Annotated in this window: 59 protein-coding genes and 1 pseudogene (1 of these 60 only partly in view); 22 read left to right on the top strand and 38 right to left on the bottom strand. The window is 61.8% G+C overall.

What is annotated here, in order from left to right:
* A protein-coding gene (locus AC1D1Z_RS00855; RefSeq protein WP_131605437.1) for a LysR family transcriptional regulator crosses the window boundary here: on the top strand, positions 1–61 show its final stretch. 857 nt of this gene lie to the left of the window's left edge; 61 of the gene's 918 nt are visible here — the last part of the coding sequence; the start codon falls outside the window, past its left edge; the stop codon is at positions 59–61.
* Between the two features lie 45 nt (positions 62–106).
* Here AC1D1Z_RS00855 and AC1D1Z_RS00850 read toward each other — a convergent pair whose 3' ends face one another.
* Positions 107–604: a YciE/YciF ferroxidase family protein gene (locus tag AC1D1Z_RS00850; RefSeq protein ID WP_028731767.1), complete on the bottom strand. Its 498-nt coding sequence runs from the start codon at positions 602–604 to the stop codon at positions 107–109.
* 113 nt (positions 605–717) lie between these two features.
* On the opposite strand from AC1D1Z_RS00850, the gene AC1D1Z_RS00845 reads away from it, so the two are divergent.
* Complete coding sequence (locus AC1D1Z_RS00845; RefSeq protein WP_131605439.1) at positions 718–1,407, top strand: hypothetical protein; 690 nt, start codon at positions 718–720, stop codon at positions 1,405–1,407.
* A 44-nt stretch (positions 1,408–1,451) separates the two neighbouring features.
* Here the strand turns inward: AC1D1Z_RS00845 and AC1D1Z_RS00840 are convergent, their stop codons facing one another.
* Both AC1D1Z_RS00840 and AC1D1Z_RS00835 read right to left on the bottom strand, forming a co-directional pair.
* Complete coding sequence (locus AC1D1Z_RS00840; protein ID WP_477849181.1) at positions 1,452–1,901, bottom strand: N-acetyltransferase family protein; 450 nt, start codon at positions 1,899–1,901, stop codon at positions 1,452–1,454.
* A 14-nt stretch (positions 1,902–1,915) separates the two neighbouring features.
* Complete coding sequence (locus AC1D1Z_RS00835) at positions 1,916–2,863, bottom strand: aldo/keto reductase (RefSeq protein WP_128408677.1); 948 nt, start codon at positions 2,861–2,863, stop codon at positions 1,916–1,918.
* A 179-nt stretch (positions 2,864–3,042) separates the two neighbouring features.
* Here AC1D1Z_RS00835 and AC1D1Z_RS00830 point away from each other — a divergent pair, with 179 nt between their 5' ends.
* Positions 3,043–4,029: a Gfo/Idh/MocA family protein gene (locus AC1D1Z_RS00830; RefSeq protein ID WP_130653440.1), complete on the top strand. Its 987-nt coding sequence runs from the start codon at positions 3,043–3,045 to the stop codon at positions 4,027–4,029.
* Positions 4,030–4,132: 103 nt separating this feature from the next.
* On the opposite strand, the gene AC1D1Z_RS00825 is transcribed toward AC1D1Z_RS00830, so the two are convergent.
* Together AC1D1Z_RS00825 and AC1D1Z_RS00820 are read right to left on the bottom strand one after the other, a co-directional pair.
* A complete protein-coding gene (locus AC1D1Z_RS00825) occupies positions 4,133–4,510 on the bottom strand; it encodes a GtrA family protein (RefSeq protein ID WP_131605440.1) in 378 nt (125 codons plus the stop codon).
* The gene (locus AC1D1Z_RS00820) at positions 4,507–5,514 is read right to left on the bottom strand and encodes a glycosyltransferase (RefSeq protein ID WP_130653442.1); all 1,008 of its coding nucleotides are present in this window, start codon (positions 5,512–5,514) and stop codon (positions 4,507–4,509) included. The genes AC1D1Z_RS00825 and AC1D1Z_RS00820 overlap by 4 nt, the downstream gene beginning before the upstream one ends.
* 160 nt (positions 5,515–5,674) lie before the next feature.
* Between AC1D1Z_RS00820 and AC1D1Z_RS00815 the strand changes: the two genes are divergently transcribed.
* Positions 5,675–7,522, top strand: a complete 1,848-nt coding sequence (locus AC1D1Z_RS00815) for a hypothetical protein (protein ID WP_131647416.1) — start codon at positions 5,675–5,677, stop codon at positions 7,520–7,522.
* Positions 7,523–7,650: 128 nt separating this feature from the next.
* Here AC1D1Z_RS00815 and AC1D1Z_RS00810 read toward each other — a convergent pair whose 3' ends face one another.
* Positions 7,651–7,896 (bottom strand): hypothetical protein, encoded by a 246-nt coding sequence (locus AC1D1Z_RS00810; RefSeq protein WP_018447920.1) that lies wholly within the window; start codon positions 7,894–7,896, stop codon positions 7,651–7,653.
* A 342-nt stretch (positions 7,897–8,238) separates the two neighbouring features.
* On the opposite strand from AC1D1Z_RS00810, the gene xseA reads away from it, so the two are divergent.
* Positions 8,239–9,819: an exodeoxyribonuclease VII large subunit gene (xseA, locus tag AC1D1Z_RS00805; RefSeq protein WP_131605442.1), complete on the top strand. Its 1,581-nt coding sequence runs from the start codon at positions 8,239–8,241 to the stop codon at positions 9,817–9,819.
* Positions 9,820–9,821: 2 nt separating this feature from the next.
* Positions 9,822–10,415, top strand: coding sequence for an NAD(P)H-dependent oxidoreductase (locus tag AC1D1Z_RS00800; RefSeq protein WP_477849176.1), 594 nt, complete (start codon positions 9,822–9,824; stop codon positions 10,413–10,415).
* Between the two features lie 207 nt (positions 10,416–10,622).
* Here the strand turns inward: AC1D1Z_RS00800 and AC1D1Z_RS00795 are convergent, their stop codons facing one another.
* Together AC1D1Z_RS00795 and AC1D1Z_RS00790 are read right to left on the bottom strand one after the other, a co-directional pair.
* Positions 10,623–11,876 (bottom strand): aminopeptidase, encoded by a 1,254-nt coding sequence (locus AC1D1Z_RS00795; protein WP_477849174.1) that lies wholly within the window; start codon positions 11,874–11,876, stop codon positions 10,623–10,625.
* Between the two features lie 126 nt (positions 11,877–12,002).
* Complete coding sequence (locus AC1D1Z_RS00790) at positions 12,003–12,686, bottom strand: glutathione S-transferase family protein (protein WP_131605444.1); 684 nt, start codon at positions 12,684–12,686, stop codon at positions 12,003–12,005.
* A gap of 82 nt (positions 12,687–12,768) precedes the next feature.
* On the opposite strand from AC1D1Z_RS00790, the gene AC1D1Z_RS00785 reads away from it, so the two are divergent.
* Positions 12,769–13,212 (top strand): MarR family winged helix-turn-helix transcriptional regulator, encoded by a 444-nt coding sequence (locus tag AC1D1Z_RS00785; protein ID WP_131605445.1) that lies wholly within the window; start codon positions 12,769–12,771, stop codon positions 13,210–13,212.
* A gap of 55 nt (positions 13,213–13,267) precedes the next feature.
* On the opposite strand, the gene ybaK is transcribed toward AC1D1Z_RS00785, so the two are convergent.
* The 3 genes from ybaK to AC1D1Z_RS00770 form a co-directional block, all read right to left on the bottom strand.
* Positions 13,268–13,741 carry a Cys-tRNA(Pro) deacylase gene (ybaK, locus tag AC1D1Z_RS00780; protein ID WP_018447914.1) on the bottom strand — a complete coding sequence of 158 codons (474 nt, stop codon included), beginning with the start codon at positions 13,739–13,741 and terminating at the stop codon, positions 13,268–13,270.
* Between the two features lie 32 nt (positions 13,742–13,773).
* Entirely contained in the window at positions 13,774–14,124 is a 351-nt protein-coding gene (locus tag AC1D1Z_RS00775) for an ArsC family reductase (RefSeq protein ID WP_026230908.1), read from the bottom strand.
* 119 nt (positions 14,125–14,243) lie between these two features.
* Positions 14,244–15,305, bottom strand: coding sequence for a succinylglutamate desuccinylase/aspartoacylase family protein (locus AC1D1Z_RS00770; RefSeq protein WP_131605446.1), 1,062 nt, complete (start codon positions 15,303–15,305; stop codon positions 14,244–14,246).
* A gap of 244 nt (positions 15,306–15,549) precedes the next feature.
* Here AC1D1Z_RS00770 and AC1D1Z_RS00765 point away from each other — a divergent pair, with 244 nt between their 5' ends.
* Positions 15,550–16,113 carry a methylated-DNA--[protein]-cysteine S-methyltransferase gene (locus AC1D1Z_RS00765; protein ID WP_477849170.1) on the top strand — a complete coding sequence of 188 codons (564 nt, stop codon included), beginning with the start codon at positions 15,550–15,552 and terminating at the stop codon, positions 16,111–16,113.
* A 61-nt stretch (positions 16,114–16,174) separates the two neighbouring features.
* On the opposite strand, the gene AC1D1Z_RS00760 is transcribed toward AC1D1Z_RS00765, so the two are convergent.
* The 3 genes from AC1D1Z_RS00760 to AC1D1Z_RS00750 are packed head-to-tail and all read right to left on the bottom strand — an operon-like array spanning position 16,175 to position 18,246.
* Positions 16,175–16,909 carry an SDR family oxidoreductase gene (locus tag AC1D1Z_RS00760; RefSeq protein WP_026230906.1) on the bottom strand — a complete coding sequence of 245 codons (735 nt, stop codon included), beginning with the start codon at positions 16,907–16,909 and terminating at the stop codon, positions 16,175–16,177.
* Positions 16,910–16,967: 58 nt separating this feature from the next.
* Positions 16,968–17,819 (bottom strand): oxidoreductase, encoded by an 852-nt coding sequence (locus AC1D1Z_RS00755; RefSeq protein WP_018447909.1) that lies wholly within the window; start codon positions 17,817–17,819, stop codon positions 16,968–16,970.
* A 58-nt stretch (positions 17,820–17,877) separates the two neighbouring features.
* Positions 17,878–18,246: an Atu4866 domain-containing protein gene (locus AC1D1Z_RS00750; RefSeq protein WP_131605448.1), complete on the bottom strand. Its 369-nt coding sequence runs from the start codon at positions 18,244–18,246 to the stop codon at positions 17,878–17,880.
* Between the two features lie 128 nt (positions 18,247–18,374).
* Here AC1D1Z_RS00750 and AC1D1Z_RS00745 point away from each other — a divergent pair, with 128 nt between their 5' ends.
* A complete protein-coding gene (locus AC1D1Z_RS00745) occupies positions 18,375–19,271 on the top strand; it encodes a LysR family transcriptional regulator (protein WP_131605449.1) in 897 nt (298 codons plus the stop codon).
* 46 nt (positions 19,272–19,317) lie between these two features.
* On the opposite strand, the gene AC1D1Z_RS00740 is transcribed toward AC1D1Z_RS00745, so the two are convergent.
* Positions 19,318–19,842, bottom strand: coding sequence for a hypothetical protein (locus tag AC1D1Z_RS00740; protein WP_131605450.1), 525 nt, complete (start codon positions 19,840–19,842; stop codon positions 19,318–19,320).
* A 78-nt stretch (positions 19,843–19,920) separates the two neighbouring features.
* Here AC1D1Z_RS00740 and AC1D1Z_RS00735 point away from each other — a divergent pair.
* From AC1D1Z_RS00735 to AC1D1Z_RS00725, 3 genes and pseudogenes are all read left to right on the top strand, one after another.
* Positions 19,921–20,891 (top strand): annotated as a pseudogene (locus tag AC1D1Z_RS00735) (LysR family transcriptional regulator).
* Between the two features lie 185 nt (positions 20,892–21,076).
* The gene (locus AC1D1Z_RS00730) at positions 21,077–21,931 is read left to right on the top strand and encodes a helix-turn-helix domain-containing protein (protein WP_131605452.1); all 855 of its coding nucleotides are present in this window, start codon (positions 21,077–21,079) and stop codon (positions 21,929–21,931) included.
* Between the two features lie 38 nt (positions 21,932–21,969).
* Positions 21,970–22,515 carry a YbhB/YbcL family Raf kinase inhibitor-like protein gene (locus tag AC1D1Z_RS00725; RefSeq protein ID WP_112905752.1) on the top strand — a complete coding sequence of 182 codons (546 nt, stop codon included), beginning with the start codon at positions 21,970–21,972 and terminating at the stop codon, positions 22,513–22,515.
* Between the two features lie 104 nt (positions 22,516–22,619).
* Here the strand turns inward: AC1D1Z_RS00725 and AC1D1Z_RS00720 are convergent, their stop codons facing one another.
* Complete coding sequence (locus AC1D1Z_RS00720) at positions 22,620–23,111, bottom strand: GNAT family N-acetyltransferase (RefSeq protein WP_128408414.1); 492 nt, start codon at positions 23,109–23,111, stop codon at positions 22,620–22,622.
* 285 nt (positions 23,112–23,396) lie between these two features.
* On the opposite strand from AC1D1Z_RS00720, the gene AC1D1Z_RS00715 reads away from it, so the two are divergent.
* Positions 23,397–24,278, top strand: coding sequence for an AraC family transcriptional regulator (locus AC1D1Z_RS00715; RefSeq protein ID WP_131605453.1), 882 nt, complete (start codon positions 23,397–23,399; stop codon positions 24,276–24,278).
* 188 nt (positions 24,279–24,466) lie between these two features.
* Positions 24,467–24,997, top strand: coding sequence for a dihydrofolate reductase family protein (locus AC1D1Z_RS00710; RefSeq protein ID WP_131605454.1), 531 nt, complete (start codon positions 24,467–24,469; stop codon positions 24,995–24,997).
* A gap of 79 nt (positions 24,998–25,076) precedes the next feature.
* On the opposite strand, the gene AC1D1Z_RS00705 is transcribed toward AC1D1Z_RS00710, so the two are convergent.
* On the bottom strand, positions 25,077–25,973 hold the full coding sequence (locus tag AC1D1Z_RS00705; protein WP_131605455.1) for a LysR family transcriptional regulator: 897 nt from the start codon (positions 25,971–25,973) through the stop codon (positions 25,077–25,079).
* A 274-nt stretch (positions 25,974–26,247) separates the two neighbouring features.
* Here AC1D1Z_RS00705 and AC1D1Z_RS00700 point away from each other — a divergent pair, with 274 nt between their 5' ends.
* Together AC1D1Z_RS00700 and AC1D1Z_RS00695 are read left to right on the top strand one after the other, a co-directional pair.
* Positions 26,248–26,982 carry an SDR family NAD(P)-dependent oxidoreductase gene (locus AC1D1Z_RS00700; RefSeq protein ID WP_131605456.1) on the top strand — a complete coding sequence of 245 codons (735 nt, stop codon included), beginning with the start codon at positions 26,248–26,250 and terminating at the stop codon, positions 26,980–26,982.
* A 155-nt stretch (positions 26,983–27,137) separates the two neighbouring features.
* Positions 27,138–27,737 (top strand): NADPH-dependent F420 reductase, encoded by a 600-nt coding sequence (locus tag AC1D1Z_RS00695; protein ID WP_477849164.1) that lies wholly within the window; start codon positions 27,138–27,140, stop codon positions 27,735–27,737.
* 97 nt (positions 27,738–27,834) lie between these two features.
* Here the strand turns inward: AC1D1Z_RS00695 and guaA are convergent, their stop codons facing one another.
* The 3 genes from guaA to AC1D1Z_RS00680 form a co-directional block, all read right to left on the bottom strand.
* Positions 27,835–29,397, bottom strand: a complete 1,563-nt coding sequence (gene guaA, locus AC1D1Z_RS00690) for a glutamine-hydrolyzing GMP synthase (protein ID WP_047617382.1) — start codon at positions 29,395–29,397, stop codon at positions 27,835–27,837.
* A gap of 92 nt (positions 29,398–29,489) precedes the next feature.
* Positions 29,490–30,128, bottom strand: coding sequence for a 5'-methylthioadenosine/S-adenosylhomocysteine nucleosidase (locus AC1D1Z_RS00685; protein WP_018244421.1), 639 nt, complete (start codon positions 30,126–30,128; stop codon positions 29,490–29,492).
* Entirely contained in the window at positions 30,125–30,574 is a 450-nt protein-coding gene (locus AC1D1Z_RS00680) for a PaaI family thioesterase (RefSeq protein ID WP_003544704.1), read from the bottom strand. Before AC1D1Z_RS00680 ends, AC1D1Z_RS00685 begins: the two co-directional genes overlap by 4 nt.
* A 251-nt stretch (positions 30,575–30,825) precedes the next feature.
* Between AC1D1Z_RS00680 and AC1D1Z_RS00675 the strand changes: the two genes are divergently transcribed.
* Positions 30,826–31,902 (top strand): DUF2252 family protein, encoded by a 1,077-nt coding sequence (locus AC1D1Z_RS00675; RefSeq protein WP_131605458.1) that lies wholly within the window; start codon positions 30,826–30,828, stop codon positions 31,900–31,902.
* Positions 31,903–31,958: 56 nt separating this feature from the next.
* Here the strand turns inward: AC1D1Z_RS00675 and AC1D1Z_RS00670 are convergent, their stop codons facing one another.
* The 9 genes from AC1D1Z_RS00670 to AC1D1Z_RS00630 form a co-directional block, all read right to left on the bottom strand.
* Positions 31,959–33,038: a DUF1513 domain-containing protein gene (locus tag AC1D1Z_RS00670; RefSeq protein ID WP_131605459.1), complete on the bottom strand. Its 1,080-nt coding sequence runs from the start codon at positions 33,036–33,038 to the stop codon at positions 31,959–31,961.
* A gap of 4 nt (positions 33,039–33,042) precedes the next feature.
* Positions 33,043–34,143, bottom strand: a complete 1,101-nt coding sequence (locus AC1D1Z_RS00665; RefSeq protein WP_131605460.1) for an imelysin family protein — start codon at positions 34,141–34,143, stop codon at positions 33,043–33,045.
* The gene (locus tag AC1D1Z_RS00660) at positions 34,143–35,681 is read right to left on the bottom strand and encodes a di-heme oxidoreductase family protein (protein WP_131605461.1); all 1,539 of its coding nucleotides are present in this window, start codon (positions 35,679–35,681) and stop codon (positions 34,143–34,145) included. The genes AC1D1Z_RS00665 and AC1D1Z_RS00660 overlap by 1 nt, the downstream gene beginning before the upstream one ends.
* A 47-nt stretch (positions 35,682–35,728) precedes the next feature.
* Positions 35,729–37,006: an imelysin family protein gene (locus AC1D1Z_RS00655; RefSeq protein WP_128408405.1), complete on the bottom strand. Its 1,278-nt coding sequence runs from the start codon at positions 37,004–37,006 to the stop codon at positions 35,729–35,731.
* A gap of 214 nt (positions 37,007–37,220) precedes the next feature.
* Positions 37,221–38,510, bottom strand: a complete 1,290-nt coding sequence (locus tag AC1D1Z_RS00650; RefSeq protein WP_131605462.1) for an RsmB/NOP family class I SAM-dependent RNA methyltransferase — start codon at positions 38,508–38,510, stop codon at positions 37,221–37,223.
* 131 nt (positions 38,511–38,641) lie between these two features.
* Entirely contained in the window at positions 38,642–39,004 is a 363-nt protein-coding gene (locus tag AC1D1Z_RS00645; RefSeq protein WP_018244428.1) for a septal ring lytic transglycosylase RlpA family protein, read from the bottom strand.
* Between the two features lie 406 nt (positions 39,005–39,410).
* Complete coding sequence (locus AC1D1Z_RS00640) at positions 39,411–40,280, bottom strand: SDR family oxidoreductase (protein WP_131605463.1); 870 nt, start codon at positions 40,278–40,280, stop codon at positions 39,411–39,413.
* On the bottom strand, positions 40,280–41,437 hold the full coding sequence (queG, locus tag AC1D1Z_RS00635) for a tRNA epoxyqueuosine(34) reductase QueG (RefSeq protein WP_477849163.1): 1,158 nt from the start codon (positions 41,435–41,437) through the stop codon (positions 40,280–40,282). The genes AC1D1Z_RS00640 and queG overlap by 1 nt, the downstream gene beginning before the upstream one ends.
* Positions 41,438–41,449: 12 nt before the next feature.
* On the bottom strand, positions 41,450–42,142 hold the full coding sequence (locus AC1D1Z_RS00630) for a glutathione S-transferase family protein (RefSeq protein WP_003544722.1): 693 nt from the start codon (positions 42,140–42,142) through the stop codon (positions 41,450–41,452).
* A gap of 232 nt (positions 42,143–42,374) precedes the next feature.
* Between AC1D1Z_RS00630 and AC1D1Z_RS00625 the strand changes: the two genes are divergently transcribed.
* Positions 42,375–43,172: an undecaprenyl-diphosphate phosphatase gene (locus tag AC1D1Z_RS00625; protein WP_131605465.1), complete on the top strand. Its 798-nt coding sequence runs from the start codon at positions 42,375–42,377 to the stop codon at positions 43,170–43,172.
* A gap of 243 nt (positions 43,173–43,415) precedes the next feature.
* Here AC1D1Z_RS00625 and AC1D1Z_RS00620 read toward each other — a convergent pair whose 3' ends face one another.
* The 8 genes from AC1D1Z_RS00620 to dnaN form a co-directional block, all read right to left on the bottom strand.
* Positions 43,416–43,568 carry a hypothetical protein gene (locus AC1D1Z_RS00620; protein WP_003544729.1) on the bottom strand — a complete coding sequence of 51 codons (153 nt, stop codon included), beginning with the start codon at positions 43,566–43,568 and terminating at the stop codon, positions 43,416–43,418.
* A 283-nt stretch (positions 43,569–43,851) separates the two neighbouring features.
* A complete protein-coding gene (locus AC1D1Z_RS00615; protein WP_018447885.1) occupies positions 43,852–44,832 on the bottom strand; it encodes a complex I NDUFA9 subunit family protein in 981 nt (326 codons plus the stop codon).
* Positions 44,833–44,944: 112 nt separating this feature from the next.
* Entirely contained in the window at positions 44,945–45,232 is a 288-nt protein-coding gene (locus tag AC1D1Z_RS00610) for a DUF1330 domain-containing protein (protein WP_018447884.1), read from the bottom strand.
* Positions 45,233–45,260: 28 nt separating this feature from the next.
* Positions 45,261–45,968: an orotidine-5'-phosphate decarboxylase gene (gene pyrF, locus AC1D1Z_RS00605; RefSeq protein WP_018447883.1), complete on the bottom strand. Its 708-nt coding sequence runs from the start codon at positions 45,966–45,968 to the stop codon at positions 45,261–45,263.
* Positions 45,969–45,974: 6 nt separating this feature from the next.
* Positions 45,975–46,556: a histidine phosphatase family protein gene (locus AC1D1Z_RS00600; protein ID WP_131605466.1), complete on the bottom strand. Its 582-nt coding sequence runs from the start codon at positions 46,554–46,556 to the stop codon at positions 45,975–45,977.
* 1 nt (position 46,557) lies between these two features.
* Positions 46,558–47,157, bottom strand: a complete 600-nt coding sequence (pmtA, locus tag AC1D1Z_RS00595; protein ID WP_018244435.1) for a phospholipid N-methyltransferase PmtA — start codon at positions 47,155–47,157, stop codon at positions 46,558–46,560.
* Between the two features lie 95 nt (positions 47,158–47,252).
* The gene (locus AC1D1Z_RS00590) at positions 47,253–48,164 is read right to left on the bottom strand and encodes a DUF72 domain-containing protein (RefSeq protein WP_047617356.1); all 912 of its coding nucleotides are present in this window, start codon (positions 48,162–48,164) and stop codon (positions 47,253–47,255) included.
* Between the two features lie 54 nt (positions 48,165–48,218).
* The gene (dnaN, locus tag AC1D1Z_RS00585) at positions 48,219–49,337 is read right to left on the bottom strand and encodes a DNA polymerase III subunit beta (RefSeq protein ID WP_018244437.1); all 1,119 of its coding nucleotides are present in this window, start codon (positions 49,335–49,337) and stop codon (positions 48,219–48,221) included.
* A gap of 260 nt (positions 49,338–49,597) precedes the next feature.
* Between dnaN and rsmI the strand changes: the two genes are divergently transcribed.
* The 3 genes from rsmI (at position 49,598) to AC1D1Z_RS00570 (ending at position 51,495) form a co-directional block, all read left to right on the top strand.
* On the top strand, positions 49,598–50,515 hold the full coding sequence (rsmI, locus tag AC1D1Z_RS00580; protein ID WP_131605468.1) for a 16S rRNA (cytidine(1402)-2'-O)-methyltransferase: 918 nt from the start codon (positions 49,598–49,600) through the stop codon (positions 50,513–50,515).
* The gene (locus AC1D1Z_RS00575) at positions 50,505–50,873 is read left to right on the top strand and encodes a YraN family protein (protein ID WP_018447878.1); all 369 of its coding nucleotides are present in this window, start codon (positions 50,505–50,507) and stop codon (positions 50,871–50,873) included. The genes rsmI and AC1D1Z_RS00575 overlap by 11 nt, the downstream gene beginning before the upstream one ends.
* A 118-nt stretch (positions 50,874–50,991) precedes the next feature.
* Complete coding sequence (locus AC1D1Z_RS00570; RefSeq protein WP_131605469.1) at positions 50,992–51,495, top strand: cupin domain-containing protein; 504 nt, start codon at positions 50,992–50,994, stop codon at positions 51,493–51,495.
* Between the two features lie 29 nt (positions 51,496–51,524).
* Here AC1D1Z_RS00570 and AC1D1Z_RS00565 read toward each other — a convergent pair whose 3' ends face one another.
* On the bottom strand, positions 51,525–52,544 hold the full coding sequence (locus tag AC1D1Z_RS00565) for a LacI family DNA-binding transcriptional regulator (protein WP_131605470.1): 1,020 nt from the start codon (positions 52,542–52,544) through the stop codon (positions 51,525–51,527).
* Positions 52,545–52,878: 334 nt separating this feature from the next.
* Here AC1D1Z_RS00565 and AC1D1Z_RS00560 point away from each other — a divergent pair, with 334 nt between their 5' ends.
* Entirely contained in the window at positions 52,879–53,865 is a 987-nt protein-coding gene (locus tag AC1D1Z_RS00560; protein ID WP_131605471.1) for a sugar ABC transporter substrate-binding protein, read from the top strand.
* The last annotated feature ends 126 nt before the right edge of the window (positions 53,866–53,991 follow it).

Here is a 53,991-nt window from a genome sequence, read left to right as displayed (position 1 = left end):
CGCCTTCATCGATTTCTTCAGATACAGCGCGCACAGCGCGCAGGATACGGGCGGCCGGTAAGGAATGGGGACCGGGCCGCCCGTTTTTATTAGGGCGCCGTGTGCATCAGGCAGCCTTTGCCTTCTGGTTTGCCGCCGTGGTGGCGAGCTGGGAGAGGGTCTTGTCGGTGGCCGTTTCCTGCTGCAGCGTCTGGTCGAGCAGGCCGACGACCTCCTTCAGACCGAGCGTCGCGGCCCAGGTCTTCAGCGTGCCGTAGCGGGCGATTTCATAATGCTCGACGGCTTGAGCCGCAGAAATCAGGCCGGCATCGAGAGCTGACGTGCCCTTGAATTCCTCCATGATTTCCTCGCCCTCGGCGATGATGCCCTGGATTGCCTCGCAGGTCTTGCCCTGCGCGCGTTTGCCGATCAGCTCGAAAACCTGCTGCAGGCGTTCGACCTGCCCTTCGGTTTCCTCACGGTGTTTTTCGAAACCCTTCTTCAGTTCCGGGGATTGGGCGGCGCGTGCCATCTTCGGCAGGGCGCGCAATATCTGCCGTTCGGCAAAGTAGATGTCCTTGAGGGTGTCGTAGAAGAGATCTTCCAACGTCTTTTCCTTGGCCATTTTCTCGATCCTTGTTCTGGGGAAAACCGCGAATGCGGCGACACATTAAGAAGAGAAGACCGCGCTAATTGTTCCCGATCGATTTCGGGTGGACTGGAAATCGGTGCCGGGCGATGATTCCTGCCGTCGATGTGGGAGGTAAAGTCATGCGAAAGCCGAATTCGATGAAGGGTCTGGAGGACCTTGGCCGCGTGCGGCTGTCGCAAAACTTCTTCCTCCGCGATTTCCTGCATTCCGAAATCGCCGATTTTTACCGCATCCCCAATATCCCCGAGGATCCCGATCTGGCGATCGAGGCGGGCAAGAGGCTCTGCGAGGAGTTGCTGGAGCCGCTAGAGGCAACGTTCGGGCGCCTGCATATCCGCTCCGGCTATCGTTCGCCCGCGGTCAACAGGTTCGGCAATGAGAACAAGCTGAACTGCTCGACCAATGCCGCCACATCAGCGCATCACATCTGGGATATGAGGGACTTCGACGGCTGCATGGGCGCAGCCGTCTGCATTGCCGTGCCATGGATGATCGACCATTACCACGATGAAAGCGACTGGCAGCGGCTCGCCTGGTGGATTCACGACCACCTGCCTTATGCCTCGCTCTGTTTCTTCCCGAAGCTATGGGCATTCAATATCCAGTGGCACGAACGGCCGAAACGGGTGATCCAGAGTTATATCAGTCCGCGCGGCATCCTCACCAAACCAGGCATGGCCAATTGGGAAGGCAATCATTCAAAATGGTATGCGGGTTTTCCATCGCTTGCAGCGCCGCGCGTCTTTTCGAGAGCAAAGGACGCTGTAACACTTTGAATTGCTGGATAATTTTATCCCTAAATCGGTTCCGATTTAAGGAATTATGCAGTGAAGCTGATGCGATATCGGATGTGACCGTCGCTTTCGACATAGCTGTCGTAAAGCGCCCGCGCCGTCTTGTTCTGCTCGCTCGTATGCCAGTAGAGCCGTGACCAGCCCTTGGCTTTGCAGGTCGAAACGAGATCGTCCATCAGCGCCCGGCCGAGGCCTTTGCCGCGCACCTCGGCATCGACGAACAGGTCTTCGAGATAGCAGTCCCTGCCGCGGATCCACGTGCCCTCATGCGTGAGATAGAGCGCAAAGCCCATCATCCTGCCGTCGACCTCGGCGACACGCATCGCGATTGCCGACGCCGGATCAAAGACCCGACGCCATGTCTGATCGGTGATATCGGCATCGACCGCGACTTCGTAAAAGGCAAGGTAGGCCGCCCAAAGTTCGCGCCAGCGGGCTTCGTCCTCGGGGCGGGCCTCGCGTATCTTCACGGTCATGGCGTCTCTTTCTTTCAGGCGCCGGCTTGGTCGAGCAGCGCCATCGCGTCATCGGAAAGCGCAAGTGTCGCCGATTTCGCCAGGCTTTCAAGCTGCGAAAGGCTGGTCGCGCTGGCGATCGGCGCCGTCACGCCCTTCTTGCGCAGTAGCCAGGCGAGCGAAATTTCCGCGGGCTTGGCGCCGGTTTCGGCAGAAATCTTGTCGAGCGCGGCCAGGATGCGCAGGCCTTTGTCATCGAAATATTTCGAAACCCGGCCCTCGCGCGCGCGGCCTTCCGTATCGGCCTTGCTGTGGTATTTGCCGGTGAGGAAGCCGGCGGCGAGGCTGAAATAGGTGATGACCCCGATGTCTTCCTTGACGCAGAGATCGGCAAGCGGCCCCTCGAAGCTGGCGCGCTCATAGAGATTATATTCCGGCTGCAGCACATCGTAACGCGGCAGGCCGGCCTTCTCGGCAGCGTCAAACGAGGCCTGAAGCAGTTTCGCATCATAGTTCGAGCAGCCGATGGCGCGGATCTTGCCCTGCTGCTTCAGCTTGGCAAAGGCGCCGAGCGTTTCCTCGTGCGGCGTATCGGCATCTGGCCAGTGCGAGAGATAGAGGTCGATATAGTCGGTCTGCAGCCGGCGCAGCGAATCCTCGACCGCCTTGAGGATATAGGTCTCCTTCAGCGTCTTTCCCTGTCCCATGTCGGAACCGACCTTGGTGACGATGACAGCCTTGTCGCGGGAAACCTTGGCTTGGCTTAGCCAGCGCCCGATGATCTCCTCGGAATCGCCACCCTTGTTGCCCGGAACCCAGGCGGAATAGACATCGGCCGTATCGATCGTGTTCAGGCCCGCATCGAAGAAGGCGTCGAGAATGGCGAAGGATGTTTTCTCGTCGGCCGTCCAGCCGAAGACATTGCCGCCGATGACGATCGGCGCGACCGAAAGACCTGTTTTTCCAAGCCGGCGCATTTCCATAACGCTCTCCAGAAGTGTGAAGGAATTGAAATCGCGAATACGGCAGAACGCCGCCCTGACAGAACCTAGCGCATTCCGGGCATCCGGGAAGGCAAACTTCCGTGATTTCAGGTCGCGCCATTGCGCCGCAGCCAAGGCCTGAATATGGTTCGCGGAAATCAGTTTGGGAGGCTTGGATCATGCTGCGCTTCGGTATCATTTCAACGGCGAAGATAGGCCGCGACAATGTCGTTCCGGCGATCCAGGATGCGGAAAATTGCGTCGTCACGGCGATTGCCAGCCGTGATCTGACGCGCGCAAGGGAGATGGCCGATCGCTTCTCCGTGCCGCATGCCTTCGGCTCCTACGAGGAGATGCTGGCCTCCGACGTCATCGACGCCGTCTACATCCCGCTGCCGACCTCGCAGCATATCGAATGGTCGATCAAATCAGCCGATGCCGGCAAGCACGTGCTTTGCGAAAAGCCGCTGGCGCTGAAATCAGGCGATATCGACGACGTGATCGCCGCTCGCGACCGCAACCGGGTGGTGGTCACCGAAGCCTATATGATCAACTATTCGCCGGTCTGGCAGAAGGTGCGCTCGTTGATCGATGAGGGCGCGATCGGGTCGCTCCGGCATGTGCAGGGCGCCTTCACCTATTTCAACCGCGACCCCGCCAATATGCGCAACGTTCCCGAGCTCGGCGGTGGCGGCCTTCCCGATATCGGCGTCTATCCCGTCATGAGCACGCGCTTTTCCACTGGCAAGGAGCCGCTCTGGATCCAGGCGATCACCGAGCGCGATGCGGATTTCGGCACGGATATCTATTCGAGCGTCAAGGCCGATTTCGGCGATTTCGAGCTGAGCTTCTATATCTCGACGCAGATGGCCAACCGTCAGGTCATGGTCTTTCACGGCACCGAAGGTTACATCGAGGTCAAGTCGCCGTTCAACGCCAATCGCTGGGGCCTGGAAGAGATCGAGCTTGCCGACCGCAGCCACAGGGAATCGCGCATCTTCCGCTTCCAGGACAGCCGCCAGTACAAGCGGCAGGTCGAGGCCTTCGCCCGGGCGGTGACGAACGGCAAGGAAGAGATCGTCACGCTCGAAAATTCGAAGCTGAACCAGAAGGTGATCGACGCGATCTATCGCGCCAGCGAGAAGGACGGCTGGGAGGCAGTCTAGCGCATAACCCCGAAAATCGGGATCGATTTTCGGAAAGGATTATGGGCCAATTTAAAGTGTTAGAGCGTCCTTTGCGCGTCCTTTTGGACGCGCGGCGCTCTAATCACTCGGCGCGGAAGACGAAGCGCGAATAGCCGAAAAAGCTGAAGACCATCGAGGCGAGGTTGGCGACCACCATGGCCGCAAGCGGCTGAAGTGCCGGCAGCGACAGCAGAAGCGCGCAATAGAGTCCGTAATTGACCAGCGCTGCCGTCACCCCGACCGAGCCGTAGCGGAAACCTTCGGCGGCAAGCGAACGGCCGGTGCGATCGAAGGTGAAGCGCCGGTTGAAAGCCCAGGTCGCCGCCATGGCGAAGGCGATCGCGGCGAGCCGCGCCAGAAACGGCCCGAGCGGCGTCAGATGGAGCAGCGCCGACAGGATGCCGGCATCGACGAGGAAGCCGATGCCGCCGGCAATAGTGAAGCGGATGAGCTTTTTCATGCCGCGTCCGCCTTGCCGGGACGGGCGCGCGATACCGGCCCTGCGTCGCTGAGCGGCGCCTTCAGCGCGCTCAGCCTCTCCAGGCCCATATAATGGATACGAAGCTGTTCGGCGCGGGCACGCGCAACGGAATCCAGGATGACGCCGGCGGTAAACAGCATGAAGGATATCATCATCAGCGCCGTCGACAGCACCCAGGTCGGCATGCGGCTGACGAGACCCGTCTCGAAATATTCCGCCAGCACCGGCGCCATGAAGCCGAGGCTCGCCAGCATGAAGGTGGCGCTGATTGCGCTGAAAAAGGCGAAGGGCCGGGTTTCCTTCATCAGCATCGCGAACATCCAGAGGATCTTGCCGCCGTCGCGGAATGTCGAAAGCTTGGAATGCGAGCCTTCCGGCCGGCGACCGTAGTCGAGCTCCAGCTCGCTGACCGGCAGCTTCAGCCGGGAGGCATGCACGGACATCTCGGTTTCGATCTCGAAGCCGCCTGATACAGCCGGGAAACTCTTGACGAAGCGGCGCGAAAACGCGCGGTAGCCGGAGAAGATATCGGTGAAGTCAGGGCCGAAGATCATCCGGTAGAGCAGGTTGAAAAGCCGGTTTCCAATCGCATGACCCTGACGGCCGGCATCGTCATGCACGCCGCGGCGAGTGCCGACCACCATGTCGGCGCGCTCCGTCAGCAGCGTGCGCACCAGCTCTTCGGCATCCTCCGGGGCATAGGTGCCGTCACCGTCGGCGATGATGTAGATGTCGGCGTCGATATCGGCGAACATGCGGCGCACGACATGGCCCTTGCCCTGGCGCCGCTCGCGCACGACATGCGCGCCGGCAAGCATTGCCTGCAGAGCGGTGCCGTCGGTGGAATTGTTGTCGTAGACATGGATCGCAGCATCGGGCAGCGTCGCCCGGAAGCCCTGGACGACAGGGCCGATCGTCGCCGCTTCATTATAGCAGGGAAGCAGGACGGCAATATTCAGATTGTCGGTACGCGATCGGGCCATGACTCTACTCGTTACACTTAAAGCCGCGCCCAGCCTAAATCACGCGCCGTTAATAAGACCCTATGACGCAGGCAAAATCGGCAGCTGCCACAAACGGCTTTACACTTTCTTGATCGGCGGCGGCTAAGCTTCGCTATCTGGAAACGAACCGCTAACCACAATGAACGCTGTGCAGTCGATCGCCCATGCATCCTCCGTGACCGGCGCCCCCAGGGGCGGGGTACGCGGCCTGCTGACGCGTCTCTGGCCAACCGTCATCGCCTATAGCGTCATCCTTGCCGCCGCCATCCTCATCACCAAGCTTTCCGGTGCCACCGATTACGTCGGCCCCGACAATGACGACGGAATGCGTCTCGTCGAAGTTCGAGATTTTCTGGCCGGGCAGGCCTGGTTCGATCTAATGCAATACCGTCTCGGCCTCGACGGCGGCACGCTGATGCACTGGTCGCGGCTGATCGACCTGCCGATCGCCTCGCTGATCTGGTTCTTCGGCCTGTTTGTACCCCATGAGACGGCCGAGGCGCTGGCGCTCGGCGTCTGGCCGGTATCGCTCATCCTGCCCGCCATGCTCGCCATGGCGGTTGCCGGTCGGCGCATCGGCGGCGTTGCCGCCATGCACATCAGTCTCGGCTTGACCGGTCTTGCGATCTACACCGGAAACCGTTTCGCGCCGGGCGCCATCGATCATCACAATGCGCAGCTGGCTTTGGTCGCGACGATGATCGCGATGCTGCTGGATCCCGAGCGTCGCGCCTGGAGTTATGCGGTCGCCGGCATCGCTGCAGCGGTTGCCATCGCCATCGGCGCCGAGACGACACCTTTCGTCGCCGCGGTCTGCCTGACCATTGCCCTGCTCTGGGCATGGGAGGGCGAAGATTTCGCTGCCGCCGCGAGGGCCTTCGGGCTGGCGCTGGCGATTGCGATCAGCATCCTCTTCTTCGCAACAGTGCCGCCCCGGCTTTATTCGATGGTCACGTGCGACAATCTCTCGCTCGGCTATTACAGCCTGGCGGCGATCGGCGGCGGGTTGCTGTTGTTTTCGGCGGTCTTTGCCAGCCACCTGCGCCGGCCCCTGCGCTTTGCCGCGCTCGCCGTCGTTGGCGCCGGTGTTTTCGGTTCGGCGATCGTGATCGCACCGCAATGCCTGAGCGATCCGCTGGCCAGTCTCGATCCGATGCTGGTCGAGCTCTGGCTGAGGAATGTATCGGAAGCGCAGTCGTTTTTCGTTCTCGGGCGCACCGATCCCTTCTCGATCGGTGGTTTCTATGCGGCCGGCCTGTTCGGTATCGCCGTCTGCATCTTCCGCGTCGCTCAACGTGACCGCGTGCAGATCCACCTGATCCTGCTCTTCCTGCTGATGACGAGCTGGGCAATCGCACTGGTCCAGGTGCGCGGTTCCACGTTCTCGAACCTGATCTCGATCCTGCCGCTTGCCTTGCTGATCATCGATATCAAGCGCATCTCCAACGGGGACAGCGAGAATGTCGCCGCCGCCTTCATCTATATCGTGACAGTGCTCGCCAGTGCTCCGGCCGCCTGGGCTGTCGGAGGCGGGTTTATCTCGCTGCAGATGGAGAATGCTGCCCAGAAGAAGGCCGCGAAGCCGGCAAAGGAGATTTCCTGCACATCGCAAGCGGCGCTGGCGCCGCTCGCCGGGCTACCGGCCGGACTGATCTCCGCGCCGTCGGAAATGGGCGTGCCGATCCTCCGCTTCACCAAGAACCGGGTTCTCTCCGCGCCCTATCATCGCAATCAGGGCGGCATGCTGACGGAACTGCATATCGGCATGGCGGAGCCTCAGGAGGCGGAAGCCTTCCTCAAGGGGACTGGCGTGACGGCGCTTGCCTTCTGCCCCGGCGACCTGCAGACGCGCGAGATCGCCAAGCTGAAGCCGGATGGGCTCTATGCGCAGCTCGGCAAGGGGAATATCCCGCCCTATCTGGAACCGCTTCCGAAGGCGGCCGACATGGGCGTGCAATTCTTTCGCTATCGGCCGGCGATGAATTGACGCCGGCAAGTTTCAAGGATGGAATAAAGCATGTCGCGCAAAACTGTGCGGCGGTTTTGCGATAACGACATGCGTTTGAGATAAGGGCCTAAAGCGCGAGGAGCGATCTGAAAGATCGCGACGCGCTTTCAGTGTGAGACACGCGTGGCGCGACGGAGGCGCTGTTTGGCAAAGAGCCCGAGCACGAAGAGCATGAGGCCGCCATTATAGCCGAGCACGGCATAGACGAATGCCAGAATGGACACTGGGCCGGGCGAGGTTATCGCCGCCAGCGCGAATGTCATTCCGATCAACGCGGCGACCAACGCGATCACGCCAGCCGAGCGCATTTGCCCGGCGCTGATGCCCAATGCTGCTGCTGTGAGAATAATCATTTCAGCACCTTCCCAGAGATAACGAGGGGAAGCATAGGAAGCGCCAACTAACAAAGATTTACCGGCAGGCTTTGCCGAAAAGCCTTTGTATTGCGGTGGTTAGCAATCCCTTTCATGTGAAACGCATTGTCTAACTATACGTTCCGCAACAAAACAGATTTACTCGATTTTGTTGTTTGTCCACCTGGCTGCAACGAGTGCATGTGCAGGATGCGTTGAGACGAGCGCGCTCGACGCAACGGCGACGAACCCTCCCGCCAACGATTTCAACGGCCGGGAAAACCAAGCCCCGCCCCCAATGCCGACCTTCCCGTTTACCGCTGATGGACATAGAAAGGAGGGATGAGCAACGTCTTCGACAGCGATTCGCCGACCAACCTTGCCGAATATTCGGTTTCGGAGCTTTCCGGCTCGATCAAGCGCACCGTCGAAACCGCCTTTGACCAGGTTCGCGTGCGCGGCGAGATCTCCGGCTATCGTGGGCCGCACTCCTCGGGCCATGCCTATTTCGCGCTGAAGGACGACCGCGCCCGCATCGACGCCGTCATCTGGAAGGGCACCTTCTCGCGGCTGAAGTTCCGCCCGGAAGAAGGCATGGAAGTCATCGCCACCGGCAAGGTCACCACCTTTCCGGGCTCCTCGAAATATCAGATCGTCATCGAGACGCTGGAACCGGCCGGCGCCGGCGCGCTGATGGCGCTGATCGAGGAGCGCAAACGCAAGCTTGGTGCCGAGGGCCTGTTCGATGCCGCCCGCAAGAAGCGGCTGCCCTTCATGCCCAGCGTAATCGGCGTCGTTACCTCGCCGACCGGCGCCGTGATCCGCGATATCCTTCACCGCATCTCCGATCGTTTTCCCGTGCACGTCCTTGTCTGGCCGGTGAAGGTTCAGGGCGAGGGATCCGGCGAAGAGGTGGCGAACGCCATCCGCGGCTTCAACGCGCTGGAGCCGGCCGGCGCCATTCCGCGCCCGGATGTGCTGATCGTCGCGCGCGGTGGCGGCAGTCTGGAAGATCTCTGGAGCTTCAACGACGAAATCGTTGTGCGCGCGGCGGCCGAAAGCGAAATACCGCTGATCTCGGCCGTCGGCCATGAGACCGACTGGACGCTGATCGACTATGCCGCCGATGTCCGTGCTCCGACGCCGACAGGGGCTGCCGAAATGGCGGTGCCCGTCAAGGCCGAGCTCGAGGCGCAGGCCGCCGCTCTTGCCGCCCGCCTGCAGGGCTGCATGAACCGCCAGATGGACCAGCGCCGCCAGTCGGTGCGCGCCCTGATGCGGGCATTGCCGTCGCTCGATCAGCTTCTCGCCTTGCCGCGCCGGCGTTTCGACGAGGCGGCGACCGGCCTCGGCCGCGGGCTGGAGCTCAACACCATCAACAAGCGCCGCGGCTTCGAGCGCGTCGGCTCGCATCTGCGCCCCGATCTGCTGTCCGGTCGCATCGCCGAGCGCCGCCAGACGCTGAACGAGCGCATGGCCCGGGCCGAGCGCATGGTCGAGCGGCTGATCGACCGCTTGAAATCACGCGTTGACCGCGCCGAAGCAATCCTCGCCTCGCTGCCTGCCCGGCTGAAGACCCAGACCGACCGCGGCCGCGAACGCCTTGGCAATCTTTCGCGCCATGCCGATACGGCGATCCGCCACCAGCTGACTCGTGCGCGCGCCGAGCTTTCTTCGCAGGACCGCGTGCTGCAGTCGCTCTCCTATAAGAACGTGCTGAAGCGCGGTTACGCCGTCATTCGCGATGAGGACAACAGGCCGGTCTCGCAGGCTGCGCAACTCTCCGCCGGCATGGGCATCGCCATCGAATTCGCCGACGGTCGTGTCGGCGCCATGACCACGGAAGGCGGCGCACCGCCGGCCGGTGCCAAGAAGCGCAGCGTAAGACCCGCAGAGCCACCGAAGCAGGGAAGCCTGTTCTGACAATGCGGATCCTGCTGGTGCTTGCCCATCCGCTGGAGGACAGTTTCGCCGCTGCCGTGGCAAGGACCGCACGCGAAGCGCTGGAAGCGGCAGGCCACGTGGTCGACCTGCTTGATCTCTACCGCGAAGATTTCGATCCGCGCCTTTCGAAGGCCGAGCGCAGCGGCTATTTCGACGTGCCGTATGACACCTCAGCCGTTGCCGATACCGTTGCCCGCCTGAAGGCTGCCGACGGCCTGATCTTTGTCTTTCCGCAATGGTGGTTCAATTTCCCCGCCATCCTCAAGGGTTTCTTCGACCGTGTTTTCGCCCCCGGTGTTGCCTTCAGCCATGACGCCGCCGGCGGCCGTATCGTGCCGCAGCTGACCAATATCCGGCTGCTCTATGCGCTGACGACGACAGGCTCGCCCTGGTGGCTGGTGCGTCTCTATATGGGCGATCCGGTGCGCCGGCTCTTGAAGCGCGGCATCGCCGCCTTCTGCTCGAAGCGGCTGAATTTCGAGATGCTCAGCCTGCACGACATGGACCGCRCCACCGATGCAAAGCGGACGATGCATCTCGATCGCGTGCGCAAGCTGCTATCGGCGATCCGCTAAAGCAATTCCAGCAAAAGTGTGCAGCGGGTTTGCGTTCTAGCGCATGCTGCTGGGGCTGCGCGGTCTCGTCCTGAAGCATGATCCACGTCGCTTCGAAGGATCACCTGAGGCACGCGCTCGCGCCAGCCTCATCCTCAGGTGCCCCGGAGGGGCCTCGAAGGACGGGACTGGCCGCGCCAGCATTCTGTCAGCCCACGATGATGCCGCTCAGGCCCATTCGCCCTGCCGCATCACCGGAACCCGCGAGCCATCAGGCTTGAGGCCGTCGATATCAACCTTATCGGAGCCGATCATCCAGTCGATATGGATCAGGCTGGAATTACCGCCCTGCGCCTTGATCTGCTCCTGGCTCAGTGTCGCGCCATCGAGGAAGCATTTGGAATAGCACTGGCCGAGCGCGATGTGGCACGAGGCGTTTTCGTCGAACAGCGTGTTGTAGAACAGGATGCCGCTGGCCGAGATCGGCGAGGAATGCGGCACGAGCGCCACTTCGCCGAGCCGGCGTGCGCCCTCGTCGGTATCGAGCACCTTTTTCAAGACCTCTTCACCACGCGAGGCCCTGGCTTCGACGATGCGCCCGCCCTCGAAACGCACCTGGATATTGTCGATCAGCGTGCCCTGGTGGGAAAGCGGCTTGGTGCTCGACACATGGCCTTCGACGCGCAGCGCATGCGGCGTGGTGAAGACTTCCTCGGTCGGGATATTCGGATTGCAGGTAATACCGTTCTTGGCGGTGGACGCGCCGCCATGCCATTCATGCCCGTCGGCAAGGCCGACCGTCAGGTCGGTGCCCGGTCCCTTGAAATGCAGCGAGGCGAAACGCTCGCCGTTCAGCCGGGCGGAGCGCTTGGCGAGATTGGCATTGTGTTCGGTCCAGGCGGCGACGGGATCGCTGACATCGACGCGCGAGGCGGCAAAGATCGCCTTGGCGAGCTTGGCGATCGCAATCGGTTCCGGATCGTCGGGGAAGACCACCTTGGCCCAGGACGGGTTGGGATAGGAGACGATGTTCCAGTTGATGTCGAAATTGGAGATTTTTTCCAGCGCCGGCTTATAGGCGGTGGAGTTGGCGCGATTGGCGCGGCCGACCTTGCCGGCATCCTGCTCGGATAGCAGCATCGGATTGTCGCCGGCGACCGCGAGGCGGGCCGCCCCGTTGGCATAGGCCTTGGCCATGCCCTCGTAGAGCCAGCCGGAGGCGCGGTCGAAGCTCTCGTCGCTGCCATATTGATAGCGCGCCAGTGTCGTCTCCTCGTCGGAGTAGAAGGCGGAGACCAGCCCGGCGCCGGCCTGATAGGCGTGCTTGGTGATCAGGCGAACCAGCGGCAGCGCCACGACAGGCGCGGTGATCACCAGATCCTGACCTTTCTGCAGTTGCAGCCCGACCTTGATGGCGACTTCCGCAAGCTTTTCCAGCTTGACGGGATCAACGGTGTTCTGGCTCTGGGGCATGAAAGTCATGGTTCAACCTGCCTTCTGTCATCGACGGTGGGAGGCTGGAAGACTTAGACCCGTTTGCGGCGAAAATGAAGCGTATTGCCGCCGAATTGCAAGCGGCCGGATATATGTCCGGCCGCCGGACGCGCTTCAGGCGGCGGCAGCTTGCCGGAGCAGGATCGAGTTATGCTTTTCGAGGAATTCCATCAGCCGCTGCGGGTAGTCCGCGCCGACGGCGGCCCTGACGCTCGCCCGCTCGGAGAGCGCCTTGCGCCAGCGCGCCACCCGCTCGAGCCCTTTGAAAATGCCGCTGTCGCCGAGCGTGTCGAAGAGATCGAAATACCGAAAGACCGGCGCGAAGACGGCGTCGACGAGGCTGAAGTCGTTGCCGGCGAAATAAGGCCGATCGGTCAGCACACCCTCGAGCGTCGCGAATTTGGCGATGAGCGCCTTGCGCTTGGCCTCCAGCGGGTCCGCATCCTGTGCCGTCTCATAACCCCAGAGATCGGAAAGTACGGACGAGCCGAATTCCATCCAGCCGCGATGGCGGGCACGCGTCAGCGCGTCTTTGGGATGCAGCGCGACGCCCGGCTGCGTTTCCTCCAGATATTCGCAGATGACGCTGCTTTCGAACAGCACCGCCTCGCTGCCATCCTCTTCCTCGATCCGCAGCAGCGGCACCTTGCCGAGCGGCGAGATCTGCAGGAACCAGTCCGGCTTGTTGGCAAGATCGATGTTGATGCGCTCGAAGGGCGCGCCCTTTTCGAGAAGCGCGATCGCGGCGCGCTGTACATAGGGGCAGAGATGATGGCTGACGAGGGTAAGTTTGCTCATGACGGTCTCCATGCGGCGATGATAGATGTAATTGCATCTAGTATCGCTTGCGGCGGAATTCAAGATAGATGTAATTGCATTTATGTCCGAAAAAACGTCGAATCCGAGCGAAGCGGTCACCTCTGCCTGGACGAGCATCATGCGCGCCCGCGAACGGGTGCTCGCTGCCATCGAAGCCGATCTGAAAGCGGCCGGCATGCCGCCGCTTGCCTGGTATGACGTGCTTTGGGAATTGACGCGCGCGGAAGATGGCAAGCTGCGCCCCTACGAGATCGAAGAGCGGACATTGCTGGCGCAGTATAATCTTTCGCGGCTGATCGATCGGTTGGAAAAAGAGGGGCTGGTCCGGCGCGAGGCCTTCGCTGAGGATGGGCGCGGCCGTTGGGTGGTGATGTCAGATGCCGGCCGAAAACTTCGCGAGCGCATGTGGACCGTCTATGCCAGATCGATCGAGACCCATGTCGGCTGCAAGCTTGCCGACAACGAGGCGAAGACGATCGTCGGCCTGCTCGACCGCTTCCTCTAGATTCAATAGCAAGAGCATGATGCAACCGCTTACACTTTTCGGCATCATGCTCCGATCAGGCAATCAGCGGCGCGGCGACCGCTTTCAGCACCTTCAACGCAGCCTTCGGATCGAGCCGCACCTGCAGCCCGCGCTGCCCACCATTGATATAGACCAGCGGTTCGGCAAGGGCGGCCTCCTCGATCGCCGTCGGTACGGTCTTCTTCTGGCCGAACGGGCTGATGCCGCCGACATGATAGCCCGTCAGCCGCTCGGCATCGGCAGGCTTCATCATGTTGGCCGATTTGCCGTGAAAGGCGCTGGCAAGCTTCTTCATGCTGACCTCGCGGTCCGACGGCACGACGACGCAGACCGGTTTGCCGTCCACTTCCGCCATCAGCGTCTTCAGCACCCGATGCGGCGCCTCGCCGAGCGCTTCGGCCGCCTGCAGCCCGACACGCTCAGCATTGGGGTCGTAGTCATAGGCATGAATGGTGAAGGCGACGCCCGCCTGCGAAAGAAGCTGTGTCGCGCGCGTGGTCTTGGACATCTCTTTCCCTCGTGAGCTCAGCAGGCCGCCTGTCAGCCTCCGAGCATACCGGCGTAAATCTCCGGCTTGAAGCCGATCAGCAGCTTGCCCTTCGCCTCCAGCACCGGCCGCTTGATCATCGACGGCTGGTCGAGCATCAGCTGGATTGCTTTCTCCCGGGTGAGGTTCTCGCGGTCGGCATCGGGCAGTTTGCGGAAGGTGGTGCCGGCGCGGTTGAGCACGGTGTCGAGGCCGGCTTCGTCGATCCAGGCTTCGAGATGGGCGCGGTCGATACCCAGCGCCTTGTAATCGTGAAAATCATAGGCGACGCTGTGTTCTTCCAGCCAGCTGCGGGCCTTCTTCATCGTGTCGCAATTCTTGATGCCATAGATGGTGACGGCCATGCCCGATCGATCTCCCTGTGATGCCAGCGAGATAACATGCACGAAGGCCGGCGCAAACGCCGTGCGACGTTTTATCCCCGAACGCGTCGACAATCGCAGCAGGACAAAACCGGTCTCGTTCAATTCTCCAGCGTACCGGCCTTGCGGGAGGCCTTGCTGGGTTCGTCGCAGGCGATCTTCATCAGGTCGCCGCGCCGCCGCGCCAGCCGGTCGGAGGTTCGGGTCAGGATCAGCCCGTCTTGCGGCGCGGTGAGCTCGATGCTGCCGCCCGGCTGTCCCGGCCGGGTGACGATCGTCACTAGGCGGTCGCCTTCCGCAATCTTCTCGCCGATATCGCGATGGAAAAGCACGGCGCCGCCTTCCGGAGTGCGAATAATCTCGACATTATCGAGCGGCACGGCCGGACCGGAAAATGGCGTTGCCGCTGGCTTCCCGTCACTGACGATCCCCCGTGTCGCGAGGAAGTGCCAGAGCCCGTCGGCATCCTTTTTCGCCAGCACCGGATCGACATCGCGCTTGCCGCGCAGCTCGACAGTGACGGAGAGTTTGCCGGGCAGCCGGGATTGGCGCTCGCCGGGAACTTCATATTTCCATGCAAAGCCGACGGCCTCCTCGAAGGCCGAGCTTTCGCCGTCCGAAAGCAACACGGCCTCCATGTCGAGTGAAGCGGCGAGATCGGCCGCCTCCGGCCAGAAGGCCCCGTCGATATAGGCATATTGCAGGGATTCGTCGTCGCAATGCAGGTCGAGCACGAGATCGGCCCCGAGCGCCATGTGCAGCAGCTGCCGCTTCAACCTGTCGGTAGCCGGGTAATCATCGAGGTCTTCGATCAGCGCCGCGCGATCCGCAACGGAGATCAATGGGAAATCCCGGTTGAAATTGGTGCGCGAGCCCAAGTCGAAACGGCCCTGCAAATCGCCGAAATGCGATTGCGCCGCACCGATCGGATTGGCCTGCGGCACGATGGTGATATCGCCGGCGATCTCGCCCTTGCTTTCCGCCTGCCGCAGCCTCTCGCAGAGGAAATGCAAGAGCACTGTTCCCGGCAGCTCGCCGGCATGCAGGGCCGCCTGGATATAGGTCTTCGGCGCCTTCGGATCTCCGCCCGTAAAGCGCAGCACCGGCAACCGCCACTCCGTTCCCGGCGTATCTCCAGGGATGATGATCTCCGAAACGTCCATGCTGATTTCGCTCCCCGTGCAACACCTGAACGAGCTTTATGCGCAGAAGCTAGGCAAGCGCAAGCCGTGGCCAAGCGCATCAGCGGCACGGCCTTGCGGTCGGAGAGAAGCGGCTGAAGTGGACGTTCGACCGACATTCCAGCATCGCGATCTTTCCGGGAAGCCCGGCGCGCGCAAGAAACGGGTTGAAACAGCGGCCGTCTCATACGATTTTGTGGGTCATCGCAAACGCGGAGCCTTTGTCATGGCTGAGACAATGCAMCACTATCTCATCTTCGAAACCGCGGGCGGTTTCTGCGGCATCGCCTGGAGCGATGCCGGCATCACCCGTTTCCAGCTGCCGACCAAATCAGCGGAAGCGACCGAACGGCTGCTGTTGCGCCGCCTGCCGGATGCCGAATCCGGCGCACCGACGCCTGCTGTGCTCGAGACGGTCGCTGCGGTGAAGCGCTACTTCCAGGGCGAGGAGACGGATTTTTCCGGCGTCGAACTCGATCTTGCCGGCCAGGATGCCTTCTTCCGGGATATTTATGCGGCGGCACGGCGTGTCGGCTGGGGCCGCACGACCACTTACGGCGCGCTGGCGAAGGAGCTCGGCGTCGGGCCGGAAGCCGCCCGCGACGTCGGTCAGGCGATGGCGAAGAACCCGGTCGCTTTGATCATCCCCTGCCACCGGGTGCTGGCCGCCGGCGGCAAGATCGGCGGCTTCTCCGCTCCCGGCGGTTCGTCCTCGAAAGCCCGCATGCTGGAACTCGAAGGCGTCAACCTTGCGCCGCCGCCGCCTGCCCAGCAGTCGCTGGGTTTCTAGAGCAGTTCAGCAAAACCGCTCTAGACTTTTGCTGGAATTGCTTTGGCAAAATCTCGGCGGATCAATGCGGGCTGGCTGTCGGCCGGATGATGATCTCGCTGACATCGACATCATCAGGCTGGCTGACGGCGTAGAGGATCGAATTGGCGATGGCCTCGGGGCTGATCGTGATCGCCCTGAACGCCTTCATGGCATCCCGCGCCGTCGGATCGGTGATCGTCTCGGCCAGTTCCGATGTCGTCGTGCCGGGGGAGATGACGGTCACCCGGATGCGATCGGTTTCCTGCCGCAGCCCGTCCGAGATCGCCCGCACTGCGAATTTCGTCGCGCAATAGACCGCGGCGGTCGGAGAGACGCTGTGGCCGCCGATCGAAGACAGGTTGATGATCTGCCCCGATCCCTGCGCCTTCATGATCGGAAGGGCCGCCGCGATGCCGTAGAGAACGCCTTTGATATTGACGTCGACCATCCGGTCCCACTCGTCGACCTTGAGGGCGTCTAGCGGCGAGAGCGGCATGACCCCGGCATTGTTGACGATAACGTCCAGCCGGCCGAATTCGGACTTGGCAAAGCCTGCGAAGGCTTCCACATCCGCCCGGTCGGTGACGTCAAGCTTTTGCAGGCGCACCGACCCACCCTTTGCCGCGATGTCGGCGGCGAGTTCCTCCAGGCGCTCGGTGCGGCGCGCGCCAATCAGGACATGGGCGCCTGCGGCAGCCAGCACCTTTGCCGCAGCCTCTCCGATACCGCTGCTGGCTCCGGTGATGGCAATGACTTTTCCTTTGATATCAGACATTTCAAGCTCCATTTGCACGCCGCTCGCCTGGCGATACGGCTGAGGGTTTTCTTGGGGTTTAGCTTGGGAAATCGGCGCTGAGCGTCGTCTCCGCCCAGGCTTCGAAATTTGCGCTCAGCGCATCGAGCCGTTCGCGGGCGATCTTCAGGGCAGGTGCACCGAGCAGTAGGCGCAGCGGCGGCTCGTCCGCCTCGAACGCTGATATGATTGCTGTCGCGGCTCGCACCGGATCGCCCGGCTGGTTGCCGGAGACCGAGCGGGTGACCTGGCGCCGCTTGCCGGATGTCTCGGCATAGTCGTCGATGATCGTACTGGATTCGACCATCGACCGGCCGGCCCAATCCGTGCGGAAGGCGCCCGGTTCGAGGATCGTCACATCGATGCCAAGCGATTTGACCTCATGCGAAAGGGATTCCGACAAGCCTTCGACCGCGAATTTGGTGGCGTGGTAGTAGCCGGTTGCAGCAAAAGCGACGAGCCCGCCGAGCGAAGAGACGTTGAAGATATGTCCTTGCCGGCGTGAGCGCATGCCCGGCAGAACTTGCTTGGTGACAGCGATCAAACCGAACACATTGGTTTCGAACTGAGCGCGTATCTCGGCATCGTCGCCCTCTTCGATCGCCGAGAGGTAGCCGTAGCCGGCATTGTTGACGAGGACGTCGATCACGCCGAAATGCGTTTCCGCGTCATGAACCGCGCCGGCGATGGAGTTGCTGTCCGTCACATCGAGTGCAAGGGCAAGCGCGCGGTCACCGTGCTCTGCCGTGAGATCTGCCAGGGTCTCGGGTCTGCGCGCCGTCATGGCGGCGCGCCAGCCACGGGCGAGGACCGCTTCGGCGAGTGCCCGGCCGAGGCCGGACGATGCGCCGGTGATGAACCAGATGGGTGTTGGGGAAGACATGATCGTCATCCTTTCCGGCCGGCAAACCCGGCCTTATCCTTGGTGATGTTGCCTTTCAGGCGGCACGTCACTTGCGGCGAAGCACCATGCCGCCATGATGGAGGGTATTGCCGTCGACGAAATCGCCGTCGGCCGTAAAGCCCGTGTCATCCCAGTATTCGATGTGCCTTCCGATGACTTCGTAGCGGCCGCGATAGGCGCTTTCCCGGTTTCCGCGGGCTTCGTCGTAACGGCCATTCGGCAAAAGTTCGTGGCGGACGCGGCCATCATCCGTAACCCACATGCCGACATAGGGGTGTTGCTGCATTCTGTTCTCGCTTGTTTGTTGCTGCTGATCTCGGTCGTTCACGGCATGGGTGGCGGACGAACTGGTCGCCGTGCCAGCCAGGGTGACCGCCGTGAAAAACTGCAGAACCGGGCTGAAAATCCTTCGCATTGCCTTGCCTTTCGAAGAAGATCTGCCGATGCGTGGGTCTTGGCGCTGATCTCGACTTGAAAGATAGCGTGCCCATCCGCGGCGATTAAGTTGCCAATCGAGGATGCCTTGGTTAGAAATACTAACCAATGGTCGATGATCTCGAAGGCATTTCAGTTTTTCTTGCGGTGGCCGAGGCGCGGAACTTCCGCCTTGCTGGCGAGCGGCTTGGCGTCACCCGCTCCGCCGTCAGCCAGGCCCTGCAGCGCCTGGAGGATCGGGTTGGCGTAGCCCTGGTCCAGCGCACGACGCGCAGCGTCAGCCTGACCGAAGCCGGCGAAGTGTTCTTCGACGCGGTTCGTCCATCGGTCCGGCAGGTCAAGGATGCAATGCAGACGGTGCGAGAAATGCAGGCGCGCCCGAGCGGCCTGCTGCGGATCACCGTTTCCTCGATCGCCGAGAACTTCCTGTCCGGCACGTTACTGGCCGGTTTCATGGAAGCTTGCCCCGACATCAAACTCGATATCACCATCACCGATGACGAATTCGATATCGTCGAGGCCGGTTTCGACGCCGGTGTCCGGCTGGGCGAAGTGATCGAGCAGGACATGATCGCGATTTCAGTCTCCGAAGAGCAGCGACAATGCGCGGTCGCATCCCGCAGCTATCTTGAGCGCCGCGGCCATCCCCGCCATCCCCGCGACCTGCAGGATCATGCCTGCATCGGATGGCGGCCACGCCCGGATACGGCGCCTTATCGCTGGGAGTTCACCGAGAACAATCGCGACTTCGACGTCTCCGTCGATCCCGTCGTCACGACCAACGACATGGGAATGATGATCCGCATGGCCTGCGCGGGAGCAGGCATCACCTTCGGCATGGCGGAAACCTTCCAATCCTATATCGAACGCGGGGAGCTCGTGCCGCTGCTGGAGGATTTCTGCCCGCCATTCCCGGGCTTCTATCTCTACTACCCCAGGCGCCAGAGACAGCCGCTGAAGCTGCGCGCATTGGTCGATTATGTCCGCAGATTTGACGGGCACTAGAGTTGCGATCTTCGATCGCAAGGTGCAACGCCTGAGATGGCGGAGGTTAAGATACTGCCGCCTCGCCGGCGAGCGCCTGGGTTGCCTTAGACTGAGGACGCAGAAGCAAATAGAATGCGAAGACGTGGGTGATCATCAGCAAGGGCACGTAAATGATCGGGATCGCGTATGCGGCGCCCAATTCCTCCGCCCGCGCCGGCAGGCCGGCCTGGATCGCGTGATAGTAGTCGAGCACGAGGTCGCCCATTCCCACGAGATTGAAGGCGACGACGAACAGCCAGAAGACCGGACGCATGCGGATCGTGACGAGCGCCAACATGGCGAGCAGCCCGGCCGCGAGGTCGCCATAGGCAGCGAAGGTGGCGAAGCTGGCGGGCAGGTTGGGACCGACGACGCCGGGCAGAATGAAGATGAGCCCGAAGAAGCGGAAGCTGTGCAGAGTGGCGATGGCGCGGTGCGCCTTCACCCTGTCCATCGATTTGAGCCAGGGCAGAATATACGCGCCGAAGCAAAGCAGCCACGCGACATAGCCGAGCACGAGATGGGTTTGAAAGATGGAATCCGTCGACATCGGGGCACTCCTGATTTGTGGGGTCCAGATGTACGGCCGCTTCCCGCGATCGACTATTGGCGATAATATCGATGCGGTATGAAGCAGAACTTCACAGTCAGGCAAGGCGCGCTCGACGGCGTTGAGGCGTTTCTGAGCGTTGCCCATCACCGTAGTTTTCGCAGAGCAGCCGCGGAACTCGGGGTGACCCCCTCGGCAGTCAGCCAGGCCGTACGCGCTCTTGAGGAGCGTGTCGGCGCAGTACTCTTCATCCGCACGACGCGCAGTGTCGGTCTGACTGAAGCCGGCGAGCGGTTCCTCGCGCGCGCAAAGCCCGCTTTCGAGGAACTGGTCGCCGCAAGCGCGGTTGCGCGTGAGCTCGGCCAGAGACCGGCTGGACTGTTGCGGCTCACCGTGCCGCCGTCAGTGGTGCTGATCTGTTGGAGCCACTGATTGCATCCTTCTGCCAGGCCTTTCCCGAGATCGAGGTGGAGGTCGCCGCGAATGAGGAACTGGTCGATATCGCGGCCGAAGGATTTGACGCCGGTATCCGGCTCGGCCAGTTCATCGCAGTCGACATGGTCGCGGTCCGGCTGACGCCGTCTTTCCCGCTGGTGGTCGTCGGCAGCCCCGAATATCTGCACCGGAGAGGGCGGCCCGAGCGTATCGACGAGCTGCGTCAACATGCCTGCATCCGCATGCGCCGCTCGAACGGCTCAATCGCGCCGTGGTCGTTTGTCAGCAGCAAAAAGCCGATCGAGGCTGTTGTCTCCGGGCCGCTGATCGCCCACGACTTTCCCACCATGCTGGGAGCCGCCGTCGAAGATATGGGGCTTGCGCAAGTGCCGGAGCCAATCGCCGCCGGACCAGTGAGGGCGGGAAAACTCGTCCGCGTCCTGGAGGCGTTCGCACCGATGGCGCCGGGTGTGTTCCTCTACTATCCCAGCCGTCATCAGGTGATGCCAAAGCTGCGGGCCTTCATCGATCACGTGAAAAGCCGGGCCGACGCTGCCGACAAAACCCGAATTCACATCGATGACAAGCAAACACCAGCCACGAAAATGCGCTGAGGTGGGACGCGCGGAATTCCATTGAGTTCGAACACCTGAATGACGCTCAAGATTGCCCATCACACGCGGTTTTGCTATTCCCGATCCTCAAGGGATCGGTGGTGGCAAGTCTACCGATCATGGCTCCAGTCTCACGGCCTGGTAGCCCGAGCCCCACGATCATCCATCCTGTTGTCGGAGAACATATGCTCGACGAGGTCTTTCCCATTCCGACCAGGGCCTTGATCCGCCAGGGCGGGCGGGCCTGTTTTTTTCGTCTCGTCAATACGCGCCCCCTGTTGATACAGGTGCAATCGGGAACGAAGATCGTCATGGCAGATGACAAGGCTTTGCGCCTCGAGGCGGGCGCCTACGGCTTGCTGCCCGACTATCGACCGTTGACGATGGAGAATATTCCCAAGGCGCCGCAGAACTATCAGACCCTGGCGCTTCCTGTTCCGCGACAGCTCTTCGAGGAAGCCTATACCAGGATGGGGTCGATTGCCGTTCCATCGAGGCCTGTCCCGGCAGGCACTTCGCAGCTGCCAGAGGAAGCAGCGGCATTGTTTGACTATTGCTGTCAGCCCGGCAATCTGACGAGGCTTCCCGGCGCCATTGCCAAGGCTCGTTTGATGGAGCTGATCACCTGGTTTGCGCTCTGCGGAGCGGTGTTAGGCCAATGCCAAAGCCCTCGGCTCGAGGACCGGCTGCGGCAGATGATCGAAAGTGATACGGCCTTTGATTGGACGCTGGGGCAAGCGGCGCGCGCGTTCAACATGAGCGAAGCGACGCTGAGGCGTAAGCTGGCCGCCGAGAATACCGGCTTCAGTGAGATCTTGAGCGATACAAGGATGAATCGCGCCTTGGGTCTCATTCAAACCACAACCCTGCCGATGGCGCAGGTCGCGCTTGAGGTCGGTTACGATTCCCCGTCGCAATTCGCGGCGCGGTTCAAAGAGCGGTTTGGCGTCAATCCACGCCATGTGCGGGGCGGCTCTGAGCGTTTTGAGCGGATCGGGGCAGAAGTTGAGCATAGCGGGGCAGATGCACTTGCTCGGTGACGATAGTTTTCCTGCATTATCAACCGCAGGAAAACAGAATGCGTTTTATCACAGCAGTACTTCTCGCCACATCCGTCTTTGGCGCGACGGCCGCACAGGCCGAAATGAAGCTCACCTCGAAGGATTTGACCGCCGGCAAGGCCATGGCCGATGCACAGGTCTTCAACAGCTTCGGCTGCGCCGGCAAGAACATCTCGCCGGAACTGACCTGGTCGGGTGCTCCCGAGGCGACCAAGAGCTTCGCCATCATGGCTTACGATCCGGATGCTCCGACCGGCTCGGGCTGGTGGCATTGGTCGGTGTTCAACATTCCCGCAAATGCCTCGGAGATCGCCACCGGCGCCAGCGGTGACAAAAAGCTTCCCGCAGGCACTGTCGAAGGTCACACCGATTTTGGTACATCCGGCTATGGCGGCGCATGCCCGCCGGCCGGCGATGCGCCGCACCATTACCAGTTCACCGTCTATGCGCTTTCGGTCGACAAGCTTCCGCTTCCTGATACTGCGCCGGGCGCCATGGTTGGCTTCTATGTCAGGGCAAATACGCTCGACAAGGCCTCCGTCGAGGTCACCTACGGCCGCTGAAGCAGGCCGTGATCGAAGTCGTCATCTGTCCATGACAAAAGTCCGGCCGAGGTAATAGAACCTCGGCCGGCCGTCTCCCGTGCGGGCTTATTCGGTCCGCAACCTTAGACCGTCATTGCTTCCCAGCAAATCAATGGACCGTCTTCGGCATCGATACGCTCGCCGGCGCGAATGAATCCATTGCGTTCAAGGACACGCTGTGACGCAATGTTCGCAACCCCGGTCTCTGCGGAGATCAGAGCCACGCGAGGGTCGCTCCGCCCCCACTCCAGCAACTGGCCTATGGCCCGCGCGGTGCATCCACGGCCCTGGCGCGAAGGCGCAATCCCATAGCCGATATGGATGTTTCCATCTTGTGGAACTCGAACGATGGAGCAGAGGCCGACGATCTCGCCATCCTCCACGATCATCCAGGCCGACGGCGAGAATTCAGCGCCTATGTCAGTCGCGAGGCGGTTCAACATCTCCAGTACTTCAGGAGGCGCAATGGTGCTGTCTTGGACAAGGCGCAGATGACGTGGCGCGATGCCCTTCAGCAGCGCTTCAAAATCATGAGACGTTAGTTCGATAATCATAGTCTTCTCGACACTAGACATGCGCCAGCATTGGGCGCGCTAAGGCCGAGCGATAGAATGGAGGATTAGCTCTCGGTCACGATGCCGAGCGCCATCATCCTTACCGCCGCAGCCGGTGAGTTCTGGATCGTTACGACGGCAAACAAAGGCATTCTCCTCTAAGATGGAAAAGCGAAAACAGTGCCGGGCGAGGATCGCAAGACGCTCCGATCGGGCGGCACCGGCTGATCCATGCCAAACCGCAAGATCGGTCGGGCGCTGGTTGCCGGAGGAATCTAGTTTGAGCTGCCACGGAGACCAAGGCGAATGACCGCAGCGCTTCGGAATTATCATGAGCGGATGCAGCGAGTGCTGGATTATGTCGACCGGCACCTCGATGACGATCTCGATCTTGACCTTCTGAGCGGTGTCGCGGCTTTCTCGAAGTTTCATTTCCACCGGCAGTTTACGGCGACCTTCGGATTATCAGTGCATCGCTATATCAGGCTTGCCCGCATGAAGCGCGCTTCATACCGGCTGGCTTACAGGGACGAAGAACGCGTCACTGACATAGCGATGGATGCCGGTTACGACGCACCGGATGCCTTCGCCCGCGCCTTTCGGCAACGGTTCGGGCAGTCGCCTTCGTCGTTCCGGAAGTCTCCTGACTGGGAGCCGTGGCTTGCCGCCTTCGGGCCTCTCGACAACGCAAGGAGCAAGCTCATGCAGAAGACTTTTACCACTGACGACGTGAACATTCGCAATGTGCCCACCACGCCGGTGGCGATTATGGAACACCGGGGCGACCCGGCGATGCTCGGCGCCACCATCCAGCGGTTCATCGCCTGGCGCAAGGCCGCTGGCTTGCATCCCAAGACAAGTCCGACCTTCAATGTCTGGCGTTCCGAGCGGCGTCCTCAGTCGCCTGCCGATTATAGCGTGGACCTTTGTGTCGGGACCGATCAACCGATTGAGGCGAACGGCAAAGAGATCAAAGCCGGCGAGATCCCTGGCGGACGCTGCGCGGTGCTGCGTGTCGTCGGCAACACCGACAATCTGGAGCCCGCCGCGCTCTACCTTTATCGCGACTGGCTTCCGGCCAGCGGCGAGGAAGCACGCGATTTCCCGATCTATTGCCAGCGGCTGAGCTTCTTCCCCGAGGTGCCGGAGCATGAGGCGGTGGCGGAACTGTTCCTGCCGCTGAAATAGCGCCCTCTGGCGGCGGCCTGTCCATTCTGATCGCCGGAAGCGGACAGGCTGTTGTCCACCACATCAGGTTGCGGATTTATGCGCACTTCAAAAACCAATTGCGATATAAAACCAGTTGAGCTAACTTACAACCGATTGCATAATGCAATCAGACATGCGGATATGCTGTTTAAGGAAAGGAAGTGAGTATGGCTAAGCTTGTGTTCGGAATGAACCAGTCCCTGGACGGCTACGTCGATCATATGGCGTTTGGGCCAAGCCCCACACTCTTCCGCCACTTCATCGAGGAGGCTCAGCGGCAGGCGGGCAGTGTGTATGGTCGCCGGATGTATGAGGTCATGCGTTATTGGGACGACGAACATCCTGAATGGGACGCAGAGCGACAGGCCTTCGCGGCAGCGTGGCGGAACCAGCCGAAATGGGTCGTCTCGCGCTCGTTGACGTCGGTCGGTCCCAACGCCAGGCTTGTTGGGGAAGATCTTGAGGCCGCGATCCGCAAGCTGAAGGCGGAACGCGACGGGGAGATCGAAGTTGCCGGCCCCAATTTGGCGCAAAGCCTCACCGAACTTGGCCTGATCGACGAGTATCGAATCTACCTGCACCCCGTCGTGCTCGGTCACGGCAAGCCATATTTCGCCGGACCCCGGCCGCCGCTCCGCCTGATGGCTCATGACCGGATTGGCGAGGATGTGATCAGGTTGACCTACGTTCCGGCCTGATCGGGCGACTCGCCAGATGAAAATCGCAGCTTGGCTTCCGACCGGATTACGGCAGGCGTCGCCGGCGACCTGCCGGGCGTCAGTCGGGCGATATGGACAGCCCCGCGAGAAGCGGAGCATACGCGGCGAGCCTGCGGGATACGAACTCCGTGAAGAGCCGGACGCGCTTCGTCTTGCGTGTCTCCCCCTGCGTCAGAAGCCAGAGCGTTCCATGCATGTGCAGGTCGGTGCCCGGCACCCTCACCAATAGGGGGTCGGCATCTCCGACGAAGCACGGCAGTGTCGTCATCCCGAGCCCTTGCCGTACTGCGACGATCTGCGCCTCGCCGTCCGTGGTCCTGAACGGAACCCCTGTGGTGCGAACATCACCCTCGCGGACCCAATCCGGAATTCCATGAATGCTTATGACGATCCACCGGATGGGATCCAACGCGCCCGCACGCCATGCGGCCAGTCGATCGCGAGACATGTAGACGCCGCTGAAGAGCTCCGGTCCCTTCAGGCCGTGAAGATTGAGCGGCAGGGTTTTGCGGTCGTAAACGACGCGGATCGCCACGTCGGCCTCTCGGTTGGTCAGATTTGCCAGCTCGCCGGACGAGATGATTTCCATCTCGATATCGGGATGCAGAAGCGCGAAATCGGCGAGATCCGGCATGAGCAGATGTGTCGCAAGGGTTGGAGCCAACGTCACCCGCAGAAGCCCGCGCACGCTCTGGTCGCGACCGAAGACGCGCGTCTCCAGCTGGTGCGACGACGCTTCCATCTGGTTCGCGAGCTCGAGGACCTCCTCGCCCGCAGCCGTCAGGCGGTAGCCCGAAGGCAGCTTTTCGAACATCTGCGCCCCGAGGCGTTCCTCGAGCTGAGCGATGCGTCGCAGCACGGTCGAATGATACATCCCGAGGCCCTCGGCGGCAGCCCGCACTGAGCCTCCGCGCGCCACGGCAAGAAAGTAGCGAATGTCATCCCAGTCGATCATGGTGCAATCCAGCACCGCGCGGTGCGCCTTCCAAAGCCCGTATCCAACGCGTCGTACAGCAGTACGGGCTGTCATCATAGCTTATGTCGACGAGCGCGGCTCAATTCCGAACGACAGACACCGATCGTCGCGGCTGGCGCCAGACGTCCAGGCGGATCGATTTTGCACCACCGATGTGCGCGCTTCCGCACTCAACGCCTGACTCCGGCGGACCTATTTGAGGGTCTCGGGGGCGTCCCCGAACGATCAAAGGCGGAGCCTGGAAGGAGAAGTCATGGGAAAGCTTGAGGGTAAGGTTGCAGTCATCACGGGTGGATCGAGCGGCATGGCGCTGGCGAGCGCCAAGCGGTTCGTTGAAGAAGGCGCCTATGTTTTCATCACGGGCCGGAGGCAGGAGGCGCTCGACGAGGCCGTCAAGTTGATTGGCCGGAACGTGACCGGCGTGCGCGGCGACGCGGCCAATCTCAACGACCTCGACCGTCTGTTCGACACGGTCAAGCGGGAAAAGGGCAGCATCGACGTCCTGTACGCGAGCGCCGGCATGGGCGAAGCCGTCCCACTGGGCGAGATTACCGAGCAGCATTTCGATGCGGCCTTCAACCTGAATACGCGCGGCACGCTGTTTACGGTTCAGAAGGCGCTGCCGCTGTTCAACGATGGCGGATCGATCTTCATGACCGGGTCAGTTGCTTCGGTGAAAGGTTTTCCTGGCTACGGCGTGTATTCGGCGAGCAAGGCGGCGTTGCGCTCATTCGCACGCACTTGGCTCAACGAACTCAAGGGCAGGAATATCCGGGTGAACGTGCTGAGCCCGGGGCCGATCGCCACACCGATGCAGGACCAAGTTCTCACCGAGGATGCGAAGCGGATGTTCGAATCTCTGATCCCGCGGGGAAAGATGGGTCGTCCTGAGGAAATCGCGGCGGTCGCGCTGTTTCTTGCTTCAGACGATTCGAGCTTCGTGAATGGGGTGGAGCTGTCTGTCGACGGCGGCTTCTCGGCCATCTGAATTCGCGCCGGATCGCCGGAACTGGCTGACCCGTCCGGCCGTGCGGAATTCGTTCACGGCAGGACGTCTCCGCGAAGGTCGCCACACAGTGGAACGGATAACCCAGCGCCGTTGACGGCCGGGGAATTAATAGCAACACGGATTGGAGAAGCATTATGAGCTATGCGATTGTAGGGTTCGGTAAGATAGGCCAGGCCCTCGCCCACGCCTTCGCCCGTAAGAACATCAAGGTGGCCGTCGCGAGCCGCCGGCCGCCCGAGGCGTTGGCGYCGCAGGCTCGGGCGATTGGCCCCACGGTCGTCGCCAAGTCGCTGCGGGATGCGCTCGAGGCCGACACAATCATCTTGGCGGTCCCGTTTGAGGAGCATCGCGAGGTTGCGAAGGCTCTGCCGAGCTGGAAAGGCAAGACGGTCATCGACGCGATGAACGCGTTGGTTCCCCTTGAGGAGCTGGACGGTCTCCCGTCCTCCGCCTTCGCAGCGAAGTCGTTCACCGGCGCCAAGTTCGTGAAAGGGTTCAATCACCTGATTGCCGCCACCCTGGCTGCCGACCCGGTCGTCGAGGGCGGCCACCGGGTCGTCTTTCTGTCGAGCGACGACGAGGACGCGATCGCTCCCGTGGCGGATTTGGCCAAACAGCTCGGGTTCGCACCCGTCAAGCTGGGAAAGCTCAACGAGGGTGGCGCGCTGGTGCACGCACGCGGCCGCACTTGGGGCCAGCTCATCTTCCAGGATTTGTTCAAGAAGGAGCAGTAATCGATCTAAGGCCGTGTGATTTGGCCCGAGAAGTACGATGGCCTAGGATTCGCTCGAGTGTCCTCTGCCATCCGATACTACCCCACGGTACTCCGCGTCACTCCCACTCGATTGTGCCCGGCGGCTTCGACGTAACATCGTAGACCACGCGGTTGATGCCGCGCACCTCGTTGATGATGCGGGTCGCGGCGCGGCCGAGGAACTCCATGTCGTAGTGGTAGAAGTCCGCCGTCATGCCGTCGACGGAGGTGACAGCGCGCAGCGCGCAGACGAATTCATAGGTGCGCCCGTCGCCCATGACGCCGACCGTCTGGACTGGCAGCAGCACGGCAAAAGCCTGCCAGATAGCGTCGTAGAGGCCGGCCTTGCGGATTTCGTCGAGATAGATCGCATCGGCCTCGCGCAGGATCTCCAGCTTTTCGCGGGTGATGCCGCCGGGGCAGCGGATGGCCAGGCCGGGGCCGGGGAAGGGGTGGCGGCCGATGAAGCTGTCGGGCAGGCCAAGCTCGCGGCCGAGCGCGCGCACCTCGTCCTTGAAGAGCTCGCGCAGCGGCTCGACGAGCTGCATCTTCATGCGCTCCGGCAGGCCGCCGACATTGTGGTGCGATTTGATCGTCACCGACGGGCCGCCGGTGAAGGAAACGCTTTCGATGACGTCGGGATAGAGCGTACCTTGGCCGAGGAAATCGGCGCCGCCGAGCTTCTTGGCCTCTTCCTCGAAGGTCTCGATGAACAGCCGGCCGATGATCTTGCGCTTGGTTTCCGGGTCGCTGACGCCTTCGAGTTCGCCGATGAAGCGGTCGGAAGCATCGACGTGCAGCAGATGCAGATTGTAGTGCTCGCGGAACATGGCGACGACGCCCGCCGCCTCGTCCTTGCGCATCAGCCCGTGGTCGACGAGGATGCAGGTCAGCTGGTCGCCGACGGCCTCGTGGATCAAGAGCGCTGCGACGGAACTGTCGACGCCGCCTGAAAGCGCGCAGATGACGCGCTTGTCGCCCACCTGCGCGCGGATCTGCTCGACCGCCTTCTGGCGATAGGCCGACATCGACCAGTCACCCTTGATGCCGGCAATGTTGTGAATGAAGTTGCCGATCAGCTTGGCGCCATCCGGCGTATGCACGACTTCCGGGTGGAACTGCACGCCGTAATATTTGCGCTTCTCGTCGGCAATGAAGGCGTAGGGCGCGTTGGAGGAGGTGGCGACCACCTCGAAACCATCCGGCAGCGCGGTGACGCGGTCGCCATGGCTCATCCAGACCTGATGGCGCGAGCCGGAGGACCACAGGCCCTCGAACAGCTGGCAGTCCCTGTCGACCTCGAGGAAGGCGCGGCCGAATTCGCGGTGATGGCCGCTCTCGACCTTGCCGCCGAGCTGCATGCACATCGTCTGCTGGCCGTAGCAGATGCCGAAGACTGGCAGGCCGCTGTCGAAGATGATCTGAGGCGCTCGCGGCGATCCCTCGTCCACCGTGGAAGCCGGGCTGCCGGACAGGATCACGGCCTTCGGCTGCAGGCGGTTGAAGCCCTCTTCGGCCGATTGGAAGGGAACGATCTCGCAATAGACGCCAGCCTCGCGCACGCGACGTGCGATGAGCTGGGTCACCTGGCTGCCGAAATCGACGATGAGAACGGAGTCGGGATGTGCTGTCTGGGTCATGGCGAGGCTTTAATGAAAAGCGCTTCGCCTGGCAATGCGGGAAATCGGCGGTATCGGGTTTTTATTGTTCCAATTGTCCCGCATTCAAGGGCTCAGAACCAGAATACCCCGTCCTCCAGTGCGGTGAACAGGCTGTCGACGCCGTAAGAGAGCTTGCGGTCGACGATGTGCAGATATTCGGTCCAGCCCGAAATATGCTGCAGCTCGACGGCGCCGTCGGAAATGCCGCGAAGGCCGATCAGCGGCAGCTTGTAGCCCTGGCAGGCGCGCAGCACCGCATAGGTCTCCATGTCGACCATGTCGGCGTCGATGCCGGTATAGGCGGCGCCCGAAATGATGTTGCCGCCGGTGGAAAGACTTGCTTCGGCAATGCCGGGAATGCGCAGCGGCAGTTCGAGCGTTGCGGGCAGGTCGAGAAAGGGTGTCTTGCCCTTTTCGAAGCCGAGCGGCGAGGCGTCCATGTCGCGGTAGGAAACCGAGGTCACCTGATAGACTTCGGTCTGCTCCAGTTTCGCGGAGCCGGCCGAACCGAGGGACACGACGAGATCGGGCAGTTCGTCGACTGCATCCAGCCGCGCCAATGTCTTGCTCAGCGCGATGGCTGCCTCGACCGGGCCGACCCCGGTCATCAAAGGTTCGATGCGCGAACGCAGGAAGGGACCGTATTCGGCCTCCGCCGCCATGACGAAAAGGATGGATTTCCCCGCGACCGATTTCAGTTCGAACTTCATCCCGTAATGCCCTCTCTACCGCGGATCACCATCATCGTTCCGGTCATGGAGGCGATGAGTTTGGCCGGCCCGTCGCTGATCGCGTAGCCTCGTCCGTCGGCGACGATGATGGTGGAGCCGGGTTTGGTGATTTCCCCGCGAAACAGGAAACGATCGCCACGCCCCGGCGACATGAGATTGACCTTGAACTCGATCGTCAGGATCGAGGCTTCCGGGTCAATGACGCTGTAGGCGGCAAAGCCGCAGGCCGAATCGAGCGCTGCGGAAATGATGCCCGCATGCAGGATGCCGTGCTGCTGTGTCAGCTTGACGTCGAAGGGAAGCTCGATCTCGACGACGCCGTGCTCGACGCGCGTCAGCTCCGCGCCGATCGTTTCCATCGCCGCCTGGCGCGCAAAATTGCGGCGGATTCGCGCGCGGAAATCGCCCCTGTCAGTCTCGCTCATGTCTGCCCCTCTTGCAGCCGCGAAAGTGGCATGGCGCGCCGCATTCGACAAGCTGGACATTGCTGAAATCGGTCCGGGCGGCGATGGAAACCCGGGACCGTGTCGCCGGGGCAACCTTTCACCTTTGCGCCGCCGCGCAAGCCGGTAGCTGGCCAGTACCGTTGGATTGTGGCGATCCGATGCGAAGACGATTGCAGCTTCGCGCGGTGCGCGTATTCTCCGCACCGGGTCGCGAATGATGGAGCGCCGGCATGACGACGATATCGCAATCGGTCCGGAATTTCGAGACCTGGCTGGCCGGCGAACTCGGCGACGATCTCGTCAAGGACGATCTCCGGGAGAAGCACGAGAAGATGCGAAGCGACGATTTCGTCTTCCTGCGCGCCACCTATTGGCGCTGGTGCGAGATCATCCTCGATATCTGCCCGGAACTTACAGGCGCGCCTGAGGTGCTGGCGATCGGCGATACGCATCTGGAGAATTTCGGCACCTGGCGCGACATCGAGGGCCGGCTCGTCTGGGGCGTCAATGATTTCGACGACGCGGCGGTGATGCCCTATGCGCTGGATCTCGTTCGCCTTGCGGCAAGCGCCATCCTGGCGCGCGGCGACGACGGTCCCTCGGTTCGCATGATCGGCGAATTGATCTTGAGCGGCTATCGCAGGGGCCTTGAAAATCCGTTGCCCGTCATCCTCGAGCGCGACCACAAATGGCTGCGCAAGGCGCTGATGCTGCCGAATTCCGAACGCCGGGAATTCTGGGAGAAATACGAACTGTTGCTTCCCGGCAGCAAGCCGCCGCCATCAGCCTATATCAAGGCGCTCGCCGCCGCGCTGCCGTCCGGGGCAGGGCCCTTCGTGCCGAAGCCGCGCAGCGGCGGCACCGGCAGCCTTGGCCGGCCGCGTTTCGTCGCCTATGCCGAATGGCAGGGTGGGCCGGTGCTGCGCGAGGCGAAGGCGCTGCTGCCGTCCGTCTGGTCGCTTCGCCACAGGCCGCAGGACGTGGCGATCCATGCGGACGAGATCGCCAATGGACGGGCGCGCTCAGCCGATCCTCACTACCGGGTCTCCGGTCGTATCCTCGTGCGCCGGCTCTCGCCGAACAGCTGCAAGATTGAAATCGACCGGCATCCCGAGATCTTGCTTTCGCCGACGATGCTGGAACTGATGGGCTTCGAGATCGCCAATTGCCATTCCGACGATGCGGCGGCGGTTGCAGCGATCCTGAAGGACTTGGCGGTGCGGGGAAACGAATGGCTGCACGAGGCGGCAAGGGCCGCGGCATCGAGCGTCAGCGCCGAGCAGAAAGCCTATTCCCGCGCCGGCTAAAGCAATTCCAGCAAAAGTGTGCAGCGGTTTTGCGTCCGGAATTGCGCCTCTCTGATTTAGATCCGCACGATGTGCTGATCCCAGGCGACGTCGCTGCGGGTCGACAGGAAATCGCCATCATAGGAGGAAACGGCAAAGCCGCCTCTTGCCGGCGCGATGCCCGCCGCATCGGGAACGACGGTCTCGGCCAGCACCTTGCCCGACTTTGCGTCAAGGGTCACCGAGGCGCCGCCCTTCGGTGAGGTGATGCCGACAAGACCTTCGCTGCGATTGACGGCGATCGCCCCGACGTAATTGGCAAGCCTGCGCGTCGTCTCCTCCGGCAGGTCGATGAAGGAGAGATCTTCACCCTTGGCGAAATGGCCGACGAGCGGCGGCAAATCCTTGCGGTGGCCTTCATACTGGCAGGCGAACCAGATGCGGCCCTCGCCGTCGAGATCGACGTGGCGGGTGGAGAGTTCTGCCCATTCCGCCGGCAGCACATGTTTTTCGACCAGCGCCCCGGTTGTCGCATCGATCAGCGCCAGCGATGGCTGCATCTCGCCGAGATTGAGCTTGGTGCGGCCGAAATCCGGATGCGTCTCGATGCCGCCATTGGCGACGATGAGAAGGCGTCCGTCCTCGGAAACGGTTATGTCGTGCGGACCGATGCCGTAGGTCTCGAATTCGCCGATGCGGGCGAAGCGGTCGGTGGCGTCGTAGAGGCCGATCATGCCGCGATTACCGTCGAAGTCGTTCTCGCTGGCGTAGAGCAAACGACCATCGGGAGAGAAGGCGCCGTGGCCGTAAAAATGCCGGTCCTCCCTGGAGTTGATGACAACAGGCTCGCTTTTGTTCCAGGGATCGAAGATCATCGCATAGGTGCCGGGCCGGCGCGCGAAGGCGACAGTCTTGCCGGTGCTGGCGCTGAAGGCCATGCCGTGAGCGCGGGCGGGAAGCGCCACATGATCGACGATCTCGCCACGCTCGGTCACGGTCGCAATGGCAAAGGAGCCGTCGGCTGCACGAATGCCCGATGCATAGACCGCATCGGCCCGCTCCAGCGCCATCAGCGACCTCGGCGCCAAGGCCGCAAGGAAGCCAAGGCCGGCCGCCTTGACGAAGTTGCGTCGGTCGATCGCGGCACTTGGCATCATCGTCTCAGTCTCCGTCCGAAAAGGAAAAGCCGGCTGAAAGGCCGATGGCCGCGCCATATTCGTCGCTGATCCGGGTGATCAGGTCGCGGCTATCGGCAAGCAGCGTATCGAGCTTGGCCTTCTCCGCATCGCTTGTGGCGACATCGATGTCGGGATTGAGCTTCGGCACACTGTCGAGCAGCGATTTGAAGTCCTCGTCGATCGAGGCGGCAATCGGCTGCTTGTCCGGCGGCAGCAGCTCGGCCATGCCGGCCTTCTGCCAGAGCGTGCGAAGGCCCTCCAGATTGGCGGCCATCGATTTCCAGGTATTTTTGGAGCGCCAGTAGATCGCCATGCGCGGCCGTGGCGCGGTGTCCTTGCCCTTGTAGAACTGTTCCAGCCGCTGGTCGCGGACATTCTCAGCACCATGGACGAGAATGCCGAGCAGCGCCGTCACCGCTTCCTTGTTGTCCATGAAATCGTTGCTCTGCGGGCCTGGATGTTTCCAGCTCGCCTGCACGCCATCGGGCTTTTCCCAGGCGGCGACGACTTCGCCGGCCTCACGCTGGATATTGCCGGCGACCGCCTGGCCGTAAAGGCAGCGGAAACTGCCTTTCTGCCCGACGAGATCGTCGGAGCCATTGCCGTAAAGCACGTATTCCAGCGCCGTCAGGCCTTGCAACGCAACACTCTTGCCGGCGATCGCATCAACGGTCGCATCCTTCGGATCGGCCTTGGCGATCAGCGCCTGCACCTGCTTGAGGCCGACGCCCTTGCGGTCGGGATAAAACAGGATGTGCTCGAAGAGATTGTCTTGGATAACAGGTCCGGTCTGGACGATCTCGATGATCGACCAATAGCGGATCGTATCGTCGAAGGTGGACTTTGCTTTGTCGAGCGTCTGCTGCGTGCCGTCGGCGCAAAGATCCTTCATCGCCGTCGTCAGCCGGGCGGCCGATTGCTGCATGTTGCGATAGCCGGGACGGATCACGTCGTCGACGGCGCGCTGCATGACGGCGGGAACGGCATCCTCGTTCAGCCCTGCCGGGGGAGTGGCCGTCTGGGCGGTCGCTGATGTCGCGAGGCCGAGCAGAGTAAGGCAGAGCAGGGGGTGCCAAAGGCGCATCAAAGTGACTCCAGGAATGTAATCAGGGCCGCCCTGTCGTCGGTCGACAGGGAGGAGAAAGCGTTGCGGGCCTTTTCAGCTTCGCCGCCATGCCAGAGAATCGCCTCGGTGAGGCTCCGCGCACGGCCGTCATGCAGGAAAAAGCTGTGTCCGCTGACAGTCCGGGTCAGTCCTATACCCCATAGCGGCGGCGTGCGCCATTCACGTCCGCTTGCAAGGCCAACCTGTTGCCCGTCGGCAAGACCGTCGCCCATATCGTGCAGGAGAAAGTCGGAATAGGGCCAGATCAGCTGGAAGGATTGTGCCTTGTCCGGCGTATCCCGGCGGGTGACGAATTTCGGCACATGGCAGGAAATACAGCCCGTTTCGTAGAAGATCCGCTTGCCCCTCAGCGTCTCGGGGAAGCTTGCCTTGCGGCGCGAGGGAACCGCGAGATTTTCGGAATAGAAGGTCACGAGGTCGAGAATGGGACCCGGCGCTTCTTGCGCGCCCAGCCGTTTCTGCACCCCTGTCGGCATATCAAGGCATTTTTCTTCCGCCCTGGTGCAGTCGCCCTGCGCCTTCGGCTGATCGGGCGTCGAGATGCCGATATCATTGGCGAAGGCATCCGCACTCTGGTCGCGCACCGTAGCGTTCTGTGCCTTCCAGCCAAATCGTCCGAGCGCGATCTTGCCGCTGCGATGGTCGCGCACGATCGCCGCCTTCCCCGAAATGCCGTCGCCATCGGTATCGTCCGGATCGGCATGGGCGAGGATATCGGCTTCGGGAATGGCCTCGATCAGTCCGAGGCCGATCATCGCCGAGGCGACACGCGGCGAAATCGTCGTCGCGGGATCGAGCGGTCCATAAGCGGGATTGACAACCGCATAGCTCGGCCGGCGCAGCGACACGATCTCGCCGTCGCCGAGCGTCACCCTCTCTTCCTGGTAGCTGATCGCCATCTTTCCTTCGGCAGCAAGGCCGGGAACGGCGAGGTCCTGCAGCTGATGGCCGTAGGCCGGATCGGGAAAATTGACGACATCAGCCTGCACGATCGCCTTTTCTTCCTCCGGCGTCCCGGCCGCGCGGGAAAGCCGCAGCAACATCGAGGTGGCGCTCGGGCCTCCCTCCGGCGGTTTGCCGCGGCCGTCATTGACATGGCAGCTCATGCAGGAGCGGGCGTTGAAGAGCGGCCCGAGACCATCGGAGGCCTGCGTCGAGGAGGGAGCGGAAACCCAGAGCTTGCGGAAGAGCGCGTTGCCGAGCTTGAAATTCTGCTCTTCGTCGAAGGGGATGTTGGCCGAAATATGCGAGAAGCTGTCCTCGGTGACGGGGTCGATCGAGGTCGTCGCCCCTGCCTGCATCGCTTCGTATTGTTCTGCCTTGGAAAAATCCGCCGTTGGCCGGGTGACCTCGGCGACACGTTTCAGATCGGCCGCGGAAAGGTCGCTGCGTTTCGTCGGCAGATCGAAACCGGCGGCGATGCTGACGGAAAAACCGGCAAGCGTGGCGCAGAGCACTGCGCTGGCGATCAATCGGCGGGCCGGGGCATGCGACATTTCAGGGTCCGGGCCGCCTCGGCTTTCGAAGCGGCCCGCCTTTTTGCTTATTTGAAGACGGCGTTAGGATTATCCAAGCTGTCGGAACCTTCAAGCTGAACCGTGCCGAGATCGAGTGCGGCAATAACGCGCTGCACCGATTTCGTCTGGTCGATCAGCCCGTCGATGGCGGCCTGGACGACGGCATTGCCTTCCTTGTTGCCCTCGGCGATCATCTGGTCGTACTTCTCGACCGTCTCGCCGCGCTTAGCCATGGCGTTCATGGCATCGAGCGTCTTGTTGAGCTTGCCTTCCACTTCGGCATCGAGCGCCTTGTCCTTGGCGGCCACCAGATCGTGCAGCGACGGGCCGCTGAGCTTGGTGCCGTCGACGCGGGTATAGTTGCCGGTATAGGCGGCGGCGATGCCGATCGCGTCGTTGAGATGCGAGTTGTAGGTATTGTCCGAGAAGCAATCATGCTCTTCCTCGGGATCGTGCAGCAGCAGGCCGAGCTTCATGCGCTCGCCGGCAAGCTCGCCGTAGGAAAGCGAACCCATGCCCGTCAGGATCGCGACGAGACCGGCCTTCGGATCGGCTTCGACGTTCTTCGTCGCAGCACCGTCCGGCGTCCAGTTGTCGGTCATTTCCTGCAGGTCGGAAACGAGCAGGGTGGAGGCGGATTTCAGATATTCGGCGCGACGGTCGCAATTGCCGTGCGTGCAATTCTTGAGATCGTAATCCGTTGCCGGACGGTCGCCGGCGCCAGGCCCGGTGCCGTTCAGATCCTGACCCCAGAGCAGGAATTCGATGGCATGATAGCCGGTCGCGACATTGGCTTCGATGCCGCCGGCCTCGGCCAGCGTGCCGGAGAGGAATTCCGGCGTCAGCTTGGAGGCGTCGACATCCTTGCCGTCGATCTTGATCGTCTTGTTGGCGATGACATTTGCCACATAGAGAGAGTTTTCGTCGCTCTCGGTGCCGTAAGAGGCATCGACATAGTCGATCAGGCCTTCATCGAGAGGCCATGCGTTGACCTTACCTTCCCAGTCGTCAACCATCGGATTGCCGAAGCGATAGACTTCCGTCTGCTGGTAGGGAACACGTGCCTTGATCCAGGCGTCCCTGGCGGCCTTGAGCGTCGCGTCGGTCGGCGCCTTCAGGAAGGCGTCGATGGCGGCGTCGAGCGCCTTGGCTGTCGTCAGCGAGTCTTCGTATTTCGCATGCGCCACATCGGCATAGTGTTTCACTACGGCGGCAGCATCGGTCTCGGCATGCGCGGGAAGGGCGAGCAGGGCGGCGGGGGCGATCGCCAGCACGGCTGCGCGGAATTTGCGGTTGAGCTTCATGATCCTCTCCTGTGACGGGATTTTCCGTCTAATCGGGCTCCGTCTCTTCGCCCAAAAGCAAACTGGTGTCAAACACTCTAGTTTGGAATGATTTTAAGAATGGACAGGCGCGGCCAACCGGTCATTTTTGAACGGCATCTGCTTGAAAAATCGGCAGCAACCGTGCCATTTCGCCGCGGCATCGCCATCCGTTGCAGGCCTCCGCTAAGCCGCGTCAGCCCTTCCGCTGCATACGGCAAAAGAAGAAGCCGTCCGTGTCGGTGGAGGCGGGCGTCAGCGTCACCGTCAGGCCGTCGGAAGAATGCGGACGCGGGGCGTCCTTTCCAAAGAGCTGGTCCCAGGCAGGCAGGGCGCTGACGATCTGAAAATCAGGATTGGCGGCCGTGAAGCGGCGCGCCTGTTCCTCGTTCTCCTGGGGCAGGACCGAGCAGGTGACGTAGATCAGTTCGCCGCCTGATTTGACGAAGCTGCTCGCCTGCGCCAGCGCGTCCTGCTGCTGGGCCGTGCGTTCGTCGAGGTTCTTGGCCGTCAGCCGCCACTTCGTATCGGGGCGGCGGCGCCACGTGCCGGTGCCGGTGCAGGGCGCGTCGACCAGCACCTTGTCGCAGCGTTCGGCAAGGGCGGAGAGCGCCCTGGCGTCGTCATGCACCTGGACATTGCGCGTGCCTGCCCGCTTCAGCCGCTCGATGATCGGCGCCAGCCGTTTGCGGTCGGCGTCATAGGCGTGAACCTGTCCCTTGTTCTGCATGGCGGCCGCCATGGCGAGCGTCTTGCCGCCCCCGCCGGCGCAATAGTCGAGAACCTGTTCGCCATCATGGGCGAGCACCAGGTCGGCGACGATCTGCGATCCCTCGTCCTGAACTTCGAACCAGCCCTTTTGGAACGAAAGCTCGGCTGTCACGTTGGGAAGACGCGAGGCGCCTTCGCCGGCGGCAATCCGGATGCCGTGGCGGGCGATCTTCGCTGCATGCGCGTTGGCTCTTTCGAGCGCCTTGACGACCTTGTCGCGGGAGGCCTTGAGCAGGTTGGCGCGCAGATCGAGCGTCGGGCGGGCGGCGAGTGCCTGTGCCTCGGCGAGCCAGCTGGCACCGAAGGCCTGTTCGAAGGAGGGTTGGACCCATTCGGGAATATCGCCGCGGATATGCGGCGGCGCATCGTCGAGGGAGCGGCTTTGAAAGGCCGAGGCGGCGTCGGCTGAAAGCGGCGTCGGCGCAAACTTGTCATCCGCCAGCTCAGTGGCAAGACTGTCCGGGGTGAAACCCCATTGGCGGAACATGACGGCATGGGCAATTGCCGCGGCACTATCGTCATCCATCAGCCAGGCATGGGAAAGCCGCATGCGCAGTGCGTCATAGACGATGTTGCCGATCGCAGCACGATCGCCGGAACCGGCGAAGCGGTGCGCGAGGCCCCAGTCCTTCAGCGCGTCGGCGACGGGCCGCTTGCGGGCATCGATGTCCGCGAGCACTGAAATCGCCCCTTCGAGGCGGCCGCCCAGACGCATTCACATGTCTCCTGTTGCCGTGGCGTGTGAACGACCAGCGCAAACGCGATAGTCACGCAGTGGATTGTTCACAAGTCTCAACCGGGTGGTAACCGCGATTGACGGCAAGAGCAAGCGCCGCTTCCGGCGCCTCAGCTGATGACCTGGTAGCAAACCTTCGCGGTGCCGGAGCTCACCATGCCGATATTCTGCGCGGCGGCGCGGGACAGGTCGATCACACGACCACGGATGAACGGACCACGATCGTTGATACGAACGACGACAGTGCGGCCATTATTGCGGTTGGTGACCTTCACCTTGGTGCCGAAAGCAAGCGAACGATGTGCGGCAGTCAAGATGGCAGGGTTCATACGTTCCCCGGAAGCAGTTTTGGAGCGAAGTGCGTACCATGAAGCACCGCCACAGCCATTTGCAGCAAAACCTTCCGCCGGAAGCATGGAAGAACAGGCGGCAATAGTTGCGGCGACGATAATAGAACGACGTATTTTCTTCAAAACAGAGTATCCCTCAACTATTGAACTCACGCCCTTGCAGGCGGCGGGGCTTAAATCTGCGAAAAAGTGGCGAAAAAGTGCCGGATGTGTTCACGGAATATTACAATCTGTAACATTCGTGAGTGCGGTGATGGAATCTCAGGAATCCATGCCGCCCTCAAATGTGGAAAAAACCTAATAAAATCAGCTAAAATCCGAACGAATTTTCCGAAGGGATAGTTAACGGCCTGGCGTTCACGAAAATCGCGAAAATATTTTTCCGATTTCGCCATATTTGTTGCCACATTTGGGCAAATTTAAAGGCCGTTAACCATAAGATGCGGCGAAAATTGTCCAGCCAAAGCGGCAAAGTAGGAATTTCCTACTCATTTTGGATGAGTGCATTCGTCGCAAACGGGACTGCGTTCTAACCGCGCCAGCGTCCGTCCTGCCACAATTGCGCAAGCGACATCGGATAGTTCGGGAAGGAGAATTCGAAGCCGGTGGCCTTGAGTTTCGCGTTCGAGATGCGTTTGTTCTCGCCGTAGAAGGAGCGTGCCATCGGCGTCAGTTCGGCGGTCTCGAACGCCTGCTCGGGCGGCGGTTCGACGCCCATCAGGCGGGCTGCCTCGACGATCACGTCCTGCGGTGGGCCGGGCCGGTCGTCGGTAACATTATAGATGCCGCCGAGACCGCGCTCCGACAGGAAGTGGGTCGCGGCACCGATATCTTCGACGCGAATGCGGTTGAACACCTGGTCCTTCTTGATCAGCCGTCGCGCCGTGCCCTTTTCCAGATTGCAGAAGGCATTGCGGCCCGGCCCATAGATCCCGGAAAGACGAAGCACTGCCGCCGGCACGCCGCGCTCCCGGCCCATCGCCAGCCAGCCCTCTTCTGCCTCGAGCCGCTCCTTCGACCGCCCGGAAATGGGCAGGCACGGCGTTTCCTCACTCACCCAGGCTCCCTTGTGATCGCCATAGACGCCGACGGTGGAGAGATAACCGATCCATTCGAGCTTCGGCAGCAGACTTGCGCCGTCCTTGTCAAGCAACCGCAGCAGCGGGTCGGCCTTTCCAGGGGCGATCGACTGCACGAGATGCGTTACACCAGTCAACGCCCGGCGCAGCTCCTTTTCCATGCTCTCGCCGTCGAAAAGGAATGCTTCGATGCCATTCTGGCGGAGCACGTCCATCTTGTCTGGCGAACGCGTGGTGCCGGAAACACGCACGCCGTTGCCGGCAAAGGCCTTGGCGATCGCTGTGCCGGAATAACCGCAGCCAAAGATCATCACATGCATCAGCCCACTCCCGCCAATCGCCATTCGTTCAGGACGTCGTCATCTTTCTCATCCGCCCTTTGTGCGGCAAAGACCGAGAATTCGCCAGCCTCCATCAGCCGTGAAAGCGCCCAGACCGCCATGCCACGCACTACGGGCGAGGGATCGTCCGAAAGCTCGCAACATGGCCCGATGAGCACCTTGTCGCCGGAATTGCCGGCGGCGATCAGGACGTTGCGGACGAAGCGGTCGCGGCCGATCCGCTTCACCGGCGAGCCGCTGAAAAAGGTACGGAAGGCGGCATCGTCAAGCGTCAGCAGAAAGGCGATCGACGGCTCCTTCAGATCTTCCCGCGCCTGCAGCTTCATCTCGGAGGCGGAGCTTGCGAACTTGTTCCAGGGACAGGCGGCAAGGCAGTCGTCGCAGCCATAGATTCGATTGCCGATCAGCACTCGCAAATCGGCGTCGATCGGTCCCTTGTGCTCAATGGTGAGGTAGGAGATGCAGCGCCGCGCGTCGATCTGGTAAGGCGCCGGAAAGGCAGCCGTCGGACAGATGTCGAGACAGGCGCGGCAGGAGCCGCAATGATCGCTCTCCGGCGCGTCGATGGCAAGATCGGCGGTGGTGAACATCGTGCCGAGAAACAGCCAGGAACCGTGCGTGCGGCTGACGAGATTGGTATGTTTGCCCTGCCAGCCGAGCCCCGCCGCCGCCGCTAAGGGCTTTTCCATGACAGGCGCCGTATCGACGAAGACCTTCACGTCGGCGCCGGCCCGTGCCGCAAAGCGCGTGGCGATTTCCTTCAGCCGGCCCTTGATGACGTCGTGGTAATCGCGGTTGCGGGCGTAAACGGAAATTGCCGCTTTATCAGGCTTGTCGAGGATACCGCGGGGATCTTCCTCCGGTGCGTAATTCAAGCCGAAGACGACGACGGAGCGCACGTCGCTCCAGAGTGTGCGCGGATCGCCGCGCCGGTCGCGAGTCTCCGCCATCCAGTCCATCGTCCCGTGGCGCCCGRCATCGATGAACTGGCCGAGACGCTCCTTGGCTTGCGGGATCGCGTCCGGGCGCGTGATGCGGCAGAGATCGAAGCCCTTGGCAGCAGATTCCGCCCGAACGAACTCGGTCAAATTGTCGCGGCGGCGGCGCCCTTTGTCGTCATTGTCAGGTTCGGGCATGAAGAGCCCTCGTCAGAAATCCAGATCGGCATAGTGTGAAACCGGTGTCAGTCCGCGCACGCGCTCGGTCAGCATCGGCCGGAAGGAGGGACGTGACTTCAGCCGCTGGTACCAGTCCTTGACGACGGGCGAATCCGCCCACTCGATCTCGCCGAGATAATCGAGGATGGAGATCGAGGCCGCGGCGGCCAGGTCGGCATAACTCATCCGCTCGCCCGCCAGCCACTGACGCGAACCGGCGAGCCAGGTGAGATAGCGCATATGCTGGCGGATATTCGCGCGCGCCGTGCGTAAAACCTTGGAATCTGGCGCTCCACCGCCCTGATCCGCTGTCATCTGCAACTTGTAGACACGCTCGCGGGCGAGCGGCTTGGTCACGTCGTTTTCCATTTTCTGCATGAACCATTCGGTCAGCCGGCGGATTTCCGCCCGCTGGAAAGGATCTTCGGCGAGCAGCCGCCGGTCGCGCTTCAAGACGCCATGCGTCTCGTCTAGATACTCGGAAATGACGCTCGCGCCGCAGAGCGCGCGCATGCTGTCGTCGACATAGACCGGCAGCGTGCCGGCCGGATTGAGCGCCAGGAAATCCCGGCGCTTCTCCCATGTCTGCTCTTCGATCAGATCCGCCTGATAACCGTATTCCGCCAGGATCAGCCGGACGAAGCGAGATGCGGATGACATGGGATGATGATAAAGCGTGGGCATCGATACTCGGGCGTTGTGATTGCTGTTACAGGACTGTGTGGCAGCTCAATTATAGCGCCCTAGTCATGACTCATTGGTTGAAGCTATAGGAGCTTGGCCCCGCCAATACAAGCGAATCGGATTTTTCAGGCCACCTGATAGTGGCGAAACACGGTCTAACGAACGAATGGAAGCGGCAGCCTGATCGGCCCAAGCGCTCAGGCCCGACCGAACTTTAAACCGGAGACAATGTATGGATTATATAAATGCTGCAATTCTCGGCGTCATAGAGGGGATCACCGAGTTCCTGCCGATCTCGAGCACCGGCCATCTGATCATTGCGGAGCAATGGCTCGGACATCGGTCGGATATGTTCAACATCGTTATTCAGGCGGGCGCCATCCTCGCCGTCACCATCATTTACTGGCGTCGGCTGCTGGATCTGGTGCTTGGCTGGCGTGATCCTGCCAACCGCGATTATGCCGCCAAGCTGATCGTCGCCTTTCTCATCACCGCCGTTCTTGGTCTGGTCGTCAAGAAGCTCGGCTTTGAACTGCCGGAGACCGCGACGCCGATTGCCTGGGCGCTCATCATCGGCGGTATCTGGATGATCTTTGCCGAATGGGCCGCCGCCCGCAGGCCGCCTCATAAAGAGATCACCTGGCTTGTCGCCATCCTGGTCGGCATCGCCCAGATCGTTGCCGGCGTCTTCCCGGGAACCTCGCGCTCCGGCGCCACGATCTTCGTCGCCATGCTGGCAGGCACGGGCAATCGCGCCGCTGCGACCGAATTCGCCTTTCTCGTCGGCATCCCCACAATGTATGCCGCAAGCGGCTATGAATTGCTGAAGACGTTCAGGGATGGTGGAGCGGCAGGCGAAGACTGGACGGCGCTCGGCGTCGCCTTCGTCGTCTCTACGGTCGTCGCCTTCATCGCCGTCAAATGGCTGCTTGCCTATATCAGAAGCAACCGGTTTACCCTGTTTGCCATCTACCGCATCATTCTCGGTGTCTTGCTGCTCGGCATGGCCGCGACCGGCTTGATTGCCTGAGACATCCGTCCCGCATTGCATTCGCGCAACTCCCGGCGCGAATGCAATGCCCGCCGGACTTCTCGAATAGACACTCGATTACCGGCAGGGCGCCGATTTTCAGATAGGCGATGTTGAGGGGATACGCTCCTGCCGCCGTTTTGAAACAGGCGATATTGAGCGGTGATCTGGAAGCGCCCTGTTTTAGGCGTTCCGGTCGACTGCTTGCTTGGAGCAGCATGCCGGCCCAGGGCCGGCCTTTCGTCAATGGATGATCGAAGCCGTCGAGCAAGGATCGACGCCGTAGGCCGGCGAGCAATCGCCCTTTACCGCCGCGACCGAACCGGGTGCAACGAAAGAGCCTGCAAGGATAACCAGCGCCGCACACGCAAACAGGAGCGCGATTGACTTGCCCATTGAGAAATGCCTTTCACAGTGATTGCCGCGCGCGACCGCAGGCGTTGAGTCCGTTGGAAGACGCGCGGGTTTGGTAGTCAGTGGAATGGCAAATAGCAATAAACGTTCCTGCTAAATTTGGCGTTAATTCCACAAAAATTCCGATGCGTCTTTTATGCAACGCCGCTGAGTATGCCGAGCACCAGAACACTTCAAACTTGCGCCGGGCTTTGCGGGACACGCCAACGCCAAAACGCCGCCCGCGGTATCGGCGGACGGCGTTATCGTTCCTCGGAAAAGATGGTTAGGCGGCCTTGCCGGTGCCGGTGTACTGGCCGTGCGGACGATAGTGCACCAGGTAGGAGCCAAGCACCGATGCCACCATGGTGGGCGTAATACCGAGGCCCTTCAGCGTGCGGCCTTCCGCCTCGGCTTCCGGGGAGACGACATTGTCGCGCTTCAGCAGGCGCACCTGGTCCGGCGTGATCGGCGGCGTTATGAAGGGGACCAGCGAAGCGATGCTGCCGATCATCGAAGCGATGCCGAAGGGCAGGGATACCAGCGGGTTCTTGCGGCACGTCACCTTCAGCATCGTCTCGAGACATTCGCGGAAGCTGAGCACCTCAGGCCCGCCAAGCTCATAGACCTTGCCGCCGGCGACCTTGCCGTCGACGGCACGGGCGACGGCCTCAGCGACATCCTCGACATAGACAGGCTGGAATTTCGTCTTGCCGCCGCCGACGAGCGGCAGGATCGGCGACATGCGCGCCATCTCGGCGAATTTGTTGAAGAAGCTGTCCTCCGGTCCGAAGACGATCGACGGACGGAAGATCACCGCATCGGGCTTGACCGAGAGGATGGCCGTTTCGGCGCGACCCTTGGTGCGGCCATAGTCCGAATCGGATTTCGCGTCGGCGCCGATCGCCGAAATATGCGTCAGCGTCGCGCCTGCCCCGCGCGCCGCCTCAGCAATCGCACGACCGCCGAATTCCTGCACGGCGTCGAAAGTGTTGCGGCCGACCTCGTGCAGAATGCCGACGCAGTTGACGACGTGGCTCGCACCGTCGACGGCCCGGTCGATCGAGCTGCGGTAGCGCAGGTTCGCCTGCACGAAGGAGATCTGGCCGACATTGCCGAGCGGCTGCAGAAAGCCGGCGAGATCGGGACGGCGCACGGCGACGCGGATGTTATAGCCGCGCTTGGCCAGCGCCCGAACCACGTGCCTGCCCACGAAGCCGGACCCTCCGAACACGGTGACGAGCGGCGGCAGGTTGGCAAGGGTCATGGCAGGCTCCTCGAAAGGCTTTGCGGAATGCTTGATTGGCTTCGTCTTAGCCGAATCCCGGCGCGACGGGAAGGCCTATCGTACCGTCAGTTTTGCGGGATGCGAGACCGCTCTAGACCCCTTCGACGACGACCATTTCCGCATCCGCGACTTCCTGGCGGATTTTCGCGGCGATCTGGTATTCCGGCGAATTATAGCAGTTGACCGCATGCTGCATCGACGGGAATTCGATCACCACGTTGCGGACGCGCGCCTTGCCCTCGAGTTCGGTGAAGGCGCCGCCGCGCGCCAGGAAATTCGCGCCATACTTTTCGAAGGCCGGCTTGGCGGCCGCCACATAATCCTTGTAGCGCTCGGCATCGCGAACGTCGACACGGGCGATCCAATATCCCTTGGCCATGGTCTTCTCCCTTTTGTCGTTGAAATTATTAGCGGTTTGCCGGCCAGAGCGCCGACACCATCTCGCTGAGGATGGCACGGGCGGCATCTCGGGGCTCCGGCGCCTTGACGACAGGCCGGCCGACGACGAGATGCGTCGCTCCCGCCTTCAGCGCGTCGAAAGGCGTCATCACCCGCTTCTGGTCGCCCTTGTCGCTACCATCAGGGCGAATGCCGGGGGTGACGATCGCCATCTCGGGTCCGACGATTTCGCGTACCTCAGCCGCTTCCGCCGCCGAGCAGACCACGCCGCCCATGCCGGCCGCGCGCGCCTGTTCGGCGCGGCGCAGCACCAGGCTGTGCGGATCCTGGCTGTAGCCGGCATCGGCAAGGTCATCGGCATCCATCGAGGTCAGCACGGTCACGCCGAGCAGGCAGAGGCCGGAGCCGGCCGCGGCCTCGACCGCCGCCTTCATCGTTTTCGGATAGGCGTGCAGCGTCAGCATCGACATGCCCATCTTGGCGATGTTCTCGACGCCGGAGGCAACGGTGTTGTCGATGTCGAGCAGCTTCATGTCGAGAAAGATCTTCTTGCCGCTGGCGGCAAGATCGCGGGCGAATTCCAGGCCGCCGGCAAAGACCAGCTGATAGCCGATCTTGTAGAAGAGAATGTCGTCGCCGAGCGCGGAAACCAGTCTTTCCGCCTCGCCGATCGTTGGAACATCCAGGCCGACGATCAACCGCTCGCGTGCGTCCATCTGAAGTCACCCCTGCCAGTCTTCGATGGGTGTCCAGTCGCATGATAAGCGGCGGTCCGCAAGACCGAAAGCATAGAGATTGCCGCCACCGCCCGGCTGGTCACGGTCGCGGGAGATCGGCCTGCCCGCCAGATGGCATTTGAGCAGCGTGCCGACGCCGCCATGGCCGACAAAGGCGATCGGCGCCGTCGCATCATGCGTGGCAAGAACGGCGTTAACAGACTCGACGATGCGGGCTTGCGCGTCGACGGCGCACTCCCAGCCCTTGAAGCTTTGTTCCGGATGGGCAAAGAACCAGTCGGCGGCTTCTTCGAATTGCGGCGGCGGCAGGAAGCCGGTGGCCGAGCGGTCGTTCTCATGCATGCCGTGGACGATCTCGATCGTCACGCCGGAAGCTTTCGCCAGGATTTCGGCCGTTTCGATCGCCTTCGTCTCGTCGCTGGAGATGATGCGCTGCAACTGCCTGGCCCAGCCGCTCTCTGTCGCTTTGCGGGCACGCGCCGCGCCGACATCGGAAAGCCCCCATTTCGGCACCGGCACGTTGGCGTCGATCCTGACCTGCGGATGAGTGATGTAGATCCCGAACATCTCAGCCGCGCTTGTAGATCCAGAGCTGCGCCGGCGGAATGTTGCGCATGACGAAGTCGAAATGCTGGATATGGTAGCGGTCGGGATTGGCGGCGATCGGCGAGATCGCCCCATAGGAAATCTGCACCATCGGCCGGCCGGCCGGCAGTCGATCGAGCAGGCTTTCGAGCAGAGAGATGCGCTTCGCCATCGGGAAATTCAGAAGCGGAATGCCCGAGACGACGGAATCGAAGGTGAGACCGCCGAAATTGCCAAGAGTGGTCTGAAGATCGAAAGCGTCGCCGTTGATGAAATGCACGCCGGGATAGGTCCGCAGCAGATGTTTGTGGAAATCCGTCGAATATTCGATCGCAACGAGATTTTCCGGACGAACGCCGCGGCCGAGGATGGCCTTGGTGATGGCGCCCGTGCCCGGCCCGAGTTCAAGCACCGGCAGCCCGGAATGGATATCGACGACGCTTGCCATGCGCTTCGCCGTGATCGAGGAGGTCGGCACGATCGAGCCTACCGTCTTCGGCCCCTGCATCATCCCTCGGAAGAAGCGGATCTCGTCGTCGAACCTCTTCCCGAACCGTTCCTTCACCTTGACCCGTAAGCTCATTCTCCACCCATCCGCATGTTGATCGAATGCCTTAATATGCCGCTTGTCGCTTAAGGGACAAGGATTTTCGCAACAAGGACATCGGCATCAACAGTTCATGCGGCTTTCGGCGCGGAACCGGGCATGAGATCGGCCAGCCTTTCGGCCAGGTGATCGGCGTCGACAGGCGCGCGCAGCTTCACGTCGGTATTGTCGAAGTAGAGATAAACGTCGCGGCCCTTGCTGCGCGCCCCTACGGGCGCCAGCACCCGCGTCGCATTCTCTGGTTCTCCGCCCGTGGCCCAGGCGCGGATACGTTGCGCCCAGATGTCGAGGGCTTCGTCCTCGTAGCCGCTGACATAGAGCTTTTCCGAGCCATGCAGGCGGCAATAGACGAAATCGGCGGTGATATCCATCAGCAGCGGCCATTTCACCGTATCGGCGCAGACGAGAGCGACCTTGTGACGCCTCAGCATCTCGATGAAGATGGGTGAGCGGAAGCTCTCGTGGCGGATTTCGAGCGCATGGCGGATCGGTTGGTGTCCGTCGCTTTTAAGCCAGGCCGGTCCCTTGATATGCCAGTCGTGACGCTTCGCAAGCGCTATCGCCGCGTCGCGGTCATGCGGCAGCAGCGACAAAAAGCTTTCGAAAAGGGATGGATCGAAGGCCATGTTCGGCGGCAATTGCCAGAGGATCGGCCCGAGCTTGGGACCAAGCCGCAGCAGGCCGGAGGCGAGGAAATTGGCGAGCGCCGTCTCGATATTCTGCAGCCGCAGCATATGGGTGATGAAGCGCGGTCCCTTGACCGCGAAGATGAAATCATCCGGCGTCTCGTCGCGCCAGCGGCCGAAGCTTTCGGGCCGCTGCAATCCGTAGAAGGTGCCGTTGATCTCGATCGACCGGAAGTGCCGGGCGGCGTAGGAAAGCTCCTGCTTCTGCGGCAGGTCCTTCGGGTAGAATTGGCCGCGCCAGGGCGCATAGGTCCAGCCGGATATGCCGATGCGCACCGTTCCCGTCTTTTTGGTCATGGGATCCTCCGTTTTGACAGGAGGAAAAACGGCAAGCGGCAGCCTTCGTTCCCGTCAGACGCGCATCGGCATCAGCACGTAGAGCGCATCGTCGCCCGCCGTGTCGCGGATCAGCGTCGGCGAGCCGGCATCGGCAAGCAGGAAGATCGCTTCCTCGCCGGAAAGCTGGGCGGTGATGTCGAGCAGGTATTTGGCGTTGAAGCCGATTTCCATCGCATCCGTGTCGTAGCCGACGGCGACTTCCTCAGTCGCGCTGCCGGAATCGGGATTGTTGACGGTCAGCATCAGCTGCCCCTCGGAAAGCGCCAGCTTCACGGCGCGTCCGCGCTCGGAGGAGATAGTCGAGACGCGGTCGACGGCCTGTGCGAAGGTCGTGCAGTCGACGCGCATTTCCTTGTCGTTGCCTGTGGGGATGACGCGCTGATAATCGGGGAAGGTGCCGTCGATCAGTTTCGAGGTCATGACGATCGAGCCGATCGTCAACCGGATCTTGGCGTCGGAGACCTCGACGGTCACCGTCGTCTCGGGATTGTCGACCAGCTTCTGTAATTCGCCGACCGTCTTGCGCGGAATGATGATGCCGGGCATGCCCTCGGAGCCGGAGGGCGCATCGACATCGGCGCGCGCCAGCCGGTGGCCGTCGGTCGCAACCGCCCTGAGTTTCAGCTCGCCATTGCTCTCGATCGTGTGGAAGAAGATGCCGTTGAGATAATAACGCGTCTCTTCCGTCGAAATCGCGAACTGCGTGCGGTCGATCAGCATCTTCAGATCGGTCGCCTTCAGCTTGAAGGAATGTGTGAAGGTACCGGCTGTGAGATCAGGGAAGTCCGACTCCGGCAGGCACTGCAGCGAGAATTTCGAGCGGCCGGACTGCACGGTCATCGCGCCGCCGTCGGTGCTGGTGGCAAGCAGCACTTCCGAGCCGTCGGGGAGCTTGCGCACGATATCGTAGAGAAGATGGGCGGGAACGGTAGTGGCGCCGGGCTGCTCGACGCTTGCAGGCGTCGCCTCGGTGATTTCGAGGTCGAGGTCGGTCGCCTTCATGTCGAGCTTCTGGCCGTCGGCCTTGAGCAGTACGTTGGACAGGATCGGGATCGTGTTGCGACGTTCGACCACGCGGTGGACGTGGTTCAGCGATTTCAACAGGTTTGACCGCTCAATAGTAATACGCATGGGATGCTACCGCTTTCGACCGTGACTGTCCGGGCGCGTCGAGCACCCGAAGAATGCTGTCCCGGCTTGAGGCCGGGGGAGTGGACGGGCAAAATGGCAGACTTCAGCATTGCTTTGCAAGAGGCATGGACGCCGGCACCCCTGCATTTGCGGTTTTCCAGAGCAATGCTCACAGAAATCCGAACCCTTGCCGAAGCGCTGCCGCTCGCCCATAAAGGCTTCGATGCCGGCGACGAGCCGGCGGGACGAAAGCAAATGGCATGAATGAGGAAACGACAGCGGACGCCGCCACCCGGCGAAGCTTCCGCCTGCACAATGCAACGGTGCCGGCGCGGCCGCTGGAGCCGGCGCTCTATCTGGTCGCCACCCCCATCGGCAATCTCGGCGACATTACGCTGCGGGCGCTGGAAACGCTGGCCGGCGCCGATGTGCTCGCCTGCGAAGATACGCGCGTCACCCGCGTGCTGCTCGACCGCTACGGCATCCAGAACCGTCCCTTCGCCTATCATGAGCACAATGCCGACGAGGCCGGTCCAAGGTTGCTGCAGGCGCTCGAAGCCGGGCGTTCGGTGGCGCTGGTCTCCGATGCCGGCACGCCGCTTGTCTCCGATCCCGGCTATCGGCTGGCGCAGCAGGCGATCGCGGCAGGGTACCGCGTCATTCCCATTCCCGGCGCCTCTGCGCCGCTCGCAGCCCTTGTCGGCTCCGGCCTGCCGAACGATGCCTTCCTTTTCGCCGGTTTCCTGCCGGCCAAGGACAAGGCCCGCCGCGACCGTCTCGGTGAACTTGCCGCGGCACCCGCGACGCTGATCTTCTTTGAATCGCCGCACCGCATCGGTGCAACGCTTCTGGCCGCCGCCGATGTGCTCGGGGGCACGCGGCCCGCCTCCGTCTGCCGCGAGCTGACCAAGACCTATGAGGAGTTCCGTCGCGGCACGCTTGCCGACCTCGCCGCCCATTATCAGCAAGTGGAAAACGTCAAGGGCGAGATCGTCCTCGTGATCGGTCCGCCGGCGCCGGTCGAGACTGATGAGGCCGATGTCGAAGCCATGCTGGCCGACCTGTCGAAGTCAATGCCGACGGCAGGCGCCGCCACCGAGGCCGCCCGCCTCACCGGCTTGCCGCGCAAGGTGCTCTACCAGCGCCTGCTGGAGATCAAGAACGCCGATGGGCGATAATGATCTCACCGCCATCAGGAGGAAGGCGCTGCGCCGGGGCCGCATGTCGGAATATGTCGCGGCCGCCTTCCTGATGCTGAAGGGCTACCGCATCCTGGCTCTGCGCCACCGCACCCGGCTCGGCGAGATCGATATTATTGCCCGCAAGGGTGATCTCGCCGTCTTCGTCGAGGTCAAGGCCCGCCATGGCGAGGCTGCGGCGGTCGATGCCGTCTCTATTGCCGCGCAGAAGCGCATACGGGCGGCAAGCGATCTCTGGCTCGCCCGCCAGGCGGATCAGGCTCGCCTTTCCCAGCGCTATGATATCGTGGCGATCATGCCCGGCCGCCTGCCGCGGCACTTTCTGGATGCGTTTTAGCGCCTTTATGGTCCAATCCGTTTTCGAATCGTTAAACTTTTAGTTCCCGCGTGAACGAGGTTCTTACGACTCTCTGCTACCCCAAATCTCGGTAGGGATAACAATTGGGGATTGTTTCATGGCCTGGAAGCTGATGCTTGCAAGTGCGGTCGCCATGGCCGCGCGCTCCACGCCTTATGCCGTGGCGAAGCCGGCCGGGAAATCCTTCGTCGCGCATGCGAGCGATCTGCTGCCATTGAAGCCGACGCCGATCAATCCGGACTGGATCGTCAGCGGCAATCCGCAGGCCCGCACCGCCGAACATTCGCGCGGCCATGACGAAGCATCGCTGACGGCGATCTGGGATTGCACGGCGGGTGAATTTCGCTGGCGCTTCGGCTGGGACGAGACCGTGATGATCCTCGAAGGCGAGGTCCATATCACTGCCGAGGATGGCACCGAACGCACCTTGCGCGCCGGCGACGTCGCCTTTTTCGCCGGCGGAACCTGGGCGAGCTGGCGGGTCGACAATTATGTCCGCAAGGTCGCCTTCCTGCGCAAGCCCTTCCCGAAGCCCTTGGCGATCGCCTACCGCCTCCGCAATATGCTGCGCAACAGCGGCAACCAGGGCATCGCCGCCTGACGATCGATTTCGATGTTCGGACCCATGCGCTAATCGGGCTGAGGCGGGGCGGTTGTTTCGCCCTTCAAGACCTCGCAGGCGAATAGGATCGGATTGTCGAGGTCGGGCGCGGTTTGCTTGTTCAACAGAACGGCCACCGCAGCTGCGGCTATGTCTTGAATCGGCTGCTTCACTGTCGTCAGGCGTGGCGTTGTCATGCTTGCGAGCGGGATGCCGTCGAAGCCGAGGATCGAAAGGGCTGCCGGTATCGGGATTCCCAGATCATGCGCTGCCCGCATGCAGCCGATTGCCTGCTGGTCCGAACTTGCAAAGATCGCCGTCGGCCGCTCGTTTCGCGCGCGGGCCAGAAGATAATTTCCGGCGGAACGGCCGCTCTCGTAGTCGAAGGCCGCCTCGGCAATCAGCGGTGGTCCTGCCATTCGTGTGCCGTCTGCCTGCTCCCCCGCCTGCTCGATTGCATCGAGATAGCCCCTGAGGCGATCGTTGGCGGGGACGGAGTGCCCGGGCCCCGAAATGAAGCCGATGCGGCGATGGCCGAGCTGCAAAAGATGCTCGACGCCAAGACGAACGCCATTGCGGTGATCGGCGGCAATGCCGGAATATCCTGGCATAAGCCGGTCGACGACGACGATCGGCAATCCCTTCGGCAGCTTGAGTGTGTGGAAATCATTGCTGGGAACCAGCATGATGCCGTCGACCTTACGGCTTGTCAGCTGTTTGATGCGGTCAGCCTCCTTGGCCGCATGATCAAACGACGTCATGACGATGATATTATAGCCGTGATTTGCCGCCGCTTGTTCCGCCGATTGGACAAGTTCCGCGAAGAAGGGATTGGTCAGATCCGGAATGACGATGCCGATGAGGTGGCTGACCTTGCCGCGCATGCTTCTCGCCGACGGGTCGGGCGTATAGCCGAGGTCTTTGATGATCGCTGTGACGCGCGCCCGCAATTCCTTCGTCACCGAGGGATGATCATTCAAAATTCGCGAAACGGTCCCGGTGGAAACTCCCGCAAGCTTGGCAACCTCTCGAATCCCGACCTTTGACATAACGGAAACAGTGGCCCTTTCTCTGCGCCTTCGGAAGACACCCAAGGGCGCCTGATCGAAGCTTCCAGCTAATGGTCTTTACCGCCCTCGTCAAAGGGTTGCATCTCAATATTGACCGCGAGTCTCCATAGCATGAGCGTGGGTCAACGCTCAATGGAAACGGTTCATCACATGCGCACCGATACAGGCCAAACATGCGAGTCAAAGCCAGCGTTTGGCTTGATTTCCGCTGCTTGACAATTTCTAGGGGCGTGCTACCCAGATGTCGTTGGAAACGGTTCATTGCCGCAGGCAACTCAGGTGGAGCTGAGCCCAGGGCCGTTCGGAGGAAAAAATGTCCAATTCTATTAAGCGTGAATCCGTCTTGATCAATGCGCCGCGCCGTGCGGCATTGAAGCTCGGACTTGCCGGCACCTTGGTGCTTGCGCTGTCCTGTGGCGTGTCGCCCGCCTTTGCGGCCGGCAAGCCGAAGGTCGGCCTGATCATGAAATCCTTGTCCAATGAGTTCTTCAAGCAGATGAAGGCCGGCGCCGACAAATATGCGGCCGAGAACAAGGACAAGTTCGACTTCAAGGCCGTCGGCATGAAGGACGAGCGTGATTTCGCTTCCCAGGTCGATGCCGTCGAAAACTTCGTCACGCAGAAATACGATATCATCGTTGTCGCGCCGGCCGATTCAAAGGCCATGGCAACCCCGCTGGCAAAGGCGGTCAAGGCTGGCGTCAAGGTCATCAACATCGACGTGCCGCTCGATGCCGATGCGAAGAAGAAAGCCGGTATCGATCTCGCTTTCTTCGGGCCTGACAATAAGGGCGGGGCGACGCTTGCGGGCGATGCGCTTGCCAAGGATCTGGGACCCGGCGCCAAGGTCGTCATCCTCGAGGGTAACCCCGAGGCCGACAATGCCAAGGAGCGCAAGGAAGGCTTCATGGACTCCGTCAAGACGGGCAAGCTCGAGCTTCTCGACAGCAAGACGGCTCATTGGGAGACGGAAGAAGCCAATACCGTCATGACGAATTTCCTGACGAAATATAAGGATATTCAGGGCGTTATGGCAGCCAACGACTCGATGGCCCTCGGCGTCGTCAAGGCGCTCGATGCGACCGGCCAAAGCGGCAAGATCAAGGTTGTCGGCTTCGACAACATTCCGCCGGTGCAGCCGCTGATCAAGGATGGCAAGATGCTTGCCACCGTCGAACAGTATGGTGCGCAGATGGCGGTCCTCGGCATCCAGTATGGCATGCGTGAACTTGCCGGCGAGAAATTCACCGGCTGGGTCAAGACCGACATCAAGCTGGTCACCGCAGCGGATCTCAAATAGTCGAGATCGCCCGCATCGCGTGTCTGAAAAGACGCGCGGCAGTGTACGGGAAGCGCCGGCTGCGGCCGGCGCTCACCGCTAGCAACCGATTGACGCGTTGATCGCTTCAGGGGAGGCTCGCTTCCG

It is taken from the genome of Rhizobium sp. P1_E1, assembly GCF_056406015.1.
This window is presented reverse-complemented; position numbering and strand designations above follow the sequence as displayed.

Coding starts and splice junctions, on each gene's coding strand:
- AC1D1Z_RS00845 (WP_131605439.1), top strand. CDS start 718: ATGATTCCTGCCGTCGATGTGGGAGGTAAAGTCATGCGAAAGCCGAAT.
- guaA (WP_047617382.1), bottom strand. CDS start 29,397: ATGACCCAGACAGCACATCCCGACTCCGTTCTCATCGTCGATTTCGGC.
- AC1D1Z_RS00670 (WP_131605459.1), bottom strand. CDS start 33,038: ATGATGCCAAGTGCCGCGATCGACCGACGCAACTTCGTCAAGGCGGCC.
- AC1D1Z_RS00570 (WP_131605469.1), top strand. CDS start 50,992: ATGGCCTGGAAGCTGATGCTTGCAAGTGCGGTCGCCATGGCCGCGCGC.
- AC1D1Z_RS00675 (WP_131605458.1), top strand. CDS start 30,826: ATGACGACGATATCGCAATCGGTCCGGAATTTCGAGACCTGGCTGGCC.
- AC1D1Z_RS00620 (WP_003544729.1), bottom strand. CDS start 43,568: ATGGGCAAGTCAATCGCGCTCCTGTTTGCGTGTGCGGCGCTGGTTATC.
- rsmI (WP_131605468.1), top strand. CDS start 49,598: ATGAATGAGGAAACGACAGCGGACGCCGCCACCCGGCGAAGCTTCCGC.
- AC1D1Z_RS00755 (WP_018447909.1), bottom strand. CDS start 17,819: ATGACGATCATGTCTTCCCCAACACCCATCTGGTTCATCACCGGCGCA.
- AC1D1Z_RS00840 (WP_477849181.1), bottom strand. CDS start 1,901: ATGACCGTGAAGATACGCGAGGCCCGCCCCGAGGACGAAGCCCGCTGG.
- AC1D1Z_RS00700 (WP_131605456.1), top strand. CDS start 26,248: ATGGGAAAGCTTGAGGGTAAGGTTGCAGTCATCACGGGTGGATCGAGC.
- AC1D1Z_RS00615 (WP_018447885.1), bottom strand. CDS start 44,832: ATGACCCTTGCCAACCTGCCGCCGCTCGTCACCGTGTTCGGAGGGTCC.
- AC1D1Z_RS00815 (WP_131647416.1), top strand. CDS start 5,675: ATGAACGCTGTGCAGTCGATCGCCCATGCATCCTCCGTGACCGGCGCC.
- AC1D1Z_RS00565 (WP_131605470.1), bottom strand. CDS start 52,544: ATGTCAAAGGTCGGGATTCGAGAGGTTGCCAAGCTTGCGGGAGTTTCC.
- AC1D1Z_RS00785 (WP_131605445.1), top strand. CDS start 12,769: ATGTCCGAAAAAACGTCGAATCCGAGCGAAGCGGTCACCTCTGCCTGG.
- AC1D1Z_RS00590 (WP_047617356.1), bottom strand. CDS start 48,164: ATGACCAAAAAGACGGGAACGGTGCGCATCGGCATATCCGGCTGGACC.
- AC1D1Z_RS00715 (WP_131605453.1), top strand. CDS start 23,397: ATGACCGCAGCGCTTCGGAATTATCATGAGCGGATGCAGCGAGTGCTG.
- AC1D1Z_RS00790 (WP_131605444.1), bottom strand. CDS start 12,686: ATGAGCAAACTTACCCTCGTCAGCCATCATCTCTGCCCCTATGTACAG.
- AC1D1Z_RS00680 (WP_003544704.1), bottom strand. CDS start 30,574: ATGAGCGAGACTGACAGGGGCGATTTCCGCGCGCGAATCCGCCGCAAT.
- AC1D1Z_RS00610 (WP_018447884.1), bottom strand. CDS start 45,232: ATGGCCAAGGGATATTGGATCGCCCGTGTCGACGTTCGCGATGCCGAG.
- AC1D1Z_RS00770 (WP_131605446.1), bottom strand. CDS start 15,305: ATGGACGTTTCGGAGATCATCATCCCTGGAGATACGCCGGGAACGGAG.
- AC1D1Z_RS00710 (WP_131605454.1), top strand. CDS start 24,467: ATGGCTAAGCTTGTGTTCGGAATGAACCAGTCCCTGGACGGCTACGTC.
- AC1D1Z_RS00660 (WP_131605461.1), bottom strand. CDS start 35,681: ATGTCGCATGCCCCGGCCCGCCGATTGATCGCCAGCGCAGTGCTCTGC.
- AC1D1Z_RS00655 (WP_128408405.1), bottom strand. CDS start 37,006: ATGAAGCTCAACCGCAAATTCCGCGCAGCCGTGCTGGCGATCGCCCCC.
- AC1D1Z_RS00810 (WP_018447920.1), bottom strand. CDS start 7,896: ATGATTATTCTCACAGCAGCAGCATTGGGCATCAGCGCCGGGCAAATG.
- AC1D1Z_RS00725 (WP_112905752.1), top strand. CDS start 21,970: ATGCGTTTTATCACAGCAGTACTTCTCGCCACATCCGTCTTTGGCGCG.
- AC1D1Z_RS00760 (WP_026230906.1), bottom strand. CDS start 16,909: ATGTCTGATATCAAAGGAAAAGTCATTGCCATCACCGGAGCCAGCAGC.
- AC1D1Z_RS00705 (WP_131605455.1), bottom strand. CDS start 25,973: ATGATCGACTGGGATGACATTCGCTACTTTCTTGCCGTGGCGCGCGGA.
- AC1D1Z_RS00720 (WP_128408414.1), bottom strand. CDS start 23,111: ATGTCTAGTGTCGAGAAGACTATGATTATCGAACTAACGTCTCATGAT.
- AC1D1Z_RS00575 (WP_018447878.1), top strand. CDS start 50,505: ATGGGCGATAATGATCTCACCGCCATCAGGAGGAAGGCGCTGCGCCGG.
- dnaN (WP_018244437.1), bottom strand. CDS start 49,337: ATGCGTATTACTATTGAGCGGTCAAACCTGTTGAAATCGCTGAACCAC.
- AC1D1Z_RS00830 (WP_130653440.1), top strand. CDS start 3,043: ATGCTGCGCTTCGGTATCATTTCAACGGCGAAGATAGGCCGCGACAAT.
- pmtA (WP_018244435.1), bottom strand. CDS start 47,157: ATGAGCTTACGGGTCAAGGTGAAGGAACGGTTCGGGAAGAGGTTCGAC.
- AC1D1Z_RS00600 (WP_131605466.1), bottom strand. CDS start 46,556: ATGTTCGGGATCTACATCACTCATCCGCAGGTCAGGATCGACGCCAAC.
- AC1D1Z_RS00795 (WP_477849174.1), bottom strand. CDS start 11,876: ATGACTTTCATGCCCCAGAGCCAGAACACCGTTGATCCCGTCAAGCTG.
- AC1D1Z_RS00640 (WP_131605463.1), bottom strand. CDS start 40,280: ATGCATGTGATGATCTTTGGCTGCGGTTATTCCGGCACAGCGATCGCC.
- AC1D1Z_RS00685 (WP_018244421.1), bottom strand. CDS start 30,128: ATGAAGTTCGAACTGAAATCGGTCGCGGGGAAATCCATCCTTTTCGTC.
- xseA (WP_131605442.1), top strand. CDS start 8,239: ATGAGCAACGTCTTCGACAGCGATTCGCCGACCAACCTTGCCGAATAT.
- AC1D1Z_RS00820 (WP_130653442.1), bottom strand. CDS start 5,514: ATGGCCCGATCGCGTACCGACAATCTGAATATTGCCGTCCTGCTTCCC.
- AC1D1Z_RS00560 (WP_131605471.1), top strand. CDS start 52,879: ATGTCCAATTCTATTAAGCGTGAATCCGTCTTGATCAATGCGCCGCGC.
- AC1D1Z_RS00625 (WP_131605465.1), top strand. CDS start 42,375: ATGGATTATATAAATGCTGCAATTCTCGGCGTCATAGAGGGGATCACC.
- AC1D1Z_RS00775 (WP_026230908.1), bottom strand. CDS start 14,124: ATGGCCGTCACCATCTATGGCATCAAGAATTGCGACACGATGAAGAAG.
- pyrF (WP_018447883.1), bottom strand. CDS start 45,968: ATGGACGCACGCGAGCGGTTGATCGTCGGCCTGGATGTTCCAACGATC.
- AC1D1Z_RS00740 (WP_131605450.1), bottom strand. CDS start 19,842: ATGTCGACGGATTCCATCTTTCAAACCCATCTCGTGCTCGGCTATGTC.
- AC1D1Z_RS00730 (WP_131605452.1), top strand. CDS start 21,077: ATGCTCGACGAGGTCTTTCCCATTCCGACCAGGGCCTTGATCCGCCAG.
- AC1D1Z_RS00850 (WP_028731767.1), bottom strand. CDS start 604: ATGGCCAAGGAAAAGACGTTGGAAGATCTCTTCTACGACACCCTCAAG.
- AC1D1Z_RS00630 (WP_003544722.1), bottom strand. CDS start 42,142: ATGCCCACGCTTTATCATCATCCCATGTCATCCGCATCTCGCTTCGTC.
- ybaK (WP_018447914.1), bottom strand. CDS start 13,741: ATGTCCAAGACCACGCGCGCGACACAGCTTCTTTCGCAGGCGGGCGTC.
- AC1D1Z_RS00745 (WP_131605449.1), top strand. CDS start 18,375: ATGGTCGATGATCTCGAAGGCATTTCAGTTTTTCTTGCGGTGGCCGAG.
- AC1D1Z_RS00650 (WP_131605462.1), bottom strand. CDS start 38,510: ATGCGTCTGGGCGGCCGCCTCGAAGGGGCGATTTCAGTGCTCGCGGAC.
- AC1D1Z_RS00750 (WP_131605448.1), bottom strand. CDS start 18,246: ATGCGAAGGATTTTCAGCCCGGTTCTGCAGTTTTTCACGGCGGTCACC.
- AC1D1Z_RS00665 (WP_131605460.1), bottom strand. CDS start 34,143: ATGCGCCTTTGGCACCCCCTGCTCTGCCTTACTCTGCTCGGCCTCGCG.
- AC1D1Z_RS00825 (WP_131605440.1), bottom strand. CDS start 4,510: ATGAAAAAGCTCATCCGCTTCACTATTGCCGGCGGCATCGGCTTCCTC.
- AC1D1Z_RS00835 (WP_128408677.1), bottom strand. CDS start 2,863: ATGGAAATGCGCCGGCTTGGAAAAACAGGTCTTTCGGTCGCGCCGATC.